Raw genomic sequence first — 54,090 nt, forward strand, 5'->3', positions numbered from 1 at the left:
TGGGATCGGTCAACGGGCCCGGGCGGCCGAATAGAGGACAAACGGGAGATGAGGATGGGGACGAAAACCTTGGCGTCCCGGCGAGACGTGCTCGTCGGCCTGGCGGCGGGACTGATGCTCGGAAGGCCCGCCCTGGCGGAGGGTCTGCCCCGGGTCGCCGTGGCGAAGGACCCGAGTTGCGGCTGCTGCGAGAAATGGGTGGCCCACCTGCGGGAGGCCGGCTTCACGGTGACGGTGACAGAGGGGCCCGTGAACCCGGTGAAGGCGCGCCTCGGCGTGCCGCGGGACCTCGCCTCCTGCCACACGGCCGAGGTCGGCGGCTACGTGGTCGAGGGGCATGTGCCGGCCGGCGCGATCAAGCGGCTGCTGGCGGAGACGCCCAAGGCCACGGGACTGGCCGTTCCGGGCATGCCGGCCGGCTCGCCCGGCATGGAGGTCGAGGGCATGGAGCCCGACACCTATGCGGTGATTCTGTTCGGCCCGGAAGGCCGAAGCCCGTTCGCCCGGTACCGTGGCGGGGTGCCGGCGTGAGACCGCGGCGCGACCGGACCGGGGATCGGGCGCGGGCCGACCTGGCTGAGCCGCCCGGGGGCCTCGAGAGCCCTCGGACCGACGCGTCCGGGCACCGGATGCGGACCCCGGGGCTCAGGCCCGGGGGCCCTCGGCCGGCTCGCCCTGCGTGAAGTCCCGCCAGAGCAGGATCAGCGCCGCCATCACGGCCGGGCCGAGGAACAGCCCCAGGAGGCCGAAGGTCTCGACGCCGCCGATGATGCCCAGCAGCACCCAGAGGAAGGGCAGGCGGGTGGTGCCGCCGATCAGGGCCGGACGCACGAAGTGGTCCGCCACGAAGGTGACGACGAAGCCCGCCACCACCACGACCGCCGCCGGCACCACCGCGCCGTTGGCGAGCAGGATCGCGGCCGCGATGCCGAAGACCAGGGGCGCCCCGAACGGGATCATCGCCGCCACCGCCGTCAGGGCCCCGAGCAGCACCGGGTGCGGCACGCCGGCGAAGAAGTAGACGATCCCCAGAAGCAGGCCCTCGCCGAGGCCGACCAGGACGAGGCCGTCCACGGTGCCGTGCACCGAGGCCACCATCTGCCGTGCCACCCGCTCGCCGCGGGGGCCGAACAGCTTGGCGCTGGCGGCCAGCACCTGCGCGGCGACCGCCCGGCCGTCGCGGAACAGGAAGAACAGCGCCACGAGGGTGAAGCCGAACAGGACCACGCGCCGGACGATCTGCGCCCCGAGGCTGCGGGTCACGCCGATCACCGAGGAATTGTCGAAGCGGTGCAGGAGCTCCGAGCCGGCGGCGGGGTGGCTCAGGTTCTCCGCCCACCAGGCCTGCGCCTGCGCCGCACCGAAGGGCAGGTGGCCGAGAAAGTCCGGCACGGGGATGCCGGATTTCTCGAAGGAGCGGGCCCAGGCGACCACGTCGTGGGCCTCCCGCGCCGCCTGCACGCCCAGCACCACCAGGGGAATCAGGAAGACCAGGGCCACCGCCGCGGTGAAGAGGAGCGGTAGGAGGATGTTGTGCCGGCCCGGCGGCCAGCGCCGCTCCGCACGGGCGTAGAGGGGCCCGAGGGCGATCGCCAGGATCACCGCCCAGACCAGGGCCGGGATGAAGGGGTGCAGGACCCAGATCCCGAGGCCCGCCAGGGCGAGGAACAGGGCAAGGCGCGCGAGGCTCTGCGCCGAGCCCGATACCGGGTGCGCCCCCGCACGCGGCGGAGGGTCGGAAAGCGAGCGCGGGTCGGGCGCGCCCGCCGGCGGCGTGCCGGCCGGCGTCACGGAGGGAAGCTGGACCATCGTGTTGTGCGACCTCGTGCGGAGCGGCCGCGGCGGCCACGTCCTGCCAGTGCATCTAGTCCATCGCCGCGGGATCGGAATGGAAACGCCGGCCGGATCGCGACGCCGTGATGGCCACGGTTGCCCCTCCTGACCCCCTCGTGTAAGGGACCGCCTTCACTGTCCAGGGCGGCGGCAGCGCCGGCCCACGGGGCATGCTGCGCGACCGGGGGCACCGGGCATCATGCGCCGGATCGCTCCGGCCCCCGATCGGCACGGGCCGAATCCGGCGGGATACCCAGTCACACGGCGAGAACGCATGTCCGACCAGACCCACACCGCCACCTTCGACCGCGTCGCGGACATCATCGCCGACACCGCCGACATCCCGCGGGACACGATCACCCCCGAGAGCCACGCCATCGACGATCTCGGGATCGATTCGCTCGCCTTCCTCGACATCGCCTTCGCGGTGGACAAGGCCTTCGGCATCAAGCTCCCCCTCGAGCGTTGGACCCAGGAGGTCAACGAGGGCAAGGTGCCGGCCGAGGAGTACTTCGTCCTGAAGAACCTCTGCGCCCGCATCGACGCCCTCGTGGCCGAGAAGGCCGCCAAGGCCTGAAGCCGGGCCGCCCGGGACGCCCCGGGCGACCGACGCCGCCCCTTCGACCCCCGCCCGCCCGGGACCCAGGACGCCATGCGCCTCGAATATTTCGAGATGATCGACGCCGTGACCCGCTTCGACCGCGAGGCCGGCCGGATCGAGGCCCTGGCCCGCGTGCCGATGGAGAGCCCGGTCTTCGAGGGGCACTTCCCCGACCACCCGCTGGTGCCGGGCGTGCTGCTCACCGAGACCATGGCCCAGGCCTCGGGCTACCTCGTGCTCGCCCATCTGGGCTTCCGGCAGATGCCGTTCCTGATGGGCGTCGACAAGGCGCGCTTCCGGTCCTTCGTCGGCCCGGGCGCCGAACTGCAGATCGAAGCCAGCCTCGAACATGACGGCTCGGGCTACGCGGTGACGAAGGCGGCGATCCAGCACGACGGCAAGCCGCTGGCCAATGCCGAGCTGCGCTTCCGCACCATGCCGTTCCCGGCCGGCCTCGACGGGCCGATGCGCGCGCGGGCCCGCAAGATCGGGCTGTTCGATCTCGCGGGCGAGCCCGCGTGAGCGTGCGGCGAGCGAGCGTCCAGAGATGTGCGACGAGGTGAGATGAGCAGTTCGCGCGACGTCGTCGTCACCGGCATCGGCCTCGTCTCCTGCGCGGGCGAGGGCATCGCGGCGCATCTCGCGGCCCTCGGGGCCGGCGCGCCGGCGCGCACCGACACGCAGGCCTTCGCGCCCTACACGGTGCATCCGATGGCGCCCCTCGCCCTCGACGGCCAGATCCCGAAAAAGTCCGACCAGCGCCAGATGGAGCCCTGGCAGCGCCTGGGCGTCTACGCCGCCGGCCTCGCCCTGGATTCCGCCGGGGTGAAGGGGGATGCCGACCTGAAGGGCCGCATGCACCTCGTGGTCTCGGCCGGCGGCGGCGAGCGCGACACGGCGGTGGACGGCGCGATCCTCACGGGCCTGCGGGAGGCCGCCGATCCGGGCGCCTACCTCAACGAGCACCTGCAGAACGACCTGCGCCCGACCCTGTTCCTGGCCCAGCTCTCGAACTTGCTCGCCGGCAATATCGGCATCGTCCACGGGGTCACGGGGGCGTCCCGCACCTTCATGGGCGAGGAAGCCGCGGGCACGGACGCCCTGCGCATCGCCCAGGCGCGGATCGCCTCGGGGCAGGTGGACTGCATGCTGGTGGGCGGCTCCTACAGCGCCGAGCGACCCGATGTCATGGTCATCCACGAGATGGGCGGCTTCCTGCGCGCCCGCGACTTCCGCCCGGTCTTCGACCGGACCCCGGCGGCAGAGGCCGGCTTCATCCTCGGCAGTGCCGCCGCCTTCCTGGTTCTGGAAGCGGCCGAGCATGCCGCCGCCCGCGGGGCCCGGGCGCTGGCGCGCCTCGGCCCGGTGGCGAGCGACCGCACGACGCGCACGGCCGGCAGCACCGAGGCCAGCCTGGCGGCCCTCTGGACGACGGCGGGCGTCGCGGCGCCCGAGATCGTCCTCGCCGGTGCCACCGGCGTCGCCCCGGTCACGACCGAGGAGGGCGCAGCCCTGGCGCGCCTCGCCCCGGGCGTGGCCGTGACGGCTCTGGGCGATCTCACCGGCCACACCCTCGAGACGGTGGCGCCGTTCGGCGCGGCCCTGGCGGCGGCGCTCGTCGCCGAGAAGGGCCTGCGCGAGGTCGCCGTGACGGTGGTGGGCCATCGCCGGGGCGAGGGCGTGATCCGGGTGACGGCGGCCTGACCCGGGGCGATCCCGGACTCCGGTGGTGACGAAAAGAGTGTAAGACGGCGCGATGACGAACCAACCTCCCCGGGACGCCAAGGTCCGCGACGCGAAAGGCCGGCCGCTGGTGGCGGTCACCGGCCTCGGCATCGTCACCTCCCTCGGCCAGGGCCAGGCCGACAACTGGGCCGCCCTGACCGCCGGCCGCTCCGGCATCCACGCCATCCGACGTTTCCCCACGGAGGGCCTGCGCACCCGCATCGCCGGCACTGTCGACTTCCTCGATACCGACCCCCTGGTGGCACCGGCCCTGTCCCAGCGCTTCGCGGAAGCCGCCGCCGACGAGGCGATCGCGCAGTCGGGCATCGGCCGGCCCGGGGACTTTCCCGGCGCCCTGTTCATCGCCGTCCCCCCGGTGGAGATCGAGTGGCCACAGCGTCAGGCCCTGGCCGAGGCCTCGGGCCAGACCGGCCCGATCACCTATGCGGACCTGCAGCGCGCCGCTGCGAGCCGGCGCTTCGACCCCTGGCATGACCTGTTCATCTTCGGCACGGTGGCCGACCACATCGCCGACCGCTTCGGCACCAAGGGCTCGCCGATCTCCCTCTCCACCGCGTGCTCGTCCGGCGCCACCGCGATCCAGCTCGGCGTCGAGGCGATCCGGCGCGGCGAGGTCACGGCCGCCCTCTGCATCGGCACCGACGGCTCGGTGAACCCGGAATCGCTGATCCGGTTCTCGCTGCTCTCGGCCCTCTCCACCCAGAACGACCCGCCCGAGGCCGCCTCCAAGCCCTTCTCGAAGAACCGCGACGGCTTCGTCATGGGGGAGGGCGCGGGCGCCCTCGTCCTGGAGGACGCCGAGGCGGCGCGCGCCCGCGGCGCAAGGATCCTCGGCTACGTCCTCGGCTGCGGCGAGAAGGGCGACGGCTTCCACCGCACCCGATCGAGCCCCGACGGCGCCCCCGGCATCGCGGCGATCCGCGCCGCCCTGGCGGATGCCGACACGGCGCCCGACGCCATCGACACCGTGAACGCCCACGGCACCTCGACGCCGGAGAACGACAAGATGGAGGCGATGAGCTGCGCCGCCGTGTTCGGCGACCGCATCCGCACCCTGCCGGTCTCGTCCAACAAGTCGATGATCGGGCACACCCTCACGGCCGCGGGCGCGGTGGAGGCGGTGATCTCGCTGCTCACCATCGCGCACGGCCGAATCCCGCCGACCATCAACTACGCGGTGCCCGACCCCGCCATTCCCCTCGACATCGTAGCCGAGGCCCGGGACGTGCCGGTGCGTCGGGTGCTGTCGAACTCGTTCGGCTTCGGCGGCCAGAACACCTGCCTCGTTCTGGCGGACGAGCCGGCATGACGACGGACCCGAGCGCCGGGCCCGGCCGCCGCGTCCTCGTCACCGGGGGCGCCTCCGGCCTCGGCGCCGCCATCGTGCGGGCCCTGGTCGCCGCCGGCCACGACGTCGCCTTCACCTACCGGTCCTCCGCTGAGGCCGCCGAGGCGCTGGTGGCGGATCTCTCGGCGGCCCATCCCTACCGCATGATCACCGCGCAGGCCCTCGATCTCGCCGATCGCGCCGCCGTCGCGGCGTTCTGCGAGGAGCTGGAGGTCGGCGACGGCTTCCACGGCTTCGTCCACAATGCCGGCCAGTCCTACGACGCCCTGGCGGCCATGCTGGACCAAGACCGGGCCGAGGCGGCCATGCAGGTAAACTTCTGGTCGCTGACGCGCCTGGCGAAATCCCTGGTCCGGGGCATGACCCGCGCGCGCGCGGGACGGATCGTCGCCATCGGCTCGGTGGCCGCCCTCCGGGCCAACCCGGGCAACGCGGCCTACGCCGCGACCAAGGGCGCCCTCATCGCCTATTGCCGCACCCTGGCGGTCGAGTCGGCCAAGCGCGGCGTCACCGTCAACGTGATCGCGCCGGGCTTCATCGATACCGGGATGATGGCCCCCTACGCCGCCTACCGCGCCACCATGGAGCGCCAGATCCCGGCCGGCCGCTTCGCCCGGCCGGAGGACGTCGCCGCCCTCGCGGCCTTCCTGATGGGCGAGGGCGCCGCCTACATCACCGGCGCGGTGCTGCCCGTCGACGGCGGCCTCACCGCGATGATGGGCGTCCATCGCTCCTGAGGCGGAACCGAGCATGTCCCCGATCCCCGCCGCGCTGGTCCTCCTGCTCCTCGCCACCGGCTCCGCCGCGGCGGCCGACGCGTTCCGGGTCGACGGGCTCCCGCGCGGCGAGACCCTGAGCATCCGCGAGACGCCGGATGCCGCCGCGCCCGCCCTCGGCCAGGCCCCGCTGGGCGCCCGCCTGCGCGGCTTCGGCTGCACCGCGGACACCCCGAGCGGTCTGACCTGGTGCCGGGTCAAGGCCGGCCCGATCCTCGGCTGGGCCCGACGGCGCTACCTCTCGCCGGAGTGAGGCCGGCCCGGCGGGTTGATGCCTGGCCCCGCGGAGGCTAGCGAGGGGCGCATGAACGCCCAGCCCCTGCGGGGGCATCCGCGGCGCCCCGCGAACGGAAGCGAACCGATGCAATCCCTCCAGCTCCACGGTGACCGCGACCTGCGCCTCGAGGATGTCGCGGAGCCCGCGCCCCCCGGCCCCGGCGAGGTCCAGATCCGCGTGCGCGCGGTGGGCCTGAACTTCATCGACGTCTGGGGCTTCCGCGGCATGGCCTTCGCCAAGCGCAAGCTGCCCCTGGCGGTCGGGGCCGAGGCTTCGGGCGAGATCGTCTGCGTCGGGGAGGGCGTCACGGGCCTGGCCGCGGGCGACCGGGTGGCGATGTACGGCGCCCGGACCTGCGGCCGGTGCAAGGCCTGTCGGGAGGGCCGCGACAACCTCTGCGAGGACGTCTCCGGCGTGATGGGCTTCCACATCGACGGCTTCGCCCGCGAGCGGGTGACCATGCCGGCTCGCCTCGTCATCAAGATGCCGGACGGCGTCAGCTTCACCGATGCGGCCTGCGCCCCGGTGGCCTTCGGCACCGTGCAGCACATGCTGTTCGACAATGCCCGCCTTGAGCCGGGCGAGAGCATCCTCGTCCATGCCGGCGGGTCCGGCATCGGCACGGCGGCGATCAAGATGGCCAAGGCCATCGGCTGCACGGTCTTCACCACGGTGGGCGACGACGCCAAGGGCGAGAAGGCCAAGGCGCTCGGCGCCGACCACGTCATCAACTACCGCGAGGAGCGCTTCGAGGGCGAGGTCCGCCGCCTGACCAAGCGCAAGGGCGTCGACGTGGTCTTCGAACATGTCGGCCCCGACACCTGGAACGGCTCGCTCCTCTGCCTCAAGCGCGGGGGACGGCTCGTCACCTGCGGCTCCACCTCGGGCGTCTCGACCAGCATGAACCTGATGCAGCTGTTCCAACAGCAGTACCGCATCACCGGCTCGTTCGGCTGCTCGATGGCCAATATCCGCGACGCCATGGCCAAGATGGCGGACGGCATCACCCCCGTGGTGGACACGGTCCTGCCCCTGGCCGATTTCGCGAAGGGGCTGGAGCGCCTGGAATCCCGGAAGGTCTTCGGCAAGATCCTCGTGACGCTCTGAGTTGCAGGCCGCACGGGTGCCCTCCCGGGCTAAAATGAATTATGCCAGGGGCCAGGGTCGTCGCCGGAACGCCCCGCGTCACGGGATTCGTTTTGCTTCGCCTTGCCCTCGTCCTGAAGCGTAACCTGCCGCGGCTGGCCGGCCTCGCCATGATTCCCCTGATCCGGGGGCTGTTCTGGCTGGCGCGCCTCCTCGGGGCCGAGCGTGCGAGCCGGGTCGGCGGCTGGGTCGCCCGGACGGTCGGTCCCTTCCTGCCGGCCCACCGGATCGCGACGGCCAATCTGCGCGCGGCCTTCCCCGAGCGGGACGAGGCCGCGATCCGCGCCCTCGCCCGGGAGGCGTGGGACAATCTCGGCCGGACGGGTGCGGAATACGCCCATCTCCACACGCTGTTCGATCTCGATCCGGCGGATCTCGCGGCGGACGGGCGGATCACGGTGGCGGGCGAGACGCATTTCGCCGACCTGCGCGACGACGGCAAACCGGGCCTGATCTTCTCCGCCCACCTGGCGAACTGGGAATTGCCGGCGATCTGCGCGGCCCAGTTCGGCCTCGACGCCACCGCGATCTTCCGGCCCCCCAACGACGCGGCCTCCGCGCGCCTGGTCCAGGAGGTCCGCCGCCAGACCATGGGAGGCCTGGCGGCGGCCGGGCAGGGCGCGGTCTTCGCCATGCAGGGTGTGGTGGAGCGCGGCGGCCATCTCGGCCAGCTCATCGACCAGCACTTCACCCGGGGGGTGGTGGTGGAGTTCTTCGGCAAGCCGGTGCTGGTCAATCCGCTCCTGGGCAAGCTCGCCCGCCACTACGAATGTCCCGTCCACGGCGCGCGAGTGGTCCGCCGCGACGGGACGCGCTTCCATCTTGAACTGACGCCGCCCGTCGACCTGCCGCGCGACGCCTCGGGCGCCATCGACGTGCAGGGGGCGATGCAGGCGATGACTCGGGTGATCGAGGGCTGGATCCGCGAGAATCCCGGTCAATGGCTCTGGATGCACCGGCGCTGGCGTCCCGCGATGCTGCCGAAGCCCAAACCCGCTCCGGGTCCGGCCTCGGGAACGACGGCCCCGGCCGGCGCGCCGGAGGATCGAGCGACCGTGATGACGGGGAATGGCCCGGCGACGGTATCCTGATCCCATGAGCCGCGCCGCCCCGTCCCTTCCGCGCCGAACCGTCGGCCTGCGCCTCGCCCTCCTGGTCGCCGCCGGTGCCCTGGTGGCGGGTGCGACCCAGGCCCTGGCGGGCGAGCGCACCCCGGTGGTGATCGAGCTCTACACGAGCCAGGGCTGCGCCTCCTGTCAGCCGGCCTCGCGGGTGCTCGGGGAGTTCGCCCGGGAGCCCGGCGTGATCGCCCTGACCTTCCCGATCACCTACTGGGACTATCTCGGCTGGAAAGACGCCTATGCCCTGCCCGCCTTCACAGCGCGGCAGCGGGCCTACGCCTCTCTACGCGGCGAGCGACAGGTCTTCACGCCGCAGGCCATCGTCAACGGCGAGCCCTCGATGATCCGTTCGGATCGCAACTCCCTGGAACGGGCCCTGCGCCGGGCCCGGGCGACCAGCCCCATCCAGGTGCCGGTCCGGAGCTGGGAAGAGGGCGACCGCATCTGCGTCGATGTCGGCGCGAGCACGGGACCGGACACCAAGGCCGAGCTCTGGCTGCTGCCGGTGATGCGGCGGCGGCGCATCGCCATCGGCGGCGGCGAGAACAAGGGACAGGTGTTCGACTACATCAACGTCGTGCGCGGGATGCACCGGATCGGCCCCTGGACGGGTCATGCGGCCCATTTCGAGGTGCCGCGCCACGCGGCCCAGGTCGCCGATGCCGATTCCTACGTCGTCGTGCTCCAGGGGGGCAACGAGGGCCGCCCCGCCCGCATCCTCGGCGCCGCCAAGGCGCCTGGCTTCTGAAAGGCACCTGGCTTCCGACAGCGCCCCGGGATCGCTCCCGGGGCGCCGTTTGACCGAGCGGCCAGTCTGATCGGGCTGGGGAGGCTCGGGCCAAAAGCGGGTCCGGCGACGGGTCAGTACGTCCCGAACTTGTAGTTCAGGCCGGCGCGGACGACGGCGAACTCGTCGGAGCGGCGGCTGGTATAGCCCGTCGCGGCTGCATAACCCGTGCCGGAAACGCTGTACTGGGCGCCCGTCGAGTTCGAATAGGCGAACACGCCGTTGGTGCTGTTCCGGTCGAGGCTGACATAGAGGCCCTCGATTTTTACGGTCACGGCTGAGGACTTGAAGAAGTTCAGGAACGAGTCGGAGGGCAGGGCGTACTCGATGCCGCCGCCCGCGGCCCAGCCGGTGCGGAACGTATCGGTGCTGCTGCTGGGCAGGCCGAAGCTGGAGCCGCCCCCGCCGCCATAGGCGAAGCCGCCGGTGCCGTAGACCAGGGTCCGGTCGAAGGCGTAGCCGAGGCGGCCCCGCACGGTGCCGAAGTAGTCGAGGTTCGACAGGCCGTTCGGGTTGACGAAGGTCAGGTCCGCGTTGGGCGTGCCGACGAAGGACGCCGTGTTGCGGTTGGTGCCGAAGCCGAGATACTGCGCATCCGCCTCGACGCCGACCACCACGCCGGAGCCGGGCGTGAACTGATAGTTGTAGCCGATCTGGCCGCCCCCGGTGAAGCCGTTGTTGGCGTTGCGGTTGCTGAAGGCCACGAGGCCCGGATCGGCGCCGTTGGCGACGACGCCGGAGGCGGCGGTGGTACCGATCACGATGGCGCCGCGGCTGCTGTTGGCATCGAAGCCGTAGCCGGCGTTGAGACCCGCATAGAACCCGGTCCAGCTGAAGACCGGAACCGTGGTGAAGACCGGCGGCGCGGCGCGGCGCGGAAGGTCGGCGGCAGAGGCCGCTCCGGCGAGCAGGACAGCCATCGGGCCGGCCAGGAGAAGGGGCTTGGTCATGAGATCCTCGTTGTCTCCCTCGGGAGATGGCGAACCCGAACGACGGTTCCAACCCGCAGACTGGTGCCGGACACCCGGCGCGGAAACCCGCGGGCGCCCGGGCGTCACCGCGACGAGGCCGGCCCCGATCTCCGCATCCGTGCGCCGGCAGACACGGGAGCGCGGGGATCGGGCGGTCGTCTACGCCTGCCGAACCCGCCCGAAGGCGGCGGCAGTCTGTACGGGCGTCCGTTCGAAAGTCCGTGGCCGGTGCGACCACGTCCGGACCATGCGTGGGAAATTTGCCCACGTCAATTCGAGAGCCGTCAATCGCGTGCGCCTTCACACGGAGGAGGGCGCACGCGGACGGAACGCGTGTCGGATCAGGCGGGCGGGCGACGCCGCCGGGAGGGCGTCAGTCGACCCACTCGCCGGCGCGCATCACCGGAACCGCCCGGCCCTCGGCGGAGAGTCCGTCGACGTCGATCCGGTCGGAGCCGATCATCCAGTCGATGTGGATCAGGCTGCGGTTGGCACCGCGGGCCGCGAGGTCGTCCGCGCTGAACTCCGCGCCGCCGTTGCGGAAGCATTTGCTGTAGGCCTGGCCCAGGGCGATGTGGCTCGCCGCGTTCTCGTCGTAGAGGGTGTTGTAGAACAGGAGTCCCGAGGCGGAGATCGCCGAGGAGGCGGGCACCAGGGCGACCTCGCCGAGGCGGCGCGCGCCCGCGTCGGTCTCCAGCACCTTGGCGAGCACGTCGCCGCCGGTGCGGGCGGTGGCCTCGACGATGCGGCCGCCCTCGAAGCGCACTTGGATCCCGTCGATCAGCGTGCCCTGGTAGGAGAGCGGCTTGGTGCTGGTGACGGTGCCGTCGACCCGGTCCTTGTGCGGGGTGGTGAACACCTCCTCGGTGGGGATGTTGGCGTTGCAGACGATGCCGCTGCGGGAGGCCGAGGCGCCGCCGCACCATTCGTGGTCGTCGGCGAGGCCCACCGTGAGGTCGGTGCCGGGTCCGAAGAAGCGGAGGGCCGCGAAGCGGTGGGCGTTGAGCGCGTTCATCCGGGCGTGAAGGGCGGCGTTGTGCGCCTCCCAGGCCGCCACCGGGTCGGGGCCGTCCACCCGCGAGGCCGCGAAGATCGCGTCCCAGAGGCGGGACACGGCCTCGGCCTCCGGTAGGTCGGGGAACACCGTGCGGGCCCAGGGCGTCGTCGCCGCCGAGACGATGGTCCAGTTGGTGGAGAAGTTGGCGATGAGCTCCAGGGCGGGCACATAAGCCTTCGACCGGGCCTGGTTGGCACGGGCCACCTTGGCCGAGTCCTGGCCGGCCAGGAGGGAGGGATCGTCGCCCGCGATGGCGAGGCGGGCCGCGCCGTTGCGGTAAGCCTCGGCCATGCCGCTGTAGAGCCAGCCGGCTGCGGTGTCGAAGGCCGCCTCGGGGGCGTGGGCGAAGCGCGCCAGGGTGGCGGCATCGTCCGTGTAGAAGGTGGTGACCAGGGAAGCGCCGGCCTTGTAGGCCTGTTCGGTGATGAGGCGGGCCAGCGGCACCGTCTCGAGCGGCGCGGTGATCACGAGTTCCTGGCCGGGCCGGAGACCCAGGCCGACCTTCACGGCGACCTCGGCCAGGCGCTCCAGGCGCTCGGCATGCCGTGCCCCGTGCGACGACGCGGCCCCGGTCGGTGTGGAGCCAGCGGTTGTCTGCGCGATCCCGTCCATGCCTGTCTCCCGATGCTGCCTTCAGCGCTGTGCGCTCAAGATCAGGTCCCGGGACGGCAGGTCAACCCTCGGTGGACGCAGGCCGGGCGGGCCGGCCACGGCGTGGGTTCAGGCCGCGCGGGACCAGGTAATCTCGCCGAGGTTCTCGCGGAAGGCGAAGCGCAGGAGATGGTCGGAGACCACGTTCTCCAGGCGCGTCAGGGCAGCCGGATCGGGCGTCGCGACCCGCATCAGCAGGGCGTCGGGGCCGGCCTCGAAGGTGCAGACGCGGTCCTCGCCGAAGGGCACCCGGCCGGCCTCCTCGGTGGCTTCCACTGGGAACTTGTGGCTCCAGTGACGGCAGAGCTGCTTGAGGTAGCGGCTCGCCTCGGCCGTCGGGACTCTCGCCTGGGAAGTCGGCATCGAACGTGTCTCCTGCTCGGTCTTCGATCGCGACGTCTGATCTGTTCTCTCGTCCAAGAGAGGGCGGAAGGGTTAAGACCGGCCTAACCCACCGCACTGCAACCAGCCGTGCGCCGTTGTCGTGCAACCTCCTCCGCCCGCAGCGGAGCCGATTTATGGCGCATTGCCGTCGATAATCTGGCAAGTCCTTGTGCGCCGCACAACAGCAATCCGGACGGGCCCGGTCCGGTTCCGCCTAAATTTTTGTTGAGCCTTCGAAAAAGCCGAATGACGCCCCCTCGCCGGCCCGGCGGTCGGGCAGAACCTTGCCCGGGTTGAGGATGTTTGCCGGGTCCAGGGCGGCCTTGAGGCTGCGCATCAGGTCGAGGGCCACCGGGTCGGCGTAGCGCGCCAGTTCGTCGCGCTTCAGGAGGCCGACGCCGTGCTCGGCCGCGATGGAGCCGCCGAGCCCGGCGACGATGTCGTGGACGATCCGGTTGAAGCGCTCCCAGGCGGCGAGGAACGCGGCGCGGTCCATGCCCACGGGCTGGCTGAGGTTGAAGTGGATGTTGCCGTCACCGAAGTGCCCGAAGGCGCAGACGCGCAGACCGGGCATCGCCGCCTCGCAGGCCCGCGTCGCCCGCGCGAGAAACTCGGGCAGGCGGGAGAGCGGCACCGAAACGTCGTGCTTGATCGAGCCGCCCTCCGCCTTCTGGACCTCGGAGAGGCTCTCGCGCAGATCCCAGAAGGCGTTCGCCTGCGCCTCGCTCGCCGCCAAGGCCGCATCTTCGAGGAGCCCCGCGTCCTGCGCCCGGGCGAGCAGCATCTCCATCAGGGTCGCCGCGTCCTCGCCGGGTCGGGTGGTGGAGAGCTCCACCAGCGCGTAGGCCCCGTGCGCCCCGGCCAGGGGCCGACGGGCCCCGGCCCGGTGGCGCAGGACGATCTCCAGCCCGAAGGGGGCGATGTACTCGAAAGCGGTCAGGGTCGGGCCGGCCTCCGCCCGCAAGCGCCGGAACAGCGCCAGGGCGGCCTCGGCCGAGGCGAGGCCGACGAAGGCCACGGCGCGGGAGGTCGGCCGGGGAAAGAGCTTCAGCACCGCGGCGGTGATCAGCCCGAGCGTTCCCTCCGAGCCGAGGAACAGGTGCTTGAGGTCGTAGCCGGCATTGTCCTTGCGCAGGCCCTTCAGCCCGTTCCAGACCCGGCCATCGGCCAGCACCACCTCGAGCCCGAGGACGAGGTCGCGGGCGTTGCCGTAGGCGAGCACGGCGGTCCCGCCCGCATTGGTGGAGAGATTGCCGCCGATGCGGCAGGACCCCTCGGAGGCCAGCGAGAGCGGGAACAGCAGGCCGGCGGCCTCGGCGGCAGCCTGGACGTCGGCCAGCACCATGCCGGCTTCCACGGTGATGCTGGCATTGACGGGGTCGATCGCCCGCAGGCACGTCAGGCGTGCCATCGACAGCACGATGCCCCCCTGCGGCAGGCCGCCGCCGACATGGCCGGTGTTGCCCCCCTGGGCCACCACCGGCACCCCGGCCTCGGCGCAGGCACGGACCACGCCGGCGACCTCGGCGGTGTCGGCGGGCCGCACCAGCGCCAGGGCTTGCCCACGCCGCAGCCCGCGGGTCTCGGCGAGGTGGGGCGCGAGGTCGGCCGGGTCGGTGAGGACGTGGGCGGCGCCGAGATGCGCGGCGAGGTGCGCCAGCAGGCAGGAGGGGTCGGTCACCACGGAACTCGCAACGGCAGGCCTCGGCTCGCGGCAGGATGGCGCGGCCGGGCCCGCTGCCTATGATAGGGATGACGCGGCGTCCTGTGCAGGGCGAGCGACCGGGCGCCGCGCCACATCCGCCGAGAGAAGAGGTTGGAGACCCATGCTGTCCGTGATCCCGAACCCGCCTCGCATCGCCCTTCCGATCGTCGGCAGCGACGACCTGTTTCCCGTGCGGCGGGTCTACTGCGTCGGTCGCAACTACGCCGCCCACGCCCGCGAGATGGGCAAGGACCCCAACCGCGAGCCGCCGTTCTTCTTCATGAAGCCCGCCGATGCCCTGCAGATCGTCACGGGCGACGATCCGGTGGACCACCCCTATCCGCCGCGCACCGAGAACTACCACTTCGAGGTGGAGATGGTGGCGGCCCTCGGGCAGGGCGGCCGCGACATCCCGGAGGCTTCCGCCCTCGACCACGTCTACGGCTACGCCGTCGGGCTCGACATGACCCGGCGCGACGTCCAGGACGAGGCCAAGCGCCTGGCGCGCCCCTGGGACCTCGCCAAGTCCGCCGATGCCTCGGCGCCGATCGGACCGCTGCACCCGGCCTCGGCCATCGGCCATCCCGCGCGAGGCGCCATCACGCTGGCGGTGGACGCGGGCGAGCGCCAGCGCGGCGACCTCTCCGAGATGATCTGGTCGACGCAGGAGCAGGTCGCGCTGCTCTCGACCTACTTCGAGCTGCACCCGGGCGACCTCATCTTCACCGGCACCCCGTCGGGCGTCGGCGCCGTCCGGCGCGGCGAGACGATGACGGCCGCCATCGAGGGCCTCGGCGCCATCCGCCTGCGCGTCGTCTGAGCCGCATGCTCCTGCAACGCCCCTGGATGCGGCGCCTGATCCACTACGGCGCCCTGGCGACGCGCGGCATGACCCTGGGTGTTCGCGGCGTCGCCATCGACGCCGAAGGCCGGGTCTGCCTCGTCCGCCACACCTACGTGTCGGGCTGGCACCTGCCCGGCGGCGGCATCGAGGCCGGCGAGAGCGCGGTGACGGCCATGGTCCGGGAGTTCCGCGAGGAGGCCGAGATCGTCGTCGATCCCGGGCATCCTCTGCGGCTGCACGGCTTCTATCACAGCCGCACGGGGGCCGGGCGCGACCACGTCGCCCTCTACGTGGCCGCCGCCTTCGCGGTGCGGGCGCCAAAACAGCCCGACCGCGAGATCGCCGCCTGCGGCTTCTTCCCCCTCGATGCGCTCCCGGCCGAGACCACCGCCGCCACCCGCGCGCGCCTGCGTGAAATCCGCAAGGGCCTGCCCCCGCCCGCGCAGTGGCAGCCCTAAGGGGCGGTGCGATGCCGGCAAACGGCCCGCGGGGCGAGCGCCGGGATTCAGCGCTTGCAACGCCCGACGGAATGGTGTTTAGAGACGCCGTCCGGGGCCGCCGGCGGGTCTTTCCCACCAGCGGCGCGGTTGTGAGCGGGTGTAGCTCAGGGGTAGAGCACAACCTTGCCAAGGTTGGGGTCGAGGGTTCGAATCCCTTCGCCCGCTCCAATTAACCGAACGAGACGACCGGAGTGACAGCCGCTGGAAGTGGCTTTTTGCTTCGTTGAGACAACGAACCGTCCGGCGCGAGGGTCTCCTTCGCCACGACGGGTGTGAGCGGGTGTAGCTCAGGGGTAGAGCACAACCTTGCCAAGGTTGGGGTCGAGGGTTCGAATCCCTTCGCCCGCTCCAAATTTCCAATCCTTCCAGATCCCACCCAGCGCCCTCCGGGGCGCTTTTTCGTTGGCGGGCCATCGGTCGGCGGCGCGGCGTCAAGGTCGCGGGCGCGCGGCAGCCCGGTAGGCCGCGGGCGTCACCGCGTAACGCCGGCGGAACTGCTGGCGCAGGGTCGCTGCGGTGGCGAAGCCCGCCGCCTCGGCGACGGCCTGGAGCGGTTGGTCCGCCTGCTCCAGCAGGTCACGGGCCCGGGCGAGGCGCAGATCGAGGAGCCAACGGGCCGGCGTCGTGCCGGTGGCGGCGGAAAAGCGACGCAGGAGCGTTCGGGGACTCATGCCCGCACGGTCTGCCAGATGGGCGACCGGCCAGTCCCGGGCCGGCGCCGCCCGCATGGCATCGAGCAGCGGCCCGATCCGCGCCGCCTCGTGGAGCGTCGGCACCGCACCCGCGACCACCTGGGCCTGGCCGCCGTCCCGGTGGGGCGGCACGACGAGGCGCCGGGCGACGGCATTGGCGGCGGCCGGCCCGAAATCGCGGCGCACGAGGTGCAGGCAGAGGTCGATCCCGGCGGCCGAGCCGGCGGAGGTCAGGATCGCGCCCTCGTCCACGTAGAGCACGTCGGGGGTGAAGCGGATGCCGGGATGGCGTGCGGCCAGGGCCTCGGCATGGCGCCAATGGGTGGTGGCGCGGCGCCCCTCGAGCAGGCCCGCCGCCGCGAGCACGAAGACCCCGGAGCAGATCGACAGGATGCGCACCCCGCGGGCCGCGGCCGCCCGCAGGGCGGTGGAGAGGGCTTCGGGGACCGGCTTGTCCGCACCCCGCCAGCCCGGCACCACGATGGTGCCGGCACGCTCCAGGAGATCGAGCCCGCCATCGGCGAGGAGGCGCACGCCGCCCTCGGCCCGCATGGGCCCCGGATCGAGCCCGGCCACGGCGAAGCGGTACCAGTCCGGCCCCATCTCGGGACGGGGCAGGCCGAAGATCTCCACGGCGACGCCGAACTCGAAGGTGCAGAGGCCGTCATAGGCCAGCACCACCACGAGACGGTCGGCGGGGGACAGGCGCGCCTGCGATTTTGGCATGATCGCGACGCTAATCGGCAATCCGGGCCGCCGCCAAGGGGCGCGCCCGCTGCTAGGTCTGCCGTCCCCTGCGACGGAGAACCCCAATGAGCCCCGTGACCGCCATGCCCGCCTGTCCGCCCGCCATCGCCCGCGATCACTTCCGGCGTCGCCTGGAGTTGGAGACCGATTGCGCCGACGTGGCGGCGGCCCTGGAGGCCGGCCCGCCCGACTTCGTGCTGCTGCACGCCGTCGGCTCGGCGGCGGCGTTCCGGCGCCGTCACCTCCCCGGCGCCGTGCACCTGCCGCACCGGCTGATCACGGCCGAGCGCCTCGCCGCCTGGCCCGCCGACACGCTGTTCGTGGTCTACTGCGCCGGCCCCCACTGCAACGGGGCCGACCGGGCGGCCCTGCGGCTCGCCGAGCTCGGGCGCCCGGTCAAGCTCATGCTCGGCGGCCTGAGCGGCTGGGCGGACGAGGACTTGGCCTTCGCGGGTGAAGACCAGTCCGGCGGGGGCCAATCCTGAAATCGGGCATCGTGCGCGAGCCGACTCTTCAATCTTCCTTTACCATAGGGAGAACAAAGTTGCCGTCGGGGCGGCGCTCGGGTCCGCCCCCAGCCGGACGGCCATGTTCCTCTTCACCACGCCCCCCGCCACTGCCCGCGATCCCGGCGCCAGCCGGGACCTCGGCACGCGCGACGGCGCCGCCGGGCGCACGGGGGCGTCGAGCGGGGTCATCGAGGCGATCCGCGACGGGGCACAGACCTCCGGCGCGGGCTTCGACTATCTCCTGGCCACGGCCCAGCGCGAATCCGCCCTCGACCCCTCCGCCAAGGCGGGTACTTCCTCGGCCACCGGCCTGTTCCAGTTCATCGAGCAGACCTGGCTCGGCACCCTGAAGACCGCCGGTCCCCGCCTCGGCCTGGGGACCTACGCGGACGCGATCACCCGGAGCGCCGACGGCACCTACGCGGTGAGCGATCCGGCGGCCAAGCAGACCATCCTCGACCTGCGCCGCGATCCGCGGATCGCCGCGACCCTGGCGGGGGCCCTGACCGAGCAGAACCGGGAAGCCCTGACCGGCGCCCTCGGACGCGAGCCCACCGGCGGCGACCTCTACGCCGCCCACGTCCTCGGCGCGCGCGGCGCCGCCGCCCTCATCGCCACCGCCCAGGCAAGCCCGGCCCGGGCCGCCGCCCTCGACATGCCGGAGGCGGCGGCCGCCAATCGCGGCCTGTTCTACGACAGAGGCGGCCGCCCCCGTGGCGCGGCCGAGCTCTACGCCCACCTCGCCGCGGCCCGCACGGGCGCGGCGCCGGCTACACCCGCCGCCACGATCAGCCTGCCCGAGGGCACCACCGCCTACGCCTCCCTCAACGAGGGCGGCCTGCGCTCGATGTTCCAGACGGATCCGCGCCAGCAGGGCGGCGTCTCGGCCGGGGTCGCCCGCCTCTGGCAGGGGCGCAGCGGCGGGACCGATGCGGTTCGGCCGGAGCCGGCTCGCGCGGCGCCGACCTATTTCCCGCGCTCGGACGGCACCGAGAGCGTGACCGGGGGCGCGCCCCCCGTCGCCGCGCCGGCGATTGCCGCCAACCCCGTGCCGGCCGCCTCCGCGGCCCTGGTGGGAGCCCCCCTGCCGCCGCGCCGTCCGGCGGAGTTCGGCGCCTCCGGCCAGTCGCCCCGCCCCGGCGCCCCCCTCGACCTGTCCCTCTTCACGATCCGGAGCGGCTCATGATCATCCGCCAGTTCCTCGCCTGGACGCAGCACACCTCCGCGGCGCGACGGGCGGAGGCCGCGGGTGCTCTGGCCCGGGCCTACCTCTACGACGGCCTCGGCGAGGACGTGGCCTGGGAGGTGGAGGCCGCGCTCCTCGCCCTCCTGGACGACCCTTCCAGCCTGGTGCGCCGAGCCCTGGCGGAGGCCTGCGCCGCCTGCGCGAACGCCCCGCGTCCGCTGATCGTGGCGCTGGCGGGCGACCAGGCCGAGATCGCCACCCTGGTGCTGGCCCGCTCGCCCGTGCTGAGCGACGCCGACCTCGTCGACGGCGTCGCTATCGGGTGCCTCGCCGCCCGCCGCGCCATCGCGGGCCGGATCGACCTGTCGCCGGCCGTCGCCGGGGCGCTCGCCGAGATCGCCGAGCCCGAGGCCCTGGTCGTGCTCGCCCGCAACTGCAGTGCCCACATCACCACCGGCAGCCTGATGCGGATGGTGGAGCGCCACGGCGACGTAGCCGCCCTGCGCGAGGCGGTCCTGGCCCGGCCCTACCTGCCCCTCGAGGTGCGCCAGAGCGTGACCACGCGCCTCGCCGAATCGCTCTCCGCCTTCGCGGTGTCCTCCGGCTGGCTCACCCCGGCCCGCAGCGCGCGCGCCAGCCGCGAGGCGCAGGAGCGCACGACCCTGGCCTTCTGCGCCGAGGCCCATCCCGTCGACCTCGCCCGGCTCGTCGGCCACCTGAAGGCCTGCGGCCAGCTCAATGCCGGCCTGCTGCTGCGGGCGATCCTGTCCGGCAACATGGCCTTCGCCGAGATGGCCCTGGCCGACCTCGCCGGCCTCCCCGTCCGCCGGGTGGCCGGGCTGATGCACGATGCCTCCACCGCCGCCTTCGCGGCCCTGCACCGCAAGGCCGGCCTTCCACCGGTGCTGCTGCCGGCCTTCAGCGCCGCGCTGTCGGCCTGGCGCGAGGCGGGGCAGGGCGCCATCGCCAGCGCCGGGGCGGGCCTGTCGCGCCTGATGATCGAGCGGGCGCTGACGGCCTGCGAGACGATGCCCTTCGCGGAGGCGCAGAGCGTCATGGCGCTCCTGTCCCGCTTCGAGGCGGAGGCCGCCCGCGACGAGGCCCGGGTGCTCGCCCGCGAACTCGCCGCCGAGGCCGAGCGCAGCGAGATCCTGCGGATCGAGCGCGAGATCCTCGACGCCGAATGGCGCGAGGCCCAGCGCCAGGTCCTGGCCGACTGGGACACCCCGCAGGTCCTCGAGGCCGCGCCGGCCGCCGCAGCCCCCGAACCGGTCGCCGAGACCGTCGCGGCGATCGCGCGCGCGGCTTTGGAAGGAACCTCGGAAGCGATCCAGGAAGAGACCGCGCCGGTGGCCGTCGACTCCGCTGCGGAGGCGCCGCCCGTCGTCGCGGACCTGCCGACCCCGGATGCGCCGGTGGAATCGGACGTCGCCCCTGTCGTGGCGATCCGGGCCGTCGTGCCGGCCGAGGCGCCAGCCGACGTCGAGAAGGGGCGCACCGACCCGGTGGGCCTGATCCTCGACGGACTCTCCGACTCGCTGCTCGCCGAGTTCGAGGGCAGCCGCGCCCGGCGCCGTGCCCTCGCCACCGAGGTCGTGCTCGACGCGATCCCCGAGGCGCTGATCGCCAGCTACCGCGAGGACCGGGCGCGCCTCGCCGCGTGAGGGGCGATCAGCCGAACTGCTCGCGCAGGATGCGCTCGTCGAGGCTGTGGCCTGGATCGTGCAGCAGAGTCAGGTTGGTGGCGTGGTCGAGCCAGGTCTCCACCGTGCAGACCCGCCGAAACTCGGTGTGGTCGGCCACCGCCGCCACCGGGCGGTGCGCGGCGTCGAGCACCTCGATAAGAATGCGGGCGTAGTCCGGCAGCAGGGCCCCGTGCCAGCGCCGGGGCCGGAAGGCCGAGATCGGCGTCAGGGCCAGGAGCCGGGCATTGAGGGGCAGGATCGGGCCGCCCACCGACAGGTTGTAGGCGGTGGACCCCGCCGGGGTCGCCGCGAGCACGCCGTCGGCGATGAGCTCCGGCAGGCGGACATGACCGTCGATCGAGATCCGCAGCTTGGCGGTCTGGTGCGTCTGGCGCAGCATGTAGACCTCGTTCAGGGCGCGGGCCTGGTGCCGGCGCCCCTCCGTGTCCACGGCCTCCATCATCAGCGGGTGGATGATGCTGCGCTTGGTGTTCTCCAGGCGCTCGATCAGCCCGTCCTCGCGGAACTCGTTCATGAGGAAGCCGACGGTGCCGCGGTTCATGCCGTAGATCGGCGTGCCGGCATGCATGAAGCGGTGCAGGGTCTGGAGCATCAGCCCGTCGCCGCCGAGCGCCACCACCACGTCGGCCTCGTCGGGCGGCACGTGGTCGTAGCGCCGCATCAGGGTCGCGGCCGCCTGGCGGGCGTCCTCCGTGGGACTTGCGACGAAGGCAAGCCGTTCGAAACGCCGGGCCATGGGCTCACATCCGCCTTGCCGACCACCTTGCCGACGCGGAGCCTTCGCTCCAGCGTCCCGTTCCCAGTCCTGCCGGCAGTCCCGCCGGCCCGCTCCCGCCGGTGGAGCGGCGGAACCCTGGTCGGAGACCCATAGCATGGAGCGGCCGCTTCTCGTCTACACCACCTTCCCGGATGCCGGCACCGCCCTGACCGTCGGAGAGGCGCTGGTGCGTCTGCGCCTCGCGGCCTGCATCAACGTCCTGCCGGGGATGCTCTCCGTCTACGCCTGGAAGGGCGCGGTGGAGCAGGGCTCGGAGGTCGTCGCGATCCTGAAGAGCCGCGAGGGCCTCGCCGAGGCCCTCGGCGCCGCCCTGAAGGCCCGCCACCCCTACGAGACGCCGATCATCCTGCACCTGCCGGTGGCGGGGGCCGATCCCGAGACCGCGGCCTGGATCGCGGCGGAGACTCAAGGGCCGCCGATCGGGTAGCTCCGGCCCTTCCACAGAGGCGTGCCGCTGCCCTTGCGCCGCAGGAGGGCGGTCCACTGGATCGCCAGGGCGACGAGGACCGTCGCCGGGTGGAGCAGAACCGTCCCCAGGGGCTCGCGGGTGACCAGGGTGATCGCCGCCCGGGTCGCCAGGGAGACGAGGGCGGCGGCGAAGGCCAGGAACGCGGCGTGGCCGGATTCAAGGCCGGCCAGGGCCGCCAAGAGGAGGAGCCAGGGCAGGACGTGCCCGCCGACCAGGAGCAGGGTCCAGACCGGCAGGGCCCGCGGGGTCGCCATGCCCTCGTGGGCGTTCTTCGAGAAGCCGGCCCAGCTCTGGGCGAAGCCGCGGTACATCCGGCAGGTCGCCAGGGCGTGCCCGGCGACGAGGTCGGTCCGGTAGCCGGCCTGCCGGAAGCGTCGCGGCAGTACGACCCCGTCGTGCAGGCTGGTGCGCACGGCGCCGTGCCCGCCGGTGGCCGCGTAGGCCTCGCGACCGACGAGAATGAGCTGGCCGCAGGCGGCCCCGAGGCTGGGGCGCGGGGAGGCCCGCATCATCGCCATCGGCAGGTAGCCGAGGAGCAGGAAGTTGATCATCGGCACCGTCAGGCGCTCGCCCAGCGAGCCCATCAACTGGCGCGGCACGCCGCTCACCAGGGCGCTCTCGGTCCGGCGCGCATGGGCGGCGAGGGCCGCCGCCGCCGCGGGCGCCAGGCTCACATCGGCATCGACGAAGAGGAGATGCGTCCCGGTCGCGGCCTCCGCCAGCCGTGCGCAGGCGTGGTTCTTCCCCGTCCAGCCCTCGGGCAGGGGCGGGATCGCGACGAGGCGCAAGCGCGGGTCTTCGGCGGCGATGGCGGCCACGATGGCGGCGGTGTCGTCGGTGGAATGGTCGTCGCCGACGAGCACCTCCAGGGCGACACCGGCGCTCGACAGGGCGGCCCGCACGGTGGCGGCGATCACCGCGGCCTCGTTGCGGGCCGGGATCAGCACCGAGACCCGGGCCCGGACGTCGAGATCCGGCTCGGGGGTGCGCAGAATCGAGAGGTTCACCCAGGCGACCAGGGCGGGCAGCAGCGCACAGGCCAGGGCCAGGATCGCGAAACCGAGCATCACGGAACCGGATCTCCCTTCTGGCGGTGGGCCGGCTCGAAGCGCCGGCCCGTGACGACGGCCCCGAGGCGCCGCCAGAGATCGTAGATCCCGCCGATCCCCTTGGCACCGGACGCGAGCGGCGTGAAGCGTCCGGCCTCGCGCGCGACCACGTCGGCGCTGAGCCGGTCGAGGGTAGCGGTCAGGTCCGCCTCCATCCGGGCGAGGCGCTCGGCCCGGGACAGGGCGAGCAGCTCGGCTCCGGGGATCGGCGCCCCGAAGGCCGCGAAGGCCTCGCCACCGCGCTCCTCCCAGAACGCGTATTCGAGGGCCAGCGGTACGAACAGGGCGTCGGGTGCGATCTCGGGCAGGCGGCCGACGCCGGCGCGCAGGCCCAGAGGCCGGGCGCGGACGTCCTGGAAGCGCCCCTGGGCGGTGATCCAGATCATCCGGTTCGGCGCCCCCAGGATGCGCCGCGTCGCCTTCAGGAACTGGGCGGCGCCGCGGGCCGAGTCGAGGTCCACCGCGAAGGCCCCCATGCGGGCGAAGACTGCGTACTTCTCCAGCATCCGCGCGTCAAAGGGCGCATAGCTCTCGCGGCGGGGAAACAGCCGTCCGGCCAGGAGGATGACCACGGCGGCGTCCCACCAGGCCGGATGGTTGCAGTAGACCACCACCGGCCCGGGATGGTCGGCGCAGGCCGGCACGCCCCAGCGGGCGAGCCGCAGGGCGTTGAGGTGGCGTCGGATGTAGCGGTCGAAATACCCGACCATGAACCGCCACAGGGCGGGCGATCGGGCGGGGCCGTCCTCGCGGGACATGCGTCGGGCCTTCAGGCGCTGGCGCGCTCCTCTCCCCGGGCATCGGTGTCGAGGGCATCCGCCGCGATCCAGCCCGACATCATCACCATCGGCATGCCCGGACCCGGATGGGCCGCACCGCCGGCGAGGTAGAGGCCGCGGACTTGCCGGGAGCGGTTGCCCGGCTTGAAGGCGCCCATGAACTTGCCGTGCGAGGCCAGGCCGTAGATCGCGCCGTTGAGCACCTTGTAGCGCTCGTGGATGTCCTGCGGCGTCAGGTGGCGCTCGACGACGATGCGCTCCTCGAGGTCGGGCATGTTGCCGGTGCGCTTGAGCTTGTCGAGGATGACTTGCCGATAGGCCGGGAACATCTTCGACCAGTCGTGGTGCGGGCGCAGATACGGCGTGTGCACGAGGACGTAGAGCGCCTCGCCGCCCTCGGGCGCCACCGACGGGTCGGTGGAGGAGGGGGCAGCGAGGTAGGCGGTCGGGTCCGGGGCCGGCTCGCCCTTGCGGTAGATGTAGTCGAACTCCTCCTCGGGGTCGCGGGAGAAGACGAAGTCGTGGTGATTCAGGTGCTCGTAGCGCTTGTTCAGCCCGAGATAGAGGACGACACCGGAGCAGGCCGGCTCGAAGCTTTTCTTCTCGTAGGATTTGCCGACGTCGCCGCCGACGAGTTCCCGGTAGGTGCGTACCGAATCCATGTTCGAGATCACGGCGTCGAACGGGGTGACGCCGGAGGCGGTCCGCACGCCCTTGACCGCGCCCTGCTCGATGGCGAGGCCGGTGACCTCGTCGCCGGGCCGCAGGGTGGCGCCGAGTTCGGAGGCGAGCTTGGTCAGGGCCTCGGCCACGGCGCGGGTGCCGCCCATCGGGTACCAGACGCCCTCGGCGGTCTGCATGTGGGCGATGGCGCAGAGCACGGCGGGCGCGCCGTAGGGCGAGGAGCCGACATACTGGACGAAGTGGTCGAGCATCTGCGCGAGGCGCGCATCCTTCACCTTCGAGCGGATGGTGCCGGCGACCGACGAGCCCATGCGCAGGGACAGCACGTCGCGCAGGGTGCCGGGATTCATGTTGGCGCGGATGTTGATCGTGTCGAACAAATCCTCGACCGGCTTCCAGAAGAAGAACTTGTTCGAGACGTCGTGCAGGTGTTCGGAGATCTCGAGGAACTTCTTGTAGCCCTCGCCCGCGCCGGTGTTGGGCGCGAAGCGCTCCATGTCGGCGGCCATGGTGGGCACGTCGGCCATGAGGTCGAGCTGGGTGTCGTCGTCGAAGAAGCAGCGCCACTGCGGATCGAGGCGGCGCAGGTCCAGGTAGTCGTGGATGTTGCGCCCGGCCTCCTGGAAGATGCGCTCCAGCACTTTGGGCACCGTGAGGATGGTCGGCCCCATGTCGAAGCGGAAACCGCCCTCGTGCAGGACCGCGGCCTTGCCCCCGAGCCAGTCGTTCTTGTCGTAGAGCGTAACGGTGTGGCCGCGCGCGGCGCTCACGCAGGCAGCCGCCAAGCCGCCCAACCCTGCGCCGACGACGGCGACCGAAGACCCAGCCCGCATGTTCGTGTCACTCCCCGGGCCGGTCCGAAAGCCCATACCCTGCATGAAGCTAGACCGGATGGCCGCGCGGTCAACGCGCTAACCGGTCGCGGCGTGGACCGACGCCGTCTTCGCCCGTACCTTCCTAGCTCGTTCGCCGCGACACCAGCCCCAGCGCGACCCCCAACCCCGCCGCCGCCACGGCGGCCATCACGCCCCAGGCGGACAGCGCCGCGGCCCAGCCCTCGCTCAAGGCGTTCTGGTAGGCCTCGATCGCCCAGGCGTTGGGAGTGAGCCAGCCGGCCTCCTGCAGCCAGGGCGGCATCAGGAAGCGGGGCACCATGCTGCCGCCCACCGCCGAGAGCAGGAGGACGCCGAAGGTCGCGGCAAGGTGCGCCTGCTGGCGGGTGGCGGAGGCCGCGCAGGCGGCCAGGGCGAGGCCGGCCGCCATCGCCGAGACGAGGAGGGAGGTCACCAGCCAGGCGCCCGCATGGGGCAGGATGTCGACGCCGTGCAGGAGGGCGGCGGCCGAGAAGATCAGCCCAGCCTGGACGAGGCCCTGGCCCACCAGGAACAGGAACTTGCCCAGCACCACCACACTGAGCCCGCCGGGTCCCGCCATCAGCCGATCGGCGAGCCCGGACTGGCGCTCGTCGACGAGGGAGAGGGCGCCCTGCATGGCGGCGAAGAGCAGGAACACCGCCGTGATCGCCCCCGCGTAGTAGCTGACGCGATCGTTGGTGGCACCCGAGGCGGTGCTGCGTCGCTCCACCAGGGAGGCGAAGGCGAAGGGCTCCTTGCGGGCGCGCTGCTCGGCGAAGGCCTGGTTGAGGAAGGCCCGTTCGTCCGGGCCGATCTTGCCCGAGCGCTCCACGTCGGCGACGATCCGGGCCAAAACCACGTCGGGCAGGGCCTCGTTGAGGACGCGCTGGAGCTGGCCCAGCGCGATCGGGGTGGCGAGGGCCTTCGCGGGATTCTCGATCAGCACCACGGGCTGGTCGGCGCGGGTCGAGCCGGCCTCGAGGTCGCCGCGCAGCACCAGGGCGACGTCGACCTCGCCCCGGCGCACCGCCGCGACGGCGCCGTCGAGATCGGAGGCGGCGAGGCGTCCGACCCGGAGGGACGGGTCCGCCTCCAGGGCCTGCATCAGGCGCTGCGTCGTCGGCGTCCGGGCCAAGTCGAGGAGGCCGACATGGATGCGGATGCGGTCGCCCAGGGCGCCGGAGAAGATCGCGGCGAAGATCACGAAGATCACGGTGGGCAGCACGAAGGCCATGACCAAGGCGGCCCGGTCGCGCACCAGGCCGAGCAGCATCACGCGGAAGGCGGCCGAGATCATGCGGGGGTCTCCCGTTCGGCGAGCCCGTCCGCGGCCGGCGGCGCAGATCCCGCCAGCGCATCGCGATACACCGCCTCCAGCCCGGGGGCTCGGATGCGGATCTCGGCGATGGGCACGCCCGCGCTCCGGAGGTCGGCGAGCAGGTCGGCGCCGTCGCGGGGCGTGCCGCTCAGGCGGCGCGCCCGCCAGGTCGAGCCGGTGTCGAGGGGCACAAAGCCCGCTTGGCGCAGGACCGCCTCCGCCGCCCCATCGGCGGGGGCGACGAGGGCCGCCTCGTGCTCGGGGGCCTCGGCGCGGATGCGGGCGAGGAGATCGGACAGGCGGCCGTCGGTGACGATCCGCCCCTGCGCCAGGATGGCGACCCGGTCGGCCAGGCGCTCGGCCTCGGCGAAGTCGTGGGTGGCGACGAGGAGGGCCGTGCCGGCCTCGCGCAGGCGCGCGAGCACGGCATGGATGGCCGCCCGGGCGTGCAGGTCGACGCCCTGCGTCGGTTCGTCGAGGAGGACGAGGCGGGGTCGCGCCATCAGGCTGGCGGCGATGTTGACCCGGCGCTGGTAGCCGCCCGAGAGCAGCCCCACCGGGCGCCGGGCGACCTCGCCGAGGGCGCAGAGGGCGAGGCCCGTCGCCACCGCCTCGGCCCGCCCGCGCCGGGGGATGCCGGCGAGCTGGGCGAAGACCGACAGGTTCTCGGCCACAGAGAGGCGGGGATAGAGGGCGATTTCCTGGGGCACCCAGCCGATCGCCCGGCGCGCCGCCGGCGTCCGATGGGGATCGGCGCCGGCCACGCGGACGCTGCCAGCACGGGGGGCGAGCCGACCCGCGACGAGGCGCATCAGCGAAGTCTTGCCGGCGCCGTTGGGGCCGAGGAGCGCGAGGGTCTCGCCGGCGCCGAGGGCGAGGTCGACGCGCTCCAGCACGCGGGTGCCGCGATAGGCGAGGGCGGCGCCGGCCACCCGCAGGAGCGGCTCGGAAGGGAGGCTCACGCGGCGCTCAGCGGGGCGGCAGCGCGCGCGACAGGCGAACCCGCACGCCGACGCCCGGCTCCCGCACGGTGAAACGCGCGCGCGCGAAATCGGGGCGGGCGGACCGGACGGACTCGCCGGAGAAGCCGTAGGGCTCGAGGGGCAGGCCTAGGCCGGTCCGGTCGAGGCGGCCGTTGCGGTTGGTGTCCTGATAGGCCACCGCCGCGTAGATCCCGGGCCTCACGTTCGCGAAGACGAAGCGCTGGGCAGCGGCCTGGGGCTCGGCCTGCTGCCCGGTCCGGCAATCGGCCTCGGACAGGCCGTCCTGGCACAGGGCGACGGAGACAAGGCCGCCGGGCTCGATGCCCTCGACCTCCACCGCCACGGAGGCCGCCCGGGCCGCCCCCGAAACCAGGACGAGGGCGCAGAGACCGGCCAGGGGCCGCGACAGCCCCCTCAAGTGGCGTCGCCCGAGGTGGCCAGGGGCGCGGTGGCCGGGATGCCGGCACTGGCGGCTCCGACGCGCCCGGCGGAGAGCTCCTCGATCAGGAGGCGGGCGGTGATGCGCGCGCCCTCGTAGATCACCGGCAGGCCGGAGCCCGGATGGGTTCCGCCGCCGACGAGGTAGAGCCCTGGCCCGAAGCGGTTGTGCGGGCGGAAGTAGAGCATCTGCATCAGGTCGTGGGCGAGGTTGAAGGTGGCCCCCTCGTGCACGAAGAAGTCGTCGCGCCACTCGGTCGGGTCGACGATGCGCTCGTAGCGGATGCGCGATTCGATGTCGCCGAGGCCGAGCAGCTTCAGGCGGTCGAGGACGAGGCGGCGATAAGTCTCCCGCAGCCCCTTCCAGTCGATGCCCGCCTTCAGGTTCGGCACCGGCACCAGCACGTAGAGGCTGGTCTGACCGGGGGGCGCCATGCCGCCGTCGGTGAAGCCCGCATGCTGCACGTAGAGCGAGGGCTGCATCGGCAGGATGCCGTCGGTGATCTCCCGGATGTTGCGGGCGTAATCCTCCGACAGCAGGATGGTGTGATGGCCGAGGGCCTCCGGCATCGGCCCGTCGAGGCCGAGATACAGCATGAAGGTCGAGCAGGAGAGGCGCGCCTTCGCGATCTTGGTGTCGCGCCAGCGCGGCCGATGCTGCTGCGGCACGAGGTCCTGGATGACCTTGGCGAAGTCGCCGTTGATGACGACCGCGTCGGCCTGCAGGGTCTCGCCGTTGCAGACGACGCCGCTGGCGCGCTTGCCCTCGAACAGCACCCGCTCGACGCCCGCCCCGAGGCGGATGTCGACGCCCATCCGGCGGGCGAGGCCCGCCATCGCCTCCGAGACGGCGCCGCACCCGCCGACCGGATGGTAGACGCCGTGCTCGTATTCGAGGAACGACAGGATGGTGAACAGGCTCGGGCACCGGAACGGCGACATGCCGAGGTATTTGGTCTGGAACGCGAAGGCGAGGCGGACCCGCGGGTCCTTGAAGTAGCGCTGCAGGTCCTTGTCGACGCTGCGCCCCGGATGGAGGTGGGGCAGGGCGGCGATCATGGCCGGGGAGGCCATGGCCCGCAGGGTATGGAAGGCCTGCTCCAGGACGGGCTTGAAGAACTTCAGTTTGACCCGGTTATCAGCGAAGAACTTGCGCACGTTCTTGGCGTCGTCCGGCGCGATGCGCGCCACCTCGGCCTCGAGGCGGTCCATGTCGTTCGTGGCGCGGATCTCGCCGCCCGCCTCGAAGACGAGGTGGTACTGCGGATCGAGGCGCTCGAGCTTGACGTGGTCTTCCAGGCGCTCGCCGCAGGTCTCGAAGATGTCGGCGAGGATCTGCGGATAGAGGAAGAAGGTCGGGCCGATGTCGAACCGGAAGCCCCCGGGCGCCTCGACGGTCTTTGTGCGTCCGCCCACCGCCGGATCCTTCTCCAGCAACGTGACGTGCACGCCGGCGCGGGCGAGGAGGAGTGCGGTGGCGAGGCCGCCGGGACCGGCACCGACGATGATGACGCGGCGTCCGGACAAAGTCCGCAAGCCGTCCCGTGACTGCAACAACGCTCAAAACTCCATCGTCTACAGGCCCACGCGCCTCATCCATGTGGCGCGGGAGCATGGTCCGTCCAGGGCTCGCGGTCTAATCTTGACCGTAGCGGTGCAGGCGGCAATGGGGGCGCAGTGTCGCGCATCCCCGGCCCATCGGGCCGCGGACGCCCGCGATCCGCCGTCAGGCTGCCCGGGACAGGTGATGCAGCGCGATCGCGCCCGCCGTGGCGACGTTGAGCGAATCGAAGTCCGGCGCCATCGCGATGCGGACGGTGCGCAGGCGCGCCATCAGGTCCGGCGGCAGGCCCGGCCCCTCGCTTCCGAGGAGGAGCAGGGTCCGGTCGGGGGGCGCCAGGGCCGCCAGGGTCTCGGCTCCGCCGGGGCTCAGGGCCAGGGGCTCCAGGGCGTGACGCGCCGCGAAGGCCACGAGCGCGTCCGCATCGGCGAGTTGCAGGAAGGGGACGATCAGGGCGGCGCCCGCCGAGACGCGGATCGCCTTGCGGTAGAGCGGATCGCAGGTGCCGGCATCGAGGAGCACCGCGTCGGCCCCGAAGGCGGCGGCGTTGCGGAACAGGCCGCCGACATTGTCGTGGTTGGTCAGGCCGACGAGACCGACCACGAGGGCCGGTGCCGGGGCGGGCGGCAGGCCGGGGAGGACGGCATCCGTGGCCTCCGCCCCGCGCAGGCCCACGCCGAGGACGCCGCGATGGATCGGAAACCCGGTGATCGCGCTCATCACGGGCTTCGCCGCGGTGTAGACGGGCACGGGCTCGGGCAGACGGGCCAGGGCCGCCTCCAGGCCGGCCAGGCGCTCGGGCGCCAGCAGGACCGATTCGAGGCCGAACCGGGCTCGGGCCGAGAGCATGACCCGCAGGGTCACCTCGCCCTCGACGATGAAGCGGCCGGCACGCCCGACGAGGTCGCGCTCGCGCATCGCCGTATAGGGCGCGAGGCGCGGGTCGGCGGGATCCTCGATGGCGATCGGCGCGGGTCGGCAAGGGGCGGCCAAGGCAGCGTCAGGCGCTCGCCGGACGCCCGCCCATGCGCACCGCCAGGGGATCGGCCTCGGCCTTGGTCGGCACCTTCACCAGGGCCTCGCCGTCGAGGACGACCTCACCGGCCACCGAGCAGGTGCATTTCAGGCGGGCACGGCGGCGCTCCGGGACGAGTTCGGCCACCTCGACCGTGACCTCGACGGTGTCGCCGATGCGCACCGGCGCGCGAAAGTTCAGGGTCTGGCTGATATAGACCGCGCCGGGGCCGGGCAGGCGGGTGCCGAGCACCGCCGAGATCAGGCCGGCGGTGTAGAGACCGTGGGCGATCCGGGTGCCGAAGGGCGTGCGCGCCGCGAAGTGCTCGGACAGGTGGATCGGATTGCGGTCGCCGGTGATCTCGGCGAAGCCCACCACGTCGGAGGAGGCGATGACCTTGTTCAGCGTCTCGGAAAGGCCGACCTCGAGATCCTCGAAGTACAGGACGCGCAGTTCGGGCATCATCGGCAGTTTCCCCTGACTTCGGGTGTGGCACGCGGGTCTCGTGCGGCGTGGCTTTTCGCCTCGCACAGGCGGCGGGCCAAATCCAGTATCCGGCAGCCGAAAAGCATCGCGCCGAGTCGTGAGCCTCGACAGACGGAGGCACTTCGCGCCATGGAGACCCTTGCCGCGAGGCGCCGGGCCCGGGTCCGGGGACCTCACCTTGAAGACCGCACCGTCACGAGACGAGCCGCCGCCCGTGTCCGCCACGCCCACCCCGTCCGCCACCCTGCGCCCGGTGGTCGCCCGCGTCGCCGGGCTGAACCTCGCGTATTTCGGCATCGAGATCACGGTCGCCCTGGCGATCGGCTCGCTGGCGCTCATCGCCGACAGCCTCGACTTCCTCGAGGACGCGGCGATCAACCTGCTGATCTTCGCCGGGATCGGCTGGAGCGTGCGCAACCGGGCGCGGCTCGGGGCCGTCCTCGCCGTCATCCTGCTCCTGCCGGCGCTCGCCACCGCCTATGCCGCCTGGATCAAGTTCGCCACGATGGCGCCGCCGGCCCCGATCCCCCTGACGCTCACGGGCATGGGGGCGCTGGCGGTCAATCTCACCTGCGCGATGATGTTGGCCCGCCACCGCTCGGGCGGCGGCAGCCTGACCCGGGCGGCCTACCTCTCCGCCCGCAACGACGCCTTCGCCAACCTGGCGATCATCGCCGCCGGCCTCGCCACCGCCCTGACCCTGTCGGCCTGGCCCGACCTCATCGCGGCGGCCGGCATCGCCATCCTCAACGCGGATTCGGCGGGCGACATCCTGAAGGCCGCCCGCGCCGAGTGGCGCGCGGCCAAGGCCGTGTCCGAGAGTCCGGTTCCCTGAGAGGCTTCGAGCCCCCGCCATGCGCCTGTTCCCCATCTCCGACCTGCACCTCGAGCGCCGGCGCCTCGACGTCATCCCGCGCCCGACCCGGCCCTTCGACGTGCTGGTCTGCCCCGGCGACCTGCACGAGGGCAGGCCCGAATCGGGGCTCGCGGCCCTGATGACCCTGGCGCAGGGACGCCCGATCGTGCTGGTGCCGGGCAACCACGAGCACTACGCGCCCACCGGCGACCGGCGCACGGCTCCGGAACTCCTCGCCGCCCTGGAGACCGAGGTACTGCGCCTGAACGGGGAGGGGGCGGACATCCACCTGCTCCAGCGCGGGGCGGCGATCGTCCTCGACGGTGTCCGCTTCGTCGGCACGACCCTGTGGAGCGACTGGTCGCTGGCCGGCCTCTGGCTCGACGAGAGCGGCGCCGACGCGCCGTCGGATCCGGTCGCCTACGCGGCCGCGCGGATGACCGATCCGGTTACGGGCTCGCGGGAGTATCGGGGCTCCATCCGCAACGGTGACGGCACGGCCTGGTCGCCCGCCGACGCGATGGCGGCCCATGAGCGGGAGCGTGCCCTGCTGGCCGCCGCCCTGGCGCAGCCCCATGCCGGCCCGACCGTCTGTGTCACCCATCACCCGGCGAGCCCGCGCGCGGCCGAGGCGTTCCGCCACGTGCCCGGCGTGCCCTGGTGGGTCCCGGCCTTCTACGCCACCACCGCCCTGGAAGACCTGCCCGAGGCGGACCGGCCCGACCTCTGGGTCTCGGGCCATTTCCATGCCGGGCACGACCTGTGGATCGGCCGGACCCGCTGGGTGGCGAACCCGGTGGAGGGGCGGGACTTCTCCGCCGATCACATTCTCACGATCGATTGAGACCGGAGGGGCGCCGGTGGCGTACCTGTCCGGCAACGAACCGCCGGAGCTCGCCCATGAACGCTTTCATCGCCGTGGTCCTCGTCTGCGCCAACGGGATCCCGATCGAGGCCTGCACCGACGACAAGGCCAGCGAAGTCCGCAAGGTCCGCGTCGCCAACGAGCTCGGCTGCACCAACGGCTGGCAGGAGATCATCGCCCGCACCGACCTACGGGACGAGGTCGGCAAGACGAGCTACCTCAAGACCGAGTGCCGCCGGGTGAAGCAGGCCGACTGACCCGGACGCGGCCGACTACTTGTCGTACTTGATGTAGGCGAAGCGCGGATCGGTGGGGGTGCCCTCGAGCGCGCCGCCCTCGGTGCCGGGCTGCCAGCCGACCACCTCCTCGATCTTGGCGGCCAGGGCGAAGTCCTTCTCGGTGATGCCCTTGGCGGCGTGGTTGGTCAGCCGAACCTCGACCCAGGCGTAGGAGGCGGTGATGTCCGGGTGGTGCCAGGCGGCCTCGGCGAGGTGGCCGACCGTGTTGATCACCATCAGCGTGCCCTTCCAGCTCGCGGTCTTGTAGGTGCGCCGGATCCAGCCCTCTTCCAGGCGCCAGGCCGGAAGCTCGCGCGCGAGGCGCTCCGTGACGGTGGCGTCGTCGATCACGTCGTCCCGTGTGCCGGCCATGGTCCCACTCTCCCTCGAACACGCAGCGTTGCCGACTCTCTGCGCCCGGCCCCGGCCGTGCGCAAGGGATCACGCCCGGTTCGCAAGGTGTCGCGCCGGATCCGGAAGGATTGGCCAGTTCGGAAGCGACCATCCGCCCGTTGGACTTGCCAATTCGTCCTGTGGACGCCCTGGGCCCGACCTCCTATGAAGATTGCCAACCAACGCCGGCCTTCACGGGACACCCCGAGCGTTCGACTTGGAAACCAGGGAGAGTCCCTCATGCTGTCACGGCGCGGATTGCTCGCGACGGCGGCACTGTTGCCCCTGCCCTGGAGCCTCGCCCGGCCGGCGCGGGCGGCCGGGCCGTCCTTCCGGGTGGGCAGCCTGCCGTTCGGCACGGTCTCCTGGGAAGCGGCGGTGATCAAGGCGCGCGGCCTCGACAGCGCCAACGGCTTCACCCTCGACGTGGTCAAGCTCGCCGGCAACGACGCGGCACGGATCGCCTTCCTGGGGGGCCAGGTCGACACCATCGTGGGCGACCTGCTCTGGGCCGCACGGCTCGGCAACGAGGGCCGCGCGATCCGCTTCTTCCCCTACTCGACCACCGAGGGCTCGCTGATGGTGCCGGGCGACAGCCCGATCCGGACGCTGGCCGACCTCAAGGGCAAGCGCCTCGGCGTGGCCGGGGGCCCCCTCGACAAGAACTGGCTCCTGCTCAAGGCCCAGGCCCGGGACACCGTCGGCATCGACCTCGAGACCCAGGCCACCATCGCGTTCGGCGCGCCGCCCCTCCTGGCGCTGAAGCTGGAGCAGGGCGAGCTCGATGCCGGGCTGCTGTACTGGACCTACTGCGCCCGCCTGGAGCCCAAGGGTTTCCGTCGCCTGATCGGCTCGGACGACATCATGCGCGCCTTCGGCGCCACCGGCTCGATGGCCCTGATCGGCTACCTCCTCGACGACGCCACCGTGAAGGACAAGGGCGAGGCGGTGACGGGGTTCGCCCGCGCCTCCAAGGCCGCCAAGGATCTCCTCGCCAACGATCCCGCTGCCTGGGACGTTGTGCGCCCCCTGATGTCGGCCGACGACGAGGCCACCTTCCAGGCCCTGAAGCGCGACTTCCTCGCGGGCGTCCCGCGCCGGCCCCTCGCCACGGAGCGCAAAGACGGCGAGACGCTGTTCAGCGTGATGGCCCGGCTCGGCGGCGAGCGCCTGGTCGGCGCGGGCACGACGCTCCCCGCGGGCCTGTACTTCGACGGCACCGGCAATGGCTGAGGCCGCCCCGCGCCCGCCCTCCGCGCGTCCGACGCCCTGATCCGATGGGCTTTGCCACCCGTCTCGCCTCCGTGCTGGTCCTCCTCGCGGGGTGGCAGGTCGCGGCCTCGGCCGCGGGCTCGCGGCTGCTGCCGGCGCCCCTGGCGATCCTGGACTTCATCGTGCGCGAATCCGCCACCGGCGACCTGTGGTGGAACGTCGGCATCACCCTCTCGCGGGTCGGCATCTCCTTCTTCCTGGCCATGACACTGGGCGTGCTCCTCGGGATCGCCCTCGGGCGCTCGCGCCGGCTCAACCTCGTCCTCGACACCCCGCTCCTCATTCTCCTCAACACGCCCGCCCTGGTGATCACGGTGCTGGCCTACATCTGGGTCGGCCTGAACGAGGCGGCCGCCATCGTCGCCGTGGTCCTGAACAAGCTGCCGAACGTCGCCGTGATCCTGCGCGAGGGGGCCCGCGGCCTCGATCCGCAACTGGAGGAGATGGCGCGCAGCTACCGCTTCGACCGGCGGACCTGGATCGCGCACGTGCTGGTGCCGCAGCTCCAGCCCTTCGCGGTGGCCGCCGCGCGCTCCGGCCTGTCGCTCGCCTGGAAGATCGTGCTGGTGATCGAGCTTCTCGGCCGGCCCAACGGCGTCGGCTTCGCGATCAACTACTACTTCGTCCAGAGCCTGAACGTGGCGGCAATCGTCGGCTATAGCATCGTGTTCATGAGCGTGATGATCGCCATCGACATCCTCATCCTCCAGCGGCTCGAAGCCTATGTCCGACGCTGGCGCTGAGGGGATCGCCGTTCCCGCCTCCGACGGCGCGGGCGCGGCCCTGCGGGTCGACATCCTCCGCAAGGTCTATGGCAGTGCCGGCCCGGAGCCCGTGGAGGCGGTGCGCGACCTCGCCTTCACGGTGACGGCGGGCGCCATCACCTGCCTGATCGGCCCCTCGGGGGCCGGCAAGACCACGACCCTGCGCATCCTCCTCGGGCTCGACGCCGATTACGAGGGCCGCGTCACGCCGCCGCCGGACGAGGCCGGCATCGCCATGGCGTTCCAGGAGCCGCGGCTGCTGCCCTGGCGCACCGTCGAGCAGAACGTCCGCCTCGCCCTGCCGCGGCCGGCCCGCACCCAGAACCTCGATGCCCTGTTCGACTCTCTCGGCCTGACTCCCTGGCGGGGCCGCTACCCGGGCGCTCTGTCGCTGGGCATGGCCCGGCGGGTCTCGCTCGCCCGGGCGCTCGCGCAGAAGCCGCGCATCCTCATCCTCGACGAGCCCTTCGTCTCCCTCGACGACAATGCGGCGGCGGCCCTGCGCGGCCTCGTGGTCGCGGCGGTGGAGGGCTCCGGCATGGGCGTCCTCATGGTCACCCACAACGTGGCCGAGGCCCTCGAGATCGCCGATCGCCTGCTCCTGGTCTCGGGACGACCGGCGAGCCTCCTCGGCACGATCACCCTGGATCGGCCGCGGGGCCAGCGCGAACGCGGCTGGATGGAGGCGAACCGAGCGTCCCTCGCCGCCCGATTCCCGGGCATCATCGCAAGCTGATTCGCCCCGGATCGGACAATGCTCGCGCCTCGCTCGCGCGCTGTCTTCACTTTTCCCAGACCGGATGCGGCGAGACCGCGCATCCGATGAGCATCCCCAGGGTTCCGCGGATGCCGGATATGACCATCACAATCCCCCGCTCCGGCACGTGATTTTGAAATATACCTCCTTTTAGGCATTTTATTTCACGAACGCATCTTCTCGCAGGGGCTCTTTTGCTGCGAACATAGCTTCGATCGCATGACCATACCGGCCAAGCTCAGGCTACATGCGCCAAACGCATGATGATGAGGCCAAGCTGTTTAAAACACTTTGTCTTACCAATTTGAGATATTGCAACGCACAATCCGATGCTGCGAAGCGTGAGCCTGACAGAATGTCGGCCAAAGGCTCACGAGGACTTGTGCGAAGCCTGGAAGCACAGGGCGCAAGCGAGTTGACGCCGGCCGAATTTTTCTTAGAGTTCATTCAAGCTTCGGTTTCGAGGGGCGCCGCAAAGGGATAGCGGCCCCTGACTACACAAACCCCGTCCTGGCCATTAGTGGTTTGGAAATAAGGGTTTGGCGTCCGCTACCGAGGCGAACCTATCCCTGTCGCAAACAGTCAGATCACGGCGTGATCCTGCGGGTTTTCCGCATGATGGCGGCTGCAAGATCTGTCGGAGGAATCCATGAGAGCGGTACATCTTCTCGCACTCGGCGCCGGCATGGTCGCTTCGACCACGGCGTTCGCCAACGAAGACGTCCTGAAGCGCACGGCCAACCCGGCCGAGCAGGTCCTTCAGACCGTCGACTATGCCAACACGCGCTATTCGAAGCTCGACCAGATCAACGCCAGCAACGTCAAGCAGCTCCAGGTGGCCTGGACCTTCTCGACCGGCGTGCTGCGCGGCCACGAGGGCTCCCCGCTCGTCGTCGGCAACATGATGTACGTTCACACCCCCTTCCCGAACATCGTCTACGCCCTCGACCTCGACAAGGACGGCGTGATCGTCTGGAAGTACGAGCCCAAGCAGGACCCGTCGGTCATTCCGGTCATGTGCTGTGACACGGTCAACCGTGGCCTCGCCTACGCCGATGGCGCCATCATCCTGCACCAGGCCGACACGACCGTCGTCTCGCTGGACGCGAAGTCCGGCAAGGTGAACTGGTCTGTGGTGAACGGCGACCCCAAGAAGGGTGAGACCAACACCGCCACCGTTCTCCCGGTGAAGGACAAGATCATCGTCGGCATCTCCGGCGGCGAGTTCGGCGTGAACTGTCACGTCACCGCCTACGACGCCAAGACGGGCAAGAAGGTGTGGCGCGGCCACTCCCAGGGCCCCGACGCCGACATGATCATGGACCCCGAGAAGACCACCTCGCTCGGCAAGCCGGTCGGCAAGGACTCCTCGCTGAAGACCTGGGAAGGCGATCAGTGGAAGACCGGCGGCGGCTGCACCTGGGGCTGGTTCTCCTACGATCCCAAGCTCGACCTGATGTACTACGGCTCGGGCAACCCCTCGACCTGGAACCCCAAGCAGCGTCCGGGCGACAACAAGTGGTCCATGACGATCTGGGCGCGTAACCCCGACACGGGCGCCGCCAAGTGGGTCTACCAGATGACCCCGCACGACGAGTGGGACTACGACGGCATCAACGAGATGATCCTCACGGATCAGAAGGTTGACGGCAAGGAGCGTCCGCTCCTGACCCACTTCGACCGTAACGGCTTCGGCTACACCCTCGATCGCGCCACCGGCGAACTCCTGGTCGCCGAGAAGTTCGATCCGGTCGTGAACTGGGCCTCGAAGGTCGACATGGACAAGGGCTCCAAGACCTACGGTCGTCCGCTCGTCCAGGCCAAGTACTCCACCGAGCAGAACGGTGAGGATACCAACTCCAAGGGTATCTGCCCCGCCGCTCTCGGCACCAAGGACCAGCAGCCTGCGGCCTACTCGCCGAAGACCAACCTGTTCTACGTGCCCACCAACCACGTCTGCATGGACTACGAGCCGTTCCGGGTTTCCTACACCCCGGGTCAGCCCTACGTCGGCGCGACGCTGGCCATGTACCCGGCCCCCAACAGCCACGGCGGTATGGGTAACTTCATCGCCTGGGACGGCGTCGCTGGTAAGATCAAGTGGTCGAACCAGGAGCAGTTCTCGGTGTGGTCGGGCGCCCTCGCCACCGCTGGTGACGTCGTGTTCTACGGTACCCTCGAGGGTTACCTGAAGGCCGTCGACTCCAAGACCGGCAAGGAGCTCTACAAGTTCAAGACCCCGTCGGGCATCATCGGCAACGTGATGACCTACAGCCACAAGGGCAAGCAGTACGTCGGCATCCTGTCGGGTGTCGGTGGCTGGGCCGGCATCGGCCTCGCGGCCGGCCTGACCGACCCGAACGCCGGTCTCGGTGCGGTGGGTGGTTACGCCGCCCTCTCGAACTACACCAACCTTGGTGGTCAGCTGACCGTCTTCTCGCTGCCGAACTAATCGGTCGCACGCAACGGTAGATCATAGGGTGCCGGCGCGGGTTTCCGCGCCGGCACCTTTATGATTAGAATTGGAAGAACAACACGCGAAACACGCGGCTGGTGAGCCGACGTGGTGTTCCTGGGAGAAACGTCGTTGTACACCTTTAGCAAAGCCGTCATCCGCCCTCTCGCGGCAGCGTTCGCTCTCGCGTCGGTCTCAACGCTCGCCGTGCAGGCCCAGGATGCGAAGAAGGCTGATCCGGCCCTCGCCAATCAGCTCGATCCGAATGCACCCGAGAAGGACCCGAAGCTGATCGACAAGTTCGCGGCCGTGAAGGTCGAGGACGGAAAGTATCAGGACTCGGAAGGTCACCCCACCTACCATATTACCGCTGATGGCAAGAAGTTCGACTGGTACGCCTACTCGGGCTACCGCCGCTATCACGCCGAGTGCCACGTCTGCCACGGACCCGATGCCATGGGTTCGACCTACGCGCCGGCCCTGAAGGACTCGCTCAAGACGATCGGCTACGAGGAGTTCATCGGCATCCTCGCTGGCGGCAAGCGTGACTCGCAGGCCGGCCAGGAGCGTGTGATGCCGGCCTTCGGCGATAACAAGAACGTCATGTGCTACGCCGACGACCTCTACGTCTACCTGAAGGCCCGGGCGTCCGGCGCCATGCCGCGCGTCCGCCCGACCGACAAGGAAGACAAGCCCGAGGCCGCCAAGACGGCTGAGAAGGAGTGCCTGGGCGGCTAATGGCGCATCCAGGCTCCCGGACGGGCCTCGCGCTCGCGCTCCTGCTGCTCGCAGCCGGAGCGCGACCTGCGCTGGCACAATCGCTGCCGGACCTCGTGACGACGGACACTCTGCGTGTCTGCGGCGATCCCGGAAACATGCCGTTCTCCGAACGCAAGGAGGACGGCTTCGAGAACCGAATCGCCGCGATCATCGCCGACGAGCTCAAGGTCAAGATCCGGTACTACTGGCTGACGCAGGGGCCCGGCTTCGTCCGCAATACCCTCGGCACGGGCCTCTGCGACCTCATCATCGGCTCGGCCGCCGGTGGAGAGCTCGTCCAGCACTCAAATCCCTATTACCGCTCCGCCTATACGCTGGTCACCCGCACGGGCGAGTTCGACGGGGTGACCCGGCTCGACGATCCCAAGCTGAAGGGCAAGTCCATCGGCGTCATCGGCGGCACGCCCCCGGTGAACCGGATGGGCGAGGTCGGCCTCGTCAGCTCCATGAAGGCCTACGCGCCCTATCAGCTCGATCCGGCCCGCAAGCACCAGACGGTCTCGGCCGAGGTCATCGCGGATCTCGCCGAGAAGCGCATCGATGCCGCCATCCTCTGGGGGCCCGCCGCCGGCTGGCTCGCCAAGCACAGCGGCGTGCCGATGACGGTGGTGGCGCTGCTGCAGGAGCCCGATCGGCCGCCGCTCACCTTCCGGATCGCCCTCGGGGTGCGCCTGGAGGAGAACGACTGGAAGCGCACCCTCAACACGATCCTTCGCAAGCGCCGCGCCGATATCGAAAAGGTGTTGCGCGACTACGACGTGCCGCTGCTGGAGGAAGAGGGCAACAAGCTCCTCGACGCTCCGAGCCCCTGATATTGCCCCCGAGGATGTCGGGGGCGACAGGAGAGAGACCGCGATGGCGGCGATCGGATGGGCTCCGTCGCCGCCATCGTCGTTCAGACCCCTGCGCGCGCGCATCGTCGACCAGCGCCCATGGCCGCGGTTCACGACGGCCCTTCGGATCGAACCGGACAGGGCCGACCGCATCCGCGTGGAGCAAGGCATTCGCCGCCTGACGCCTCTCTGCGCGGGAGCTGGGATCCTCGTGCCCCGATCTGGTCTCCCTCGGGGTCAGCCCGGAGGGCCAGAAATCCCGCGCGGGCGACGGGCGCATGCCGGAGAGTACCGACGCGATCGCCGAACGCAACTCGGGCTGTCCCGGCTCGGCCCATTGCACCGCCTCGTCGCCTGGACCGACGGCTGCGTCGGCGTCACGAATGCCGAGAGGGCGGCTCTTTCCGCCGGGGTCGATCCCAGATCCCCGATCGAGATCCGGCCCAGATCAGACCCGCTCGATGCCGGCGGCGTCGAGCTTGGCGAGGGCTGCGGCGACCGTCTCCGGCCCAATGCGCAGGGTGGGGGCGATCTCGGCCAGAGGCACCAGCACGAAGGCGCGCTCGCGCACGAAACGGTGTGGCAGTACGAGGCGCGCATCCGAGATCGTCGCGCCCTCGTAGGACAGAACGTCGATATCGATCACCCGCGGACCCCAACGGCGTTCGCGCACCCGGCCCATGGCGGTCTCGATGGCGAGGCCCACCTCCAGGAGTTCGTGCGGGGTGAGGCTGGTCTCGATCCCGATCGCGGCGTTGAGGAACCAGTCCTGGTCGGTGTCGCCCCAGGGCGGCGTGCGATAATTCGACGAGCGCGCGGTGACGCGGATGCCCGGTGTGGCCGCCAGCCGCGCCACCGCATCGGCCAGGGTCGCGGCCTTGTCGCCGAGATTGCTGCCGAGGCCGAGATAGGCGGCGTGCCAGTCCGGTCCACGCCTCATCGAGCAGCCTCGCGGCGGCGCACGATCTCGATGGCGACGCCGTCGATCACGGCCGGGACCGGCGCGCTCGGCTTGTCCACCCGCACGCGGATCTCGGTGATGGGCGAGTGACGGTCGAGGATCTCGCCCGCGATGGCTTCCGCGAGGGCCTCGATCAGGGCGAAGCGCCGCTGCGTGGCGATCCGGGTCACGATCTCGGTGAGGTCGGCGTAGCTCACGGTCCGGGCGACGTCGTCGGAACGCCCGGCCGCCCCGAGGTCGAGGCGCACATCGAGCGAGACGTAGAAGCGCTGCCCGAGGCGGGCCTCCTCGGGCAGGAGGCCGTGGAAGGCAAAGACCGCGATCCGGTCGACGAGGATGCGGTCGCTCATGCGGAGCGTCCCATCACGGCGTCGACCACCCGCAGGGCATCGACGTGCGGGCGGACATCATGAACGCGCACGATCTGCGCCCCGAGGGTGGCGGCGAGGACGTGACTGCCGATCGAGCCGAAGAGCCGGTCCACCGGCTTGGTCTCGGCATCGTGCAGGCGTCCGAGGAGGGATTTGCGCGAGACGCCGACGAGGACGGGAAAGCCGAGGGCCACGATCTCGGGCAGGCGCCGCAGGGCTTCGAGGTGCTGCGCCCAGCTCTTGCCGAAGCCGATACCGGGATCGAGCACGATGTCGCCGTCGCGCAGGCCGGCGGCCCGCGCGATGGCCAGCGAGCGCTCGAAGAAGCGCAGCATGTCGGCGACGATGTCGAGGGCCGGATCGATGGTCTCGCGGTTGTGCATGATCATCACGGGCGCGCCGTAATCGGCGGCGACCCGGGCGATATCGGGCTCGCGCTGCAGGCCCCAGACGTCGTTGACCATGCGGGCGCCGGCCTCCAGCGCCACCCGGGCGGTCGAGGCCTTGTAAGTGTCCACCGAGATCGGAACGGGCAGGCGGGCCGCGAGGTCGCGGATCACCGGCAGGATCCGAGCCTGCTCCTCCTCGGCCGGGACGGGCACGTGGCCGGGGCGGGTGGATTCGCCGCCGATATCCACCAGGGCCGCACCCTCCGCCACCAGGGCCTCAGCCTGGGTGCGGGCGGCCACGACATCGGCGAAGCGGCCGCCATCGGAGAACGAATCGGGCGTGACATTAAGAATGCCCATCACGAGCACGCGCCGACCGAGATCGGGCAGGAGCGTCGTCAGCGGAGCCGGCAGGTCTGGGGGCACGGGATGCTCGGGTTCGAAGGCGGGCGCGACCGGAGCGCGTCCTCGGCCGGGATGCCGCTGTCTTTGAACGCAATGCCCGGTCGGAGCAACGCCCCTGCCGGCGCTGGGGCCGAACGGAGCCAAGTCCTGCGCCGCCGCCGGGCGGCGCCCCTGCGACGTCCGCGTGACCCGGTCAGGTCCCGCCGCGGTAGCAGCGGATCTCGGCCTCGGCCTGGGCCCGGCGCAGGTCGGCCACCTGATCGTCGAAGACCTTGGTCGACTTGAACTGCGCGGTGCGCTGGCCGATGCCCTGGCGCAGGGACAGCACGGTGCTGGCCTGGACATACTTGTCGTAGGGCAGCAGCGAGGCGAGGGCATCCAGGGAGCAGGAGCAGCGCGACAAGGATTCGCGCGACTGGCCGTTCGCCGCCATGCAGCCGAAGATGTAGTCGGCCCGGGCCTCCGTGGGGTAGTCGTTCTCGGACTCGGCCGCGGTCGCCGCACCCGCCAGGAAGGCCGCGGCGCAGGCGCCGGCGGCGAGGTGCGGGAGCCGCTTAACCAGCGTTCGGATCATAGCTCAGGTTCTCCTGCAGGAGTTCGCCGCCCTCGGCGTTCTTGGAGCTCGCCTCGATCGAGACGAGCTCGCCCGGCACGGCCGCGGACGTGACGAAGGTGTATTTCAGGTTCTCGAAGCCGCGCATGCGCTCCTTCATCTTGTCGTCGAGGAAGGGCTGAGTTTCGATGCGCCAAGCGTCGACCTTCTGGCCCTTGTAGTCGATCTGCATCGGCGTCACGGTGGCGTTGTCGCGCAGGCCCTTGCGGATGGCGTTCTTGATGTAGCGCGGATTGGCCATCAGCACGCGGGCGAGATCCATGAGATGGTGCTCCAGGAAGAGCGTCATCACCGGGTTGCCGGGCATGTCCTCGAACGGGCCGGCCGGGAAACGGTTGGCCCCGGAGAACATCTCCACGCGGATGTTGCGGTTCTCCGCAGCGTTGCCGGGCTCGATCCCGAGCTTGATCGTGTCGTTCAGCGGCGGTCCGAACGGGCCCTTCGAGATGCCGCTGCGGCGCAGGTAATCGTAGGTCAGCTTCGACCCGGGCGGGACGTTCTTCATCTGCGGCTGCTCGAAGAGCAGGTCCGAGGCGTCGGGCGTCGTCGCGGTGCTGGCCTTTGTCACGGCGGACGCGTCGGGCGTCGCCGGTGGCGCGGGGGTGGTCGGCGGGGTCTGGGCGAGGGCGGGTGCGCTGGCGAGCATCAGCAGCGCGGCGAGTGTGACGGGCTTCAAAGCGGCGCTTCCTCATTCAGCGGCGGACGTACATTGGGCTGCACGTTACTGCCGATGGTCCGGTAGATGTAGTCGGGCGGGGTCTCGGCCGCCTCCTCGGCGGCGAGGCCCCGCACCTTGGCGTGGAGCGGCGAGAGCGAGCAGGCCGGATCGGTGGCCGCCGCATCCCCGGCGAGAGCCAGGGCCTGGCAGCGGCAGCCGCCCCAGTCCTTCTCGCGCCGGTCGCAGGAGCGACAGGGCTCCTGCATCCAGTCCGTGCCGCGATAGGCCGTGAAGGCCGGCGCGTTCGCCCAGATGTCGCCGAGCGAATGGTCGGACACGTACCAGAATTCGAGGTTCGGGATCGTCTCGGCCGCGTGGCAGGGAAGCACCTTGCCCTGCGGCGTCACGTTCATGAGCTTGCGCCCCCAGCCGCCGGCGCAGGCCTTGGGGTATTTCGCGTAGTAGTCGGGCACCACGAGGTCGATGACGAGCTGGCCCTTCAGGCGCTCGCGGGCGGCCTCGACGATGCGGATCGAGCGGTCGACCTCCGCTTTATTCGGCATCAGGGCGGCGCGATTCACGTAGGCCCAGCCGTAATACTGGGTGTGGGCCACCTCCAGGCGCTTGGCCCCGAGCTTCACCGCGAGATCGATGAAGCCCTCGACCTCGTGGATGTTGCCCCGGTGAATCACCGAGTTCAGCGTCAGCGGCAGGCCGAGCTGGGTCACCCGCTCGGCGAAGGCGAGTTTCTGCGGCTGGGCGTTCTTGAGGCCGCCGATCTTCTCCGCATTGGCCGCGTCGACGCCCTGCACCGAGAGCTGCACGTGGTCGAGGCCCGCCTCGTAGAGCGCGTCGAGCTTCTGCAGGGCGCCCCCGACGCCGGAGGTGATGAGGTTGGAATACAGGCCGAGTTTCGCGCAGGTCGCGGTGATCTCGACGATGTCGTTGCGCGCCGTCGGCTCGCCGCCCGAGAGGTGGACGTGCAGCACGCCGAGGCCCGCCGCCTCCGTCAGCACCCGCTGCCACGTGGCGGTGTCGAGCTCGCCCGAGCGCCGGTCGAGCTCGAGCGGGTTCGAGCAGTAGGGACAGCGCAGGGGGCAGCGATGGGTGAGCTCCGCCAGGAGCCCGACCGGTGCCGGCAGGGTGGGGGCGTTCGGCGTGATCGCGTTCATCGCTCCAGGACCCGTTTCGTGGCCAGATCGTTCAGCATCACGAGGATGTCGGCCTCGATCACGGCGGGGTCCGCCGTGAATTTCTCGCCCAGCAGGGCGGCGATGGCGCGCACGCTGCGCTGCCCGTCGACCAGTTCGAGAACCGCCACCGCGTTGGCGTCGAGGTCGAAGGTGCGCTCGGGCGCCAGGAGGACGTGCTGGTTGCGCACGGCATCGTGGCGCAGGCGCACGCCCCGGGGCAGGCGCGGCACGTCGAGCGCCGCGAGGGTGCCGGTGCCGGCCGCCTGCGCCACGGCGGGCTCGGGGACGAGCCCCGTGCCGGGCGTCCAGGCGTCGGGCGGGGTCAGGCCGGGGGCCACGTAGGCGAAGTAGAGGGCGTCGAGCTGGGTCCAGAGCACATTGCACTTGAAGGTCAGGGCATCCATCGCCTGGCGCTGCAGGGCCGGCGTGGTGGCGTGCTCCTTGACGTACGCGATGGCGAAGTCGGCGTCGCGCGGAGCCTGGGTCAGGCGCTTGTCGAAATAGGCCAGCGTGTCCTTGGTGATGAAGTCGTAGTTCTTCAGCATCCCGGCCACCCGCTCCGAGATGATGGTCGGCGAGAACATCTCGGTGAGCGAGGAGGCGATGGCCTCCAGCAGCGAGCGCTCCTTCACGAAGTGCACGTAGGCATCCACCGAGAACCGGGTTGCCGACAGGATGCCTTGCGTCGATTCCACGTAGTCGCGGGCAAAGTCCACGCCCTCGGCGAGCTTGAGCCAGCGCTCGATGCCGCCGTCGCCGGGGGCGTCGCCGTCGTGGTCGACGATGCGCTGGCGCCAGACCCGGCGCAGGGACGCGTCGGTCATGCGCGCGAGGACGGCGGCGTCCTTCACCGGGATCATCGCCTGATAATAGTAGCGGTTCAGCGCCCAGGCCCGGACCTGATCCTTGCTGAGCTTGCCGTCGTGCAGGAGCCGGTGGAACGGGTGCAGGTTGTGGTAGCGGCGCGCGCCGATGTCGCGCAGGGCCGCTTCCAGCTCCTCCGGCGAGAGCAGGCGCTGGGCCTCATCGGTCTTCGGGGTCGGGAAGGGCGCGGTCATGGCGTGGCTCGCGGATCAGCGTGGAGCGGTTTTAGGAACTTTTCTTATCAATCGAGCCGCGCCCCGTGAAGGCCGCGGGCGCGCCGACGCAATTCAATCGGACACAATGTATGTCGTCGGCACTAAACTGCCAGATGGACGCCTCACGAAAGAGTCAGCGTCAAACCGTCATGGGCCACGGTCCAGCCCGCGGCCTCGACCTGGCGCCGCGCCTCGGAGCCCTCGACCAGCACCGGGTTGGTGTTGTTGATGTGGACGAAAACCCGGCGGCCGATCGCGACGTCGGACAGGGCCCCGATGGAGCCGCCCTCGCCGGTCATCGGCACGTGGCCCATGCGCCAGCCGGTCTTGGTGCCGACGCCGGCGCGGATCATGTCGTCGTCGAGGAGCACGGTCCCGTCGAAGAGCAGGCCGTCGACCCCGCCGATGCGGGCCTTCAGGTCCTCGGTGACGCGGGCGCAGCCGGGAATGTAGGCGAGGCGCCGCCCGCCGGCCTCGATCATCGCGCCCACCGTGGTCTCGGTCTCGGCGCCGATCTGCAGGGTCTCGTCCTCCAGCCAGAGGGGCACCTTGCCGGGCACCGCGAACAGGGTGACGTGCAGGCCCGGCACCGGCTCGAAGCGCCGGTCGAGGGCGATCGGCTCGCGGGCGACGACGCCCGTGGCCATCACGTCGAACACCCGGTTGGCGTTGACGGAGTCGAGGATGCCGGCGGTGCCGTAGAGGGTGAAGGGCTGGCCCTCGCGCAGGGTCAGCAGGCCGGCGACGTGGTCGACGTCGCCGTTGGTCAGCAGCACGGCCTGGATCGGCGAGTGCCGCAGCCCCGTGCGCGGGTGCATCGCCGGATTGTCGAACAGTTGCTGGCGGAGATCGGGGGAGGCGTTCACCAGGAGCCAGCGCTCTCCATCGGGGGAGACGGCGATGCTCGACTGGGTCCGCGGCCTGACGCGGGTCTCGTCCTCACGGGCGAGGGAGCAGATCGGGCAGCGGCAATTCCACTGGGGAAGGCCGCCGCCCGCGGCCGAACCGAGGATCAGGACATGCATGGTGGAACCGACGCTGCCTTCGGACCCTCGGGTTCGACGAAACTCAGTTGAAGGTGTCGATCTCAGCCGACTCGTAGCTGGTGACTTCCATGCCGACGCAGATCTCGGAAACGATGGGGGCAGCCCAGGTCATGGTGTTTCTCCTGAAGGTTTCTTCTGAACGTCAGCAGCATCCCGATCGCCTCTAAGAAGATCGTAAGACACTGACGGCGCAGAGATTTCTGTCGCCGCGCTGGTATCGACAATTTGGCCCGGCAGTTCAAGCGCTAAATTGCCGGTTCCTCCCGTCCACCCCCGCGAATCCGGTGTCGGCGTTAACGCGGCATGCCCGTTTCAGTGCCGGAAATCCTGTCCCTTCAGGTCCAGCATGAAGCCCCGGCCCCGCACCGTGACGATGACCGGGCCGCCGAGGCGGACGAAGTCGGACAGCTTGGTCCGCAGGTAACCCACGTAGACATCGACGACATTCAGGGAGAGGCCGCCCTGACCGGCCCAGAGCTTGTCGAAGATGTCGCCCCGCGAGACCGGGTGGTTGGCGTTGTCCATCAGCAGGGCGAGGAGCTCGGCCTCGCGGGGGGTGAGGCGCGCCGTCGCATCCGCGAATCCGACCTGACGGACGGTCAGGTCGAGCATCAGCTTGCCGGCGGTGACCAGGGTGCGGGGCTCCTCCGAGGCCTTGCGGCGCAGGAGGTGGGTCTGGAGGCGGGCCAGGAGCTCGTCGAAGACGAAGGGCTTCACGATGTAGTCATCGGCCCCGAGCGCCAGCCCCTCGGCGCGGTCGCGGACCTCGTCCCGGGCGGAGAGGAAGAGTATCGGCCCCGGATAGCCGCCCTCGCGCAGGGAGCGGCAGACATCGTGGCCGGAGCCGTCCGGCAGGGTGATGTCGAGAACCACCGCCTCGGGCGCCTCGGCGCGGGCGGCCGCGAGGGCGTCGTCGACCCGTCCGGCGACGCCGACGGAGAAGCCCTCCGCCTCCAGGCCGCGGGCGAGCATGGCGCGAATGTCGCTGTCATCCTCGACGATCAGTACGCGCGTCATGCCACGGTCTCCTGGGCGCCCGTCGGGTGAGGCGAGGGGGGATGCTCGGCGTCGCTGGGGGACAGCGCGGGCAGATCGAGGGCCACCTGCGCACCGCGCCCGCCCGGACCCGCCCCGAGGCGGATCGTGCCATCATGCCGCTCCACGACCCAGCGCGCCAGGGCCAGGCCGATGCCGAAGCCGGCCTCTCCCGTGGGGCTGTCGCGGCGGAAGCGCTCGAACAGGCCGTCGCCGAGGTCGGGGAAGCCGGGCCCGTCGTCGGTGATCGTCACCACCGCGTGCCCCCCCTCCGCCCGCGCCAGGGCGACCACCACCCGGGTGAGCCCGGTGGCGTGGCGCAGGGCGTTGTCGATCAGGCTCTCGACCACCTGGCGCAGCCATTCCCGGTCGGCGAGCAGCATCGGGTCGGCCTCGACCAGAGCGAGGCTCAGCGCCACGCGGCGGCGGGCGGCCTCGGAGCCCATGCCGTCGACGGCGTCGGCGAGGATCTCCCCCGCGCCCACCGGGCGGCGGTCGAGCTCGATCTGCCCCGATTCGGAGCGGGCGACGCGCAGCAGGTCCTCGACCCGGCGCTTCAGGCGCAGGGCGCGCTTGCGGATGGTGGCGAAGACCGGGGTGACGTCGGTCTGGCGCCCGGCCGAGCGGGCCGCGATGTCACATTCGCCCAGGATGACCGTGAGGGGCGTGCGCAGCTCGTGGCTGACATCGGCGAAGAAGCGCCGGCGCGAGCGGTCCACCGCTTCCAGGCGGGCATTGGCGGCGCGCAGATCGAGGGTGCGGGCCGCCACCGTGTCCTCCAGGGCGGCCCGGTCGGCCGCGAGCCGGCCCTCGCGCCGGGCGAGGCGGGCGGCCATGCGGTTGAAGTTCGCCACGAGCAGGCCGAGCTCGTCGCGGGTCGCCACCGACAGGCGGGTGTCGAGCTCGCCCCGGCCCACCGCGCCGGCGGCGCGGCGCACCGCCTCGATCCGGGCCAGCACGGGACGGGTCACCGCCCGGTAGAGCAGGAGCACGAGGGCGAGCGCCCCCGCCACGGCGGCCAGCGACGCGACCCGCAGGGTGCCGGAGAGCGCGCGCGCCGCGTCCGAGCCGGCGATCATCGAGCGCCGCTCCACCTCGATCAGGAAGGAGAGCGGTTGCCCGGTCATGGCACCGAAGCCGTTCAGGGCGCCCCGGATCGCCGCCCGGCGCGACTCGTCCTCCGACTGGCGCAGCACCTGGGTCACCTGCCGGTCGAGGACGGCGCGGGCCGCGCGCAGCTGGGCGAGAGGCCGGGTGCGGGCGGCGTACTGGGTGCGGTCGAGGGGGTCGTCACTCGACGCGATGGAGCGCCCCAGGGCCTCGTCCACCGCCACCAGGGCGCGGTCGACATGGGCGCGCGCCACCGCGAGTCCCTCCGGCTGCGCATCCGGGTTGCTCACCGCCTCCAGGGCGGCGAGCCCGTACTGGGTCATGCGCCCGGAGAGTTCGACCAGAAGTTCGAGGCGCCCCTGGGCCGCCAGCGTCCGGTCGATGGTGCGCTCGGCGGCGCCGATCGAGGCGAGGACGCCGAGGGCCGCCAGGACCACGAGGAGCGCGGTGCCGCCGAGCAGGAGCGCGAACCGGACCTTCAGCGAGCGCATGGTCGTGCCGACATCGTCTTGCCCGATCGTCCTGCCAAACCGTCTTGCGCAATCGTCCCGACGTGTTTCTCGGGCCTTGACCAGGACGGCCACCCGGACTGCACTGCATTCCGCGTTTGCCTGATCATCCCGTCTGCTCCGACGACCTTGCGATCAACATCGGGCGCGCATGCTCTGTAGGCTCAGGGCCGGTTCGGTTGCAAGCGTTGCCGCGCGGCGGGCGCGGGGCGCGCGCCCCTGATCGCGGGCGCCCCGCTTACAGGTCGCGCGGCTGGCTGCCCCGGACGGCGCAGCGCCACCGCGTCACCTGCCATTCCGGGTGCTCCGCCTGCCACTTGGCGATGGCGCTCTGGGAGTTGCGCAGGCAGATGTTCGGGCTGCGCGCCTCGAACAAAAGGTCGATCTTGTCCTCGCGGCACTGCGAGGGCTGCGACAGGAGGCAGATCGAGAGCAGGATGAGCATGAGGAGGCCGGGTTCGCGCTGGGGACAAGCGGGACACCGGCACTATGGTACCGCCCGCGGACGCAGAAAATTGTCCGATCGGGAGGATTGTGCAAGTCCGGAGGGTCATCGGCCCGGCATCGAGGGCCGCCCCTCCGGGGCCGAGACGGTGGGCCCGGCCCTCCGGTTCGCCGTGGGCGCGCCCGAAAGAGCCGGAGACGGCCTCAGGCCGCCACCCAGAGCTCGCCCTTGCCGAGGGTGGCGAGGTCGCCCGAGTAGCGCGTCAGGGCCCCGGCGGCGAGATCCGCGTGGGCCGGGCTGAGGGGGCGCAGCGAGCGGGCCAGGAGGCGCAGGAACACGAGATCGTGCGTGCCGGTCTCGACGAAGCTCGGGGACACGGCCCCGACGGCGCCGGCCAGGAGGGTGCCCCGGCGCATGCCGTAGCCCGGATGGTCGCCCAGACTCGTCGCCGCGATGGTGCCGGCGATCATCCGCGCGCCCGCATGGGTGCCCGCCCGGCCGACCAGGATCAGGCCACGCCGCATGCGGTCGCCGAGATAGTCGCCGGCGCTGCCGCGGATCACCAGGGTGGCGCCGTCGAGGCCGGCCTTGGCGGCGTAGACCGCGCCGCCGGCATGGTCGCCGGCATCGCCCTCGATCGTGATCGTGCCGCCGGTGGCGCCCGAGCCCGCGAAGGGACCGGCCGAACCCGTGACCGTCACCGAGCCGCCGGCCATGCCTTCGCCGAGGCGCTGCCCGACATCGCCGGTGACCCGGATGCGGCCGCCGCTCAGCGATGCGCCGACCCGGTCGAGGCGCGACGAGCCCCCCTCTATGACGAGGTCGTCGGAGCCGTCGAGGGACAGCGTGAAGCAATCGCCGAGCGTCAGGCCGCGCCGGCCCGTGCCGACGGGGAGCTTGCCCGCCTCGGCCTCGGTCAGGCCGCTGAGCGCGAGCGGAGTGACGTGCAGGAAATCGAGCCGCTCCGGCGGCTCCTGGCGCAGGGTGAGGGTACTCATGCCGCTCCAGCCTCGCTGCCCGGCTCCTTCGAGAGCAGGTTCTTCAGATGATAATGGTGGCGGCCGAGATTGCCGCCGTAATTGCCGGCCGTGACGGCCACCAGCCCGTGCGCCGCCCCCGCTTCGGTCGCCGCATGCAGGGCCGCGCGCATGGATTCGGCCACCGCGTCGGAGGTGAGCGCGTCGATGACGATTTCCAGCACGACGCCGACCTCGGCCGAGAGCTCGGTGCCGGCCCGGCCCTTGAGGGTCGGGCAATAGGCGTCGTTGGTCGAGGCCATCATGCCCTTGGTGCGCGCGCCCACCTTCGAGCCGGAGCGGACGATGCCGCCCGGGAAGGGCAGGATCGCGCCGGAGACCGCGCGGGCGGCCTCCACGGCGATCTCGGCGACCTTCAGGGTGTCGGCGTGCTTGCGCCCGAGGAACAGCAGGTTGCCGCCGCCGACCGCGCCGTCCACCGCGCGGACGAAGTCCTCGCACAGGAACTCGCCGTCCATGACGGGGATGCGCCAGTAGCGCCGGGCCTTGCCGGTGACCGGGTCGGTCAGGCGCTTAGCCACCGCGAAGCCGTCGCCGAAGTAGCGGATCGCGCCGCCGAGCTTGATCTTCGTGGGGCCGTCCACGCCGGCGTAGCAGGCGGTGCCCGGGCAGGTGAGGATGCACTGGCCGACCCGCTTGAGGAGCTGGTCCTTGAGGCCGTTCGGCTCGAAGCCGAACAGCAGCACGCGCACGCCGGGGCGCCCGTCCGGGGTCTCCTCGGGGGAGAGCTCGCAGTCGATCCCGGCCTCGGCGCCGCAGCCGATCACCGAGGTGGCGAAGCCCGTCATCACGGTGGCGGCGATCATCGCCCACTTGGCCGTGTCGTTGGTGATGATGATCGCCGTTCCGGCGACGTCGAACGCCTCCGCGAAGGTGTCGATCACCGGAATGCCGTTGAGGGTGAGGTCCGTCATCTCAGTCACCCGTCCCCACGCGACGCATCTTTCTCACGACCGACATGCGACCTCCGCGAACACGTCCGGCTTCGGGAAGGCCTCGTCCGGCACCGCGAAGCTCTTCAGGCCGGTGCCGAAGCGGTCCTGCAGGTAGGTCTCGGAGCGGGCCACCATCGCCTTGTCGGACTCGACGGCGAGTTCCAGGGTGCGGCCCGAGCGCCAGGCCACCACCTCGCCGTCCTCCACGATGGTCTCGCCGTCCTTGAGCACCAGCTTGGCGCGGGCGAACATGGCCGTGCGGTCAGGGTCGTCGCGGTAGATCGCGACGTCGGCCCGGGCGCCCTCGCGCAGATGGCCGCGATCGGCGAGCCCGAGGAGCTTGGCGGGACCCGAGCGCGTCAGCTGGGCGATCTCCGAGAAGCTGTACTCGCGCTCGATGGCGCAGAGGCCGGAGCGCTCGGCGATCACCTTGTGCAGGGAGGATATCTCGCGGTCGCGCTCCTCCTTGTCCATCAGGAAGTGGATGATGCGCGGGTAGTCGGTGAAGGGACCGCCGTTCGGATGGTCGGTGGTCAGGATGGTGCGCTCCGGCTCCTTGGACAGGAGCATGAGCTCGAGGCCGATCGCCCATTGCAGGGAGCTCACGGCGCCGCGCGGCTTGTAAAGGAACGGCACCACGCCGCCGCCCTCCGCGTCGCCCGCGGTGACGATCCACTTCTTCGGGTTGGCGCCCTTGCGACCGGCGAACTGGCGCAGGATGTCGAGGGAGATCGTCACGGTCTGGCCGAAGGCGACCTGGCCGACGTCGTAGGTGGCGTTGGGGTGCGCCTCCATGGCCTCGGTGATGCGCTCGGCCGCCGAGCGGAAGCCGCCCGTGAGGGGGTTCTCGGGGTCGGCGACGCCGTAGCCGTAGAACTGGGCGTGGGCGAAGTGGATGCGCCGCCCCTCCGCCGCCTCCAGGGTGTCCACGAAGGACTCGTCGGCGCCCGGGATGCCGAGGTTGTTGCAGTGGACGTGCAGCGGGTGCGGCACGCCGATCTCCTCGACCGCGTCGAGGAGGGCGCCCATGATCTTGCGGGTGGAGAGGCCGTAGACCGGGATCTCGTCGTCGAGGCTGAGCTTCAGCATCCCGTCCTTGAAGGCCGAGGCGCCGCCCGCGTTGATGCACTTGACGCCGAGGCCCCGCGAGGTCGCCACCGAGAGGGCGACGAGGTCGCGCACCGCCGCCTTGCCCTCGCGCGCCCGCAGGAGCTGGAGCAGATGGTCGTCGTTGCCCATCACCGTCAGGGCGCCGCGGTCGAGCAGCGGGATGTCGGCGAGTTCGAGCTGGGTGGCGAGCGCGTTGGCGGGCGGCATCGCCGGCTCGACCGCCAGGGTGTAGCCCATCCGGGCGTAGTTCGCGCCGATCCAGGCGGCCGAGCCGCCCGCATGCGCGAAGGGATGGCCCTCGGGCGCGGCCTCGCTGGCGTAGAGTTCGGGCAGCAGCAGGCGGCTCATCACCACGTTGCCGCCGGCGATGTGCGAATGGACCTCGACGCCGCCCGCCATCACCACGCAGCCGGTGGCGTCGACGGTGCGGTCGGGCGCGCGGTCGGAGGCGGGCACGACGCGCCCGTTCTCGATCCAGACCTCGCCGACCGCGTCGCGGCCGGCCGTCGGGTCGACGACCCGGCCTCCGTGAATCCGGATCAGCATGCGGCGGCCTTCTTCTGCATGAGGCGGTGTTGAAGTCGATCGTGGATGGCGGTGAGGATGCCGGCCGCGCTCAGCTCGGCGGTCGGGCCGGGGGCCGGCGCGTAGGTGATCGCCGCCCGGCGCTCGTCCCACAGGCTGCCGCCGGCGCTCTCGCCGGGAACGCCCACGGCGAAGACCACGTCGGCGACGTCGCCGCCGGCCTCCGGGCTGCCGACGCCCACGATGGCGACGCTGGGGAGGGTGCCGAGCCAGTCGGGGCGCGGGGCGGGCAGGGAGGCGAGCCACAGGGCGGCGTCCGCCTCGCCGGCGGCGATCTGGCGGGCGCTGTCGAAGC

The 54,090-nt window shown here is 71.4% G+C and carries 58 protein-coding genes and 2 tRNA genes (1 of these 60 only partly in view); 27 read left to right on the top strand and 33 right to left on the bottom strand.

Annotated elements, in window-relative coordinates; all coding sequences use genetic code 11:
* The first annotated feature begins 54 nt into the window (after positions 1-54).
* Positions 55-531 carry a DUF411 domain-containing protein gene (locus ASF41_RS07290; protein ID WP_056492023.1) on the top strand — a complete coding sequence of 159 codons (477 nt, stop codon included), beginning with the start codon at positions 55-57 and terminating at the stop codon, positions 529-531.
* 114 nt (positions 532-645) lie between these two features.
* On the opposite strand, the gene ASF41_RS07295 is transcribed toward ASF41_RS07290, so the two are convergent.
* Positions 646-1,809, bottom strand: coding sequence for an AI-2E family transporter (locus tag ASF41_RS07295; protein WP_082504158.1), 1,164 nt, complete (start codon positions 1,807-1,809; stop codon positions 646-648).
* 298 nt (positions 1,810-2,107) lie between these two features.
* Between ASF41_RS07295 and ASF41_RS07300 the strand changes: the two genes are divergently transcribed.
* The 9 genes from ASF41_RS07300 (at position 2,108) to ASF41_RS07340 (ending at position 9,596) form a co-directional block, all read left to right on the top strand.
* Positions 2,108-2,410 carry an acyl carrier protein gene (locus tag ASF41_RS07300; RefSeq protein WP_055949487.1) on the top strand — a complete coding sequence of 101 codons (303 nt, stop codon included), beginning with the start codon at positions 2,108-2,110 and terminating at the stop codon, positions 2,408-2,410.
* Between the two features lie 75 nt (positions 2,411-2,485).
* Positions 2,486-2,956: a 3-hydroxyacyl-ACP dehydratase FabZ family protein gene (locus ASF41_RS07305; protein WP_056220162.1), complete on the top strand. Its 471-nt coding sequence runs from the start codon at positions 2,486-2,488 to the stop codon at positions 2,954-2,956.
* Positions 2,957-2,998: 42 nt separating this feature from the next.
* Positions 2,999-4,138 (top strand): beta-ketoacyl-ACP synthase, encoded by a 1,140-nt coding sequence (locus tag ASF41_RS07310; RefSeq protein WP_056492026.1) that lies wholly within the window; start codon positions 2,999-3,001, stop codon positions 4,136-4,138.
* A 52-nt stretch (positions 4,139-4,190) separates the two neighbouring features.
* Positions 4,191-5,489 carry a beta-ketoacyl-ACP synthase gene (locus tag ASF41_RS07315; RefSeq protein ID WP_056382711.1) on the top strand — a complete coding sequence of 433 codons (1,299 nt, stop codon included), beginning with the start codon at positions 4,191-4,193 and terminating at the stop codon, positions 5,487-5,489.
* A complete protein-coding gene (locus tag ASF41_RS07320; protein WP_056492029.1) occupies positions 5,486-6,265 on the top strand; it encodes an SDR family NAD(P)-dependent oxidoreductase in 780 nt (259 codons plus the stop codon). Before ASF41_RS07315 ends, ASF41_RS07320 begins: the two co-directional genes overlap by 4 nt.
* A 13-nt stretch (positions 6,266-6,278) precedes the next feature.
* Entirely contained in the window at positions 6,279-6,557 is a 279-nt protein-coding gene (locus ASF41_RS07325) for an SH3 domain-containing protein (protein WP_056382715.1), read from the top strand.
* A gap of 108 nt (positions 6,558-6,665) precedes the next feature.
* Positions 6,666-7,688 (top strand): zinc-binding dehydrogenase, encoded by a 1,023-nt coding sequence (locus ASF41_RS07330; RefSeq protein ID WP_056220177.1) that lies wholly within the window; start codon positions 6,666-6,668, stop codon positions 7,686-7,688.
* A gap of 92 nt (positions 7,689-7,780) precedes the next feature.
* Positions 7,781-8,818: a lipid A biosynthesis lauroyl acyltransferase gene (locus ASF41_RS07335; protein WP_056348538.1), complete on the top strand. Its 1,038-nt coding sequence runs from the start codon at positions 7,781-7,783 to the stop codon at positions 8,816-8,818.
* Positions 8,819-8,822: 4 nt separating this feature from the next.
* Positions 8,823-9,596 carry a thioredoxin family protein gene (locus ASF41_RS07340; protein WP_056492032.1) on the top strand — a complete coding sequence of 258 codons (774 nt, stop codon included), beginning with the start codon at positions 8,823-8,825 and terminating at the stop codon, positions 9,594-9,596.
* Positions 9,597-9,709: 113 nt separating this feature from the next.
* On the opposite strand, the gene ASF41_RS07345 is transcribed toward ASF41_RS07340, so the two are convergent.
* From ASF41_RS07345 to ASF41_RS07360, 4 genes are all read right to left on the bottom strand, one after another.
* A complete protein-coding gene (locus ASF41_RS07345) occupies positions 9,710-10,585 on the bottom strand; it encodes an outer membrane protein (protein ID WP_056492035.1) in 876 nt (291 codons plus the stop codon).
* A gap of 394 nt (positions 10,586-10,979) precedes the next feature.
* Positions 10,980-12,275, bottom strand: a complete 1,296-nt coding sequence (locus tag ASF41_RS07350; RefSeq protein ID WP_082486901.1) for an aminopeptidase — start codon at positions 12,273-12,275, stop codon at positions 10,980-10,982.
* Between the two features lie 108 nt (positions 12,276-12,383).
* Positions 12,384-12,677 (bottom strand): DUF2218 domain-containing protein, encoded by a 294-nt coding sequence (locus tag ASF41_RS07355; RefSeq protein WP_056220187.1) that lies wholly within the window; start codon positions 12,675-12,677, stop codon positions 12,384-12,386.
* Positions 12,678-12,912: 235 nt separating this feature from the next.
* Positions 12,913-14,379, bottom strand: coding sequence for an FAD-binding oxidoreductase (locus ASF41_RS07360; protein ID WP_056492129.1), 1,467 nt, complete (start codon positions 14,377-14,379; stop codon positions 12,913-12,915).
* Positions 14,380-14,524: 145 nt separating this feature from the next.
* Between ASF41_RS07360 and ASF41_RS07365 the strand changes: the two genes are divergently transcribed.
* From ASF41_RS07365 to ASF41_RS07380, 4 genes are all read left to right on the top strand, one after another.
* Positions 14,525-15,223 carry a fumarylacetoacetate hydrolase family protein gene (locus tag ASF41_RS07365; RefSeq protein WP_056492038.1) on the top strand — a complete coding sequence of 233 codons (699 nt, stop codon included), beginning with the start codon at positions 14,525-14,527 and terminating at the stop codon, positions 15,221-15,223.
* 5 nt (positions 15,224-15,228) lie between these two features.
* Positions 15,229-15,705, top strand: coding sequence for an NUDIX domain-containing protein (locus tag ASF41_RS07370; RefSeq protein ID WP_056492043.1), 477 nt, complete (start codon positions 15,229-15,231; stop codon positions 15,703-15,705).
* A gap of 135 nt (positions 15,706-15,840) precedes the next feature.
* Positions 15,841-15,915 (top strand) — tRNA-Gly (locus tag ASF41_RS07375).
* A gap of 108 nt (positions 15,916-16,023) precedes the next feature.
* Positions 16,024-16,098, top strand: a tRNA-Gly gene (locus tag ASF41_RS07380).
* An 80-nt stretch (positions 16,099-16,178) separates the two neighbouring features.
* Here ASF41_RS07380 and ftrA read toward each other — a convergent pair.
* The gene (ftrA, locus tag ASF41_RS07385; protein WP_056492046.1) at positions 16,179-17,165 is read right to left on the bottom strand and encodes a transcriptional regulator FtrA; all 987 of its coding nucleotides are present in this window, start codon (positions 17,163-17,165) and stop codon (positions 16,179-16,181) included.
* Positions 17,166-17,251: 86 nt separating this feature from the next.
* On the opposite strand from ftrA, the gene ASF41_RS07390 reads away from it, so the two are divergent.
* From ASF41_RS07390 to ASF41_RS07400, 3 genes are all read left to right on the top strand, one after another.
* On the top strand, positions 17,252-17,671 hold the full coding sequence (locus tag ASF41_RS07390) for a rhodanese-like domain-containing protein (protein WP_056492048.1): 420 nt from the start codon (positions 17,252-17,254) through the stop codon (positions 17,669-17,671).
* A 103-nt stretch (positions 17,672-17,774) separates the two neighbouring features.
* Positions 17,775-18,881 carry a hypothetical protein gene (locus tag ASF41_RS07395; RefSeq protein WP_056492052.1) on the top strand — a complete coding sequence of 369 codons (1,107 nt, stop codon included), beginning with the start codon at positions 17,775-17,777 and terminating at the stop codon, positions 18,879-18,881.
* Entirely contained in the window at positions 18,878-20,545 is a 1,668-nt protein-coding gene (locus ASF41_RS07400; protein ID WP_056492055.1) for a DUF2336 domain-containing protein, read from the top strand. The genes ASF41_RS07395 and ASF41_RS07400 overlap by 4 nt, the downstream gene beginning before the upstream one ends.
* Before the next feature lie 7 nt (positions 20,546-20,552).
* Here the strand turns inward: ASF41_RS07400 and ASF41_RS07405 are convergent, their stop codons facing one another.
* Complete coding sequence (locus tag ASF41_RS07405) at positions 20,553-21,323, bottom strand: NAD kinase (protein WP_056220208.1); 771 nt, start codon at positions 21,321-21,323, stop codon at positions 20,553-20,555.
* 136 nt (positions 21,324-21,459) lie between these two features.
* On the opposite strand from ASF41_RS07405, the gene cutA reads away from it, so the two are divergent.
* The gene (cutA, locus tag ASF41_RS07410) at positions 21,460-21,792 is read left to right on the top strand and encodes a divalent-cation tolerance protein CutA (RefSeq protein ID WP_056492058.1); all 333 of its coding nucleotides are present in this window, start codon (positions 21,460-21,462) and stop codon (positions 21,790-21,792) included.
* Here the strand turns inward: cutA and ASF41_RS07415 are convergent.
* The 9 genes from ASF41_RS07415 to croR all read right to left on the bottom strand — a co-directional run bounded on the left by ASF41_RS07415 (position 21,771) and on the right by croR (position 31,040).
* The gene (locus ASF41_RS07415) at positions 21,771-22,901 is read right to left on the bottom strand and encodes a glycosyltransferase family 2 protein (RefSeq protein WP_056220215.1); all 1,131 of its coding nucleotides are present in this window, start codon (positions 22,899-22,901) and stop codon (positions 21,771-21,773) included. The genes cutA and ASF41_RS07415 overlap by 22 nt on opposite strands.
* On the bottom strand, positions 22,901-23,701 hold the full coding sequence (locus tag ASF41_RS07420; RefSeq protein WP_056492060.1) for a lysophospholipid acyltransferase family protein: 801 nt from the start codon (positions 23,699-23,701) through the stop codon (positions 22,901-22,903). Before ASF41_RS07420 ends, ASF41_RS07415 begins: the two co-directional genes overlap by 1 nt.
* An 11-nt stretch (positions 23,702-23,712) precedes the next feature.
* Complete coding sequence (locus tag ASF41_RS07425) at positions 23,713-25,239, bottom strand: NAD(P)/FAD-dependent oxidoreductase (protein ID WP_056270573.1); 1,527 nt, start codon at positions 25,237-25,239, stop codon at positions 23,713-23,715.
* 124 nt (positions 25,240-25,363) lie between these two features.
* Positions 25,364-26,557, bottom strand: a complete 1,194-nt coding sequence (locus ASF41_RS07430) for an ABC transporter permease (protein ID WP_056492063.1) — start codon at positions 26,555-26,557, stop codon at positions 25,364-25,366.
* Positions 26,554-27,540 carry an ABC transporter ATP-binding protein gene (locus tag ASF41_RS07435; RefSeq protein WP_056492066.1) on the bottom strand — a complete coding sequence of 329 codons (987 nt, stop codon included), beginning with the start codon at positions 27,538-27,540 and terminating at the stop codon, positions 26,554-26,556. The genes ASF41_RS07430 and ASF41_RS07435 overlap by 4 nt, the downstream gene beginning before the upstream one ends.
* Before the next feature lie 7 nt (positions 27,541-27,547).
* Positions 27,548-27,979, bottom strand: a complete 432-nt coding sequence (locus ASF41_RS07440) for a DUF2141 domain-containing protein (RefSeq protein ID WP_244472513.1) — start codon at positions 27,977-27,979, stop codon at positions 27,548-27,550.
* On the bottom strand, positions 27,976-29,556 hold the full coding sequence (gene crtI, locus ASF41_RS07445) for a phytoene desaturase family protein (RefSeq protein ID WP_056220235.1): 1,581 nt from the start codon (positions 29,554-29,556) through the stop codon (positions 27,976-27,978). Before crtI ends, ASF41_RS07440 begins: the two co-directional genes overlap by 4 nt.
* A 169-nt stretch (positions 29,557-29,725) precedes the next feature.
* Positions 29,726-30,478: an RNA methyltransferase gene (locus ASF41_RS07450; protein WP_056382737.1), complete on the bottom strand. Its 753-nt coding sequence runs from the start codon at positions 30,476-30,478 to the stop codon at positions 29,726-29,728.
* Between the two features lie 82 nt (positions 30,479-30,560).
* A complete protein-coding gene (gene croR / locus ASF41_RS07455) occupies positions 30,561-31,040 on the bottom strand; it encodes a 3-hydroxybutyryl-CoA dehydratase (RefSeq protein WP_055949554.1) in 480 nt (159 codons plus the stop codon).
* A gap of 235 nt (positions 31,041-31,275) precedes the next feature.
* Here croR and ASF41_RS07460 point away from each other — a divergent pair, with 235 nt between their 5' ends.
* From ASF41_RS07460 to ASF41_RS07470, 3 genes are read left to right on the top strand one after another with little or no spacing between them, the layout of a single operon-like run.
* Positions 31,276-31,896 carry a cation transporter gene (locus ASF41_RS07460; protein WP_056220238.1) on the top strand — a complete coding sequence of 207 codons (621 nt, stop codon included), beginning with the start codon at positions 31,276-31,278 and terminating at the stop codon, positions 31,894-31,896.
* A 19-nt stretch (positions 31,897-31,915) separates the two neighbouring features.
* Positions 31,916-32,761 (top strand): metallophosphoesterase, encoded by an 846-nt coding sequence (locus tag ASF41_RS07465; protein WP_056220241.1) that lies wholly within the window; start codon positions 31,916-31,918, stop codon positions 32,759-32,761.
* A 56-nt stretch (positions 32,762-32,817) separates the two neighbouring features.
* Positions 32,818-33,039, top strand: coding sequence for a hypothetical protein (locus ASF41_RS07470; protein ID WP_055949561.1), 222 nt, complete (start codon positions 32,818-32,820; stop codon positions 33,037-33,039).
* Positions 33,040-33,054: 15 nt separating this feature from the next.
* Here the strand turns inward: ASF41_RS07470 and ASF41_RS07475 are convergent, their stop codons facing one another.
* Positions 33,055-33,432 (bottom strand): 4a-hydroxytetrahydrobiopterin dehydratase, encoded by a 378-nt coding sequence (locus tag ASF41_RS07475; RefSeq protein ID WP_056348584.1) that lies wholly within the window; start codon positions 33,430-33,432, stop codon positions 33,055-33,057.
* 261 nt (positions 33,433-33,693) lie between these two features.
* Between ASF41_RS07475 and ASF41_RS07480 the strand changes: the two genes are divergently transcribed.
* From ASF41_RS07480 to xoxJ, 6 genes are all read left to right on the top strand, one after another.
* Entirely contained in the window at positions 33,694-34,686 is a 993-nt protein-coding gene (locus ASF41_RS07480) for an ABC transporter substrate-binding protein (RefSeq protein WP_056492069.1), read from the top strand.
* 44 nt (positions 34,687-34,730) lie between these two features.
* Positions 34,731-35,468, top strand: a complete 738-nt coding sequence (locus ASF41_RS07485) for an ABC transporter permease (protein WP_056220251.1) — start codon at positions 34,731-34,733, stop codon at positions 35,466-35,468.
* Positions 35,449-36,225, top strand: coding sequence for an ABC transporter ATP-binding protein (locus ASF41_RS07490; RefSeq protein WP_056492072.1), 777 nt, complete (start codon positions 35,449-35,451; stop codon positions 36,223-36,225). Before ASF41_RS07485 ends, ASF41_RS07490 begins: the two co-directional genes overlap by 20 nt.
* 670 nt (positions 36,226-36,895) lie before the next feature.
* Positions 36,896-38,698, top strand: coding sequence for a lanthanide-dependent methanol dehydrogenase XoxF1 (gene xoxF1, locus ASF41_RS07495; RefSeq protein WP_056492075.1), 1,803 nt, complete (start codon positions 36,896-36,898; stop codon positions 38,696-38,698).
* Between the two features lie 135 nt (positions 38,699-38,833).
* Entirely contained in the window at positions 38,834-39,439 is a 606-nt protein-coding gene (locus tag ASF41_RS07500) for a c-type cytochrome, methanol metabolism-related (protein ID WP_082486902.1), read from the top strand.
* The gene (xoxJ, locus tag ASF41_RS07505) at positions 39,439-40,293 is read left to right on the top strand and encodes a rare earth element methanol dehydrogenase accessory protein XoxJ (protein ID WP_056348590.1); all 855 of its coding nucleotides are present in this window, start codon (positions 39,439-39,441) and stop codon (positions 40,291-40,293) included. Before ASF41_RS07500 ends, xoxJ begins: the two co-directional genes overlap by 1 nt.
* A 469-nt stretch (positions 40,294-40,762) precedes the next feature.
* Here xoxJ and folK read toward each other — a convergent pair whose 3' ends face one another.
* From folK to ASF41_RS07585, 16 genes are all read right to left on the bottom strand, one after another.
* Positions 40,763-41,254, bottom strand: coding sequence for a 2-amino-4-hydroxy-6-hydroxymethyldihydropteridine diphosphokinase (gene folK / locus ASF41_RS07510; RefSeq protein WP_056220262.1), 492 nt, complete (start codon positions 41,252-41,254; stop codon positions 40,763-40,765).
* Positions 41,251-41,625, bottom strand: coding sequence for a dihydroneopterin aldolase (gene folB / locus ASF41_RS07515; protein ID WP_056492078.1), 375 nt, complete (start codon positions 41,623-41,625; stop codon positions 41,251-41,253). The genes folK and folB overlap by 4 nt, the downstream gene beginning before the upstream one ends.
* Entirely contained in the window at positions 41,622-42,395 is a 774-nt protein-coding gene (gene folP, locus ASF41_RS07520; RefSeq protein ID WP_156394257.1) for a dihydropteroate synthase, read from the bottom strand. Before folP ends, folB begins: the two co-directional genes overlap by 4 nt.
* Before the next feature lie 238 nt (positions 42,396-42,633).
* Positions 42,634-43,014, bottom strand: coding sequence for a hypothetical protein (locus ASF41_RS07525; RefSeq protein WP_056220271.1), 381 nt, complete (start codon positions 43,012-43,014; stop codon positions 42,634-42,636).
* Positions 42,995-43,729: a hypothetical protein gene (locus ASF41_RS07530; protein ID WP_244479586.1), complete on the bottom strand. Its 735-nt coding sequence runs from the start codon at positions 43,727-43,729 to the stop codon at positions 42,995-42,997. Before ASF41_RS07530 ends, ASF41_RS07525 begins: the two co-directional genes overlap by 20 nt.
* Positions 43,726-44,883: a pyrroloquinoline quinone biosynthesis protein PqqE gene (gene pqqE / locus ASF41_RS07535; RefSeq protein ID WP_056382755.1), complete on the bottom strand. Its 1,158-nt coding sequence runs from the start codon at positions 44,881-44,883 to the stop codon at positions 43,726-43,728. Before pqqE ends, ASF41_RS07530 begins: the two co-directional genes overlap by 4 nt.
* Positions 44,880-45,962 carry a pyrroloquinoline-quinone synthase PqqC gene (gene pqqC / locus ASF41_RS07540; RefSeq protein ID WP_056492081.1) on the bottom strand — a complete coding sequence of 361 codons (1,083 nt, stop codon included), beginning with the start codon at positions 45,960-45,962 and terminating at the stop codon, positions 44,880-44,882. Before pqqC ends, pqqE begins: the two co-directional genes overlap by 4 nt.
* 143 nt (positions 45,963-46,105) lie before the next feature.
* Positions 46,106-47,008 carry a pyrroloquinoline quinone biosynthesis protein PqqB gene (gene pqqB / locus ASF41_RS07545; protein ID WP_056492084.1) on the bottom strand — a complete coding sequence of 301 codons (903 nt, stop codon included), beginning with the start codon at positions 47,006-47,008 and terminating at the stop codon, positions 46,106-46,108.
* 43 nt (positions 47,009-47,051) lie between these two features.
* Positions 47,052-47,141: a pyrroloquinoline quinone precursor peptide PqqA gene (gene pqqA, locus ASF41_RS07550; protein WP_055889187.1), complete on the bottom strand. Its 90-nt coding sequence runs from the start codon at positions 47,139-47,141 to the stop codon at positions 47,052-47,054.
* Between the two features lie 200 nt (positions 47,142-47,341).
* Entirely contained in the window at positions 47,342-48,046 is a 705-nt protein-coding gene (locus ASF41_RS07555) for a response regulator transcription factor (RefSeq protein WP_055951546.1), read from the bottom strand.
* The gene (locus ASF41_RS07560; protein ID WP_056270609.1) at positions 48,043-49,665 is read right to left on the bottom strand and encodes a HAMP domain-containing sensor histidine kinase; all 1,623 of its coding nucleotides are present in this window, start codon (positions 49,663-49,665) and stop codon (positions 48,043-48,045) included. Before ASF41_RS07560 ends, ASF41_RS07555 begins: the two co-directional genes overlap by 4 nt.
* A 256-nt stretch (positions 49,666-49,921) precedes the next feature.
* Positions 49,922-50,128 carry a hypothetical protein gene (locus ASF41_RS07565; protein ID WP_056492087.1) on the bottom strand — a complete coding sequence of 69 codons (207 nt, stop codon included), beginning with the start codon at positions 50,126-50,128 and terminating at the stop codon, positions 49,922-49,924.
* A 203-nt stretch (positions 50,129-50,331) separates the two neighbouring features.
* On the bottom strand, positions 50,332-51,126 hold the full coding sequence (locus tag ASF41_RS07570; protein ID WP_056492092.1) for a formylmethanofuran dehydrogenase subunit C: 795 nt from the start codon (positions 51,124-51,126) through the stop codon (positions 50,332-50,334).
* Positions 51,123-52,079: a formylmethanofuran--tetrahydromethanopterin N-formyltransferase gene (fhcD, locus tag ASF41_RS07575; protein WP_056220295.1), complete on the bottom strand. Its 957-nt coding sequence runs from the start codon at positions 52,077-52,079 to the stop codon at positions 51,123-51,125. The genes ASF41_RS07570 and fhcD overlap by 4 nt, the downstream gene beginning before the upstream one ends.
* Positions 52,080-52,112: 33 nt before the next feature.
* A complete protein-coding gene (locus ASF41_RS07580; RefSeq protein WP_056220298.1) occupies positions 52,113-53,756 on the bottom strand; it encodes a formylmethanofuran dehydrogenase subunit A in 1,644 nt (547 codons plus the stop codon).
* Positions 53,750-54,090, bottom strand: partial view of a hypothetical protein gene (locus tag ASF41_RS07585; RefSeq protein WP_056348613.1) — the 3' portion only. The gene runs 751 nt beyond the window's last position; only the last 341 of its 1,092 coding nucleotides appear in the window; its start codon lies beyond the right edge, outside the window; the stop codon is at positions 53,750-53,752. Before ASF41_RS07585 ends, ASF41_RS07580 begins: the two co-directional genes overlap by 7 nt.

The sequence above is a fragment of the Methylobacterium sp. Leaf111 genome, assembly GCF_001423285.1.
GTDB lineage: Bacteria > Pseudomonadota > Alphaproteobacteria > Rhizobiales > Beijerinckiaceae > Methylobacterium.

What these genes read in the sequence shown, in the direction of transcription:
- ASF41_RS07290 (WP_056492023.1), top strand. Translation starts at nt 55, where the DNA reads ATGGGGACGAAAACCTTGGCGTCCCGGCGAGACGTGCTCGTCGGCCTG.
- ASF41_RS07295 (WP_082504158.1), bottom strand. Translation starts at nt 1,809, where the DNA reads ATGGTCCAGCTTCCCTCCGTGACGCCGGCCGGCACGCCGCCGGCGGGC.
- ASF41_RS07300 (WP_055949487.1), top strand. Translation starts at nt 2,108, where the DNA reads ATGTCCGACCAGACCCACACCGCCACCTTCGACCGCGTCGCGGACATC.
- ASF41_RS07305 (WP_056220162.1), top strand. Translation starts at nt 2,486, where the DNA reads ATGCGCCTCGAATATTTCGAGATGATCGACGCCGTGACCCGCTTCGAC.
- ASF41_RS07310 (WP_056492026.1), top strand. Translation starts at nt 2,999, where the DNA reads ATGAGCAGTTCGCGCGACGTCGTCGTCACCGGCATCGGCCTCGTCTCC.
- ASF41_RS07315 (WP_056382711.1), top strand. Translation starts at nt 4,191, where the DNA reads ATGACGAACCAACCTCCCCGGGACGCCAAGGTCCGCGACGCGAAAGGC.
- ASF41_RS07320 (WP_056492029.1), top strand. Translation starts at nt 5,486, where the DNA reads ATGACGACGGACCCGAGCGCCGGGCCCGGCCGCCGCGTCCTCGTCACC.
- ASF41_RS07325 (WP_056382715.1), top strand. Translation starts at nt 6,279, where the DNA reads ATGTCCCCGATCCCCGCCGCGCTGGTCCTCCTGCTCCTCGCCACCGGC.
- ASF41_RS07330 (WP_056220177.1), top strand. Translation starts at nt 6,666, where the DNA reads ATGCAATCCCTCCAGCTCCACGGTGACCGCGACCTGCGCCTCGAGGAT.
- ASF41_RS07340 (WP_056492032.1), top strand. Translation starts at nt 8,823, where the DNA reads ATGAGCCGCGCCGCCCCGTCCCTTCCGCGCCGAACCGTCGGCCTGCGC.
- ASF41_RS07345 (WP_056492035.1), bottom strand. Translation starts at nt 10,585, where the DNA reads ATGACCAAGCCCCTTCTCCTGGCCGGCCCGATGGCTGTCCTGCTCGCC.
- ASF41_RS07350 (WP_082486901.1), bottom strand. Translation starts at nt 12,275, where the DNA reads ATGGACGGGATCGCGCAGACAACCGCTGGCTCCACACCGACCGGGGCC.
- ASF41_RS07355 (WP_056220187.1), bottom strand. Translation starts at nt 12,677, where the DNA reads ATGCCGACTTCCCAGGCGAGAGTCCCGACGGCCGAGGCGAGCCGCTAC.
- ASF41_RS07365 (WP_056492038.1), top strand. Translation starts at nt 14,525, where the DNA reads ATGCTGTCCGTGATCCCGAACCCGCCTCGCATCGCCCTTCCGATCGTC.
- ASF41_RS07370 (WP_056492043.1), top strand. Translation starts at nt 15,229, where the DNA reads ATGCTCCTGCAACGCCCCTGGATGCGGCGCCTGATCCACTACGGCGCC.
- ftrA (WP_056492046.1), bottom strand. Translation starts at nt 17,165, where the DNA reads ATGCCAAAATCGCAGGCGCGCCTGTCCCCCGCCGACCGTCTCGTGGTG.
- ASF41_RS07390 (WP_056492048.1), top strand. Translation starts at nt 17,252, where the DNA reads ATGAGCCCCGTGACCGCCATGCCCGCCTGTCCGCCCGCCATCGCCCGC.
- ASF41_RS07395 (WP_056492052.1), top strand. Translation starts at nt 17,775, where the DNA reads ATGTTCCTCTTCACCACGCCCCCCGCCACTGCCCGCGATCCCGGCGCC.
- ASF41_RS07400 (WP_056492055.1), top strand. Translation starts at nt 18,878, where the DNA reads ATGATCATCCGCCAGTTCCTCGCCTGGACGCAGCACACCTCCGCGGCG.
- ASF41_RS07405 (WP_056220208.1), bottom strand. Translation starts at nt 21,323, where the DNA reads ATGGCCCGGCGTTTCGAACGGCTTGCCTTCGTCGCAAGTCCCACGGAG.
- cutA (WP_056492058.1), top strand. Translation starts at nt 21,460, where the DNA reads ATGGAGCGGCCGCTTCTCGTCTACACCACCTTCCCGGATGCCGGCACC.
- ASF41_RS07415 (WP_056220215.1), bottom strand. Translation starts at nt 22,901, where the DNA reads ATGCTCGGTTTCGCGATCCTGGCCCTGGCCTGTGCGCTGCTGCCCGCC.
- ASF41_RS07420 (WP_056492060.1), bottom strand. Translation starts at nt 23,701, where the DNA reads ATGTCCCGCGAGGACGGCCCCGCCCGATCGCCCGCCCTGTGGCGGTTC.
- ASF41_RS07425 (WP_056270573.1), bottom strand. Translation starts at nt 25,239, where the DNA reads ATGCGGGCTGGGTCTTCGGTCGCCGTCGTCGGCGCAGGGTTGGGCGGC.
- ASF41_RS07430 (WP_056492063.1), bottom strand. Translation starts at nt 26,557, where the DNA reads ATGATCTCGGCCGCCTTCCGCGTGATGCTGCTCGGCCTGGTGCGCGAC.
- ASF41_RS07450 (WP_056382737.1), bottom strand. Translation starts at nt 30,478, where the DNA reads ATGCGCGAGCGCGACCTCGTCGGGCGTGCCGGCCGCTTCATCGTCGAG.
- croR (WP_055949554.1), bottom strand. Translation starts at nt 31,040, where the DNA reads ATGATGCCCGAACTGCGCGTCCTGTACTTCGAGGATCTCGAGGTCGGC.
- ASF41_RS07465 (WP_056220241.1), top strand. Translation starts at nt 31,916, where the DNA reads ATGCGCCTGTTCCCCATCTCCGACCTGCACCTCGAGCGCCGGCGCCTC.
- ASF41_RS07470 (WP_055949561.1), top strand. Translation starts at nt 32,818, where the DNA reads ATGAACGCTTTCATCGCCGTGGTCCTCGTCTGCGCCAACGGGATCCCG.
- ASF41_RS07475 (WP_056348584.1), bottom strand. Translation starts at nt 33,432, where the DNA reads ATGGCCGGCACACGGGACGACGTGATCGACGACGCCACCGTCACGGAG.
- ASF41_RS07480 (WP_056492069.1), top strand. Translation starts at nt 33,694, where the DNA reads ATGCTGTCACGGCGCGGATTGCTCGCGACGGCGGCACTGTTGCCCCTG.
- ASF41_RS07485 (WP_056220251.1), top strand. Translation starts at nt 34,731, where the DNA reads ATGGGCTTTGCCACCCGTCTCGCCTCCGTGCTGGTCCTCCTCGCGGGG.
- ASF41_RS07490 (WP_056492072.1), top strand. Translation starts at nt 35,449, where the DNA reads ATGTCCGACGCTGGCGCTGAGGGGATCGCCGTTCCCGCCTCCGACGGC.
- xoxF1 (WP_056492075.1), top strand. Translation starts at nt 36,896, where the DNA reads ATGAGAGCGGTACATCTTCTCGCACTCGGCGCCGGCATGGTCGCTTCG.
- xoxJ (WP_056348590.1), top strand. Translation starts at nt 39,439, where the DNA reads ATGGCGCATCCAGGCTCCCGGACGGGCCTCGCGCTCGCGCTCCTGCTG.
- folK (WP_056220262.1), bottom strand. Translation starts at nt 41,254, where the DNA reads ATGAGGCGTGGACCGGACTGGCACGCCGCCTATCTCGGCCTCGGCAGC.
- folB (WP_056492078.1), bottom strand. Translation starts at nt 41,625, where the DNA reads ATGAGCGACCGCATCCTCGTCGACCGGATCGCGGTCTTTGCCTTCCAC.
- folP (WP_156394257.1), bottom strand. Translation starts at nt 42,395, where the DNA reads ATGGGCATTCTTAATGTCACGCCCGATTCGTTCTCCGATGGCGGCCGC.
- ASF41_RS07525 (WP_056220271.1), bottom strand. Translation starts at nt 43,014, where the DNA reads ATGATCCGAACGCTGGTTAAGCGGCTCCCGCACCTCGCCGCCGGCGCC.
- pqqE (WP_056382755.1), bottom strand. Translation starts at nt 44,883, where the DNA reads ATGAACGCGATCACGCCGAACGCCCCCACCCTGCCGGCACCGGTCGGG.
- pqqC (WP_056492081.1), bottom strand. Translation starts at nt 45,962, where the DNA reads ATGACCGCGCCCTTCCCGACCCCGAAGACCGATGAGGCCCAGCGCCTG.
- pqqB (WP_056492084.1), bottom strand. Translation starts at nt 47,008, where the DNA reads ATGCATGTCCTGATCCTCGGTTCGGCCGCGGGCGGCGGCCTTCCCCAG.
- pqqA (WP_055889187.1), bottom strand. Translation starts at nt 47,141, where the DNA reads ATGACCTGGGCTGCCCCCATCGTTTCCGAGATCTGCGTCGGCATGGAA.
- ASF41_RS07555 (WP_055951546.1), bottom strand. Translation starts at nt 48,046, where the DNA reads ATGACGCGCGTACTGATCGTCGAGGATGACAGCGACATTCGCGCCATG.
- ASF41_RS07560 (WP_056270609.1), bottom strand. Translation starts at nt 49,665, where the DNA reads ATGCGCTCGCTGAAGGTCCGGTTCGCGCTCCTGCTCGGCGGCACCGCG.
- ASF41_RS07565 (WP_056492087.1), bottom strand. Translation starts at nt 50,128, where the DNA reads ATGCTCATCCTGCTCTCGATCTGCCTCCTGTCGCAGCCCTCGCAGTGC.
- ASF41_RS07570 (WP_056492092.1), bottom strand. Translation starts at nt 51,126, where the DNA reads ATGAGTACCCTCACCCTGCGCCAGGAGCCGCCGGAGCGGCTCGATTTC.
- fhcD (WP_056220295.1), bottom strand. Translation starts at nt 52,079, where the DNA reads ATGACGGACCTCACCCTCAACGGCATTCCGGTGATCGACACCTTCGCG.
- ASF41_RS07580 (WP_056220298.1), bottom strand. Translation starts at nt 53,756, where the DNA reads ATGCTGATCCGGATTCACGGAGGCCGGGTCGTCGACCCGACGGCCGGC.